Genomic DNA, 57,054 nt, shown 5'->3' on the forward strand with positions numbered 1-57,054 from the left:
AAGCGCGCCGGATGCGCTGGTCATGCTGGATAGCGGCCTGGATGCTGAATTTTGCCGCGAGGTGTTACAAAGAATCGCGCAGCAATTTCCGGAGGTGAAGATTATTATCACGGCGATGGATGGCAGTCAAAAGTGGCTGCATGAAGTCATGCAATTTAACGTTCAGGCCGTGGTGCCACGCGATTCTGATGCCGAAACCTTTGTCCTTGCGCTCAATGCTGTCGCTCGCGGGATGATGTTTTTACCGGGGGATTGGTTAAATTCAACGGAGCTGGAGTCCCGTGATATAAAAGCGTTAAGCGCCCGCCAGCGGGAAATTTTACAGATGCTTGCCGCAGGAGAATCAAATAAACAAATTGGGCGGGCGTTAAATATTAGTACCGGGACGGTTAAAGCGCATCTGGAGTCGCTTTACCGGCGGCTGGATGTAAAAAATCGTACCCAGGCCGCCATGATGTTAAATGAATCGAATTAGCGACGTTAAATTCGCAGCCCGCTTATTTCTGGCTGTGAAATATCACTCGTATTGATTAATGATAAAAAACGCTGATGTCCGATGCTGAACATCAGCGCAATAAGCGTTTCGCGTTGAAACCGATCGTTAAGTTCCGGCAAACAATTCTGTAGCAGCATATCGCAGCTATTGAGGTCATCCAGCAAGAATGCCTCCGCCTGGTCGGGCGTAATGAACGTCAGCGTCTCATCCGGCGTCAACATATGCCCGTAACCAATCACCCAGTTACCCTGCCGATCGCGATACTTTTCCAGCGACAGACCCTGCCACTGTTTAATAAACGCGATGCAGGCGGAGCTAAAGCGAGATGAAATGTGCGGCATGGCATCTTTCTCATAAAAAGCGCGATTATAAAGTGTGCTGCACGCGTGGCTAGCGGTCAGACGGCCAAACGCAGGCAGGGAAAAGGTCTATGCCGTTCAGCGTCACGCCGCGTTGACAGAATGAAAAACTGATGTTTTTGGTTAGTAACCGATCTTCTTATAAATTTGCAATCATTAAGATTAAGTCACTGAAATGTGGCTGAATCTGTTATATCTATGAAAAAACATAATTAAAAGAAAACGAAGATCTCGTCGCGGGATCGTCTTTTTAGGGAAGATAATGACGAATAGCGCTTCGCAGGCGACACGTGCGCCTTTTGAACATAGCCTGGGGATTATCCGCCAGGCATCAATAGAAATCCTGTTGCTGCTGGGTATTCATACCACAGAGGGAAAAGAGCCCCGGTGGTTCATGGAACAACTTGAGCAGGCGCGTCTTAACCTGGGCGGTTGGGGCGCGGTGGCGAAAAAATTGCGGATAAATGACGCGCAGTTGAGCCAGTTTATGCTGCAACTGCGTCATCTTCAGCAGCATGTTCCCCAGTATGACAGCGGGCAAGAGGTGAGCGAAAATCAACTCCTTGCCGCGTTGCGTTTTGTCACCTCGCTGGAGCATCTACGTCAGCAGCAGCCGCTACTGACGTATCAAACTGAGCTGGAAGACCCCGACCAGGAGGCGCATCTTGAGGCGCAGCGTCAGCTTCGGGCGATAGAACTGACGTTAAAAGCGCTTATTGCGCGCGCATGGCCGGATCGGGCGTCCCTGAATCACTACCTCAAGCAACATTTTGGCCCGGACCGTTTGCGCCAGTGGTTAAAACAGGGAGAAGATCAACATGCGCTGGAAGGCATGTTGTTCAGCGAACTGGCGCTTATGGTGGTTGATAAAAAATTGTTTGCCCGTCATTACGTCAGAATTTTTAATGACGCCTCAGCGTTAACGCTGTTCGCCGAGTCGCGCACCACTCTGCGTATGTTTCTGGATGATTGTCGCCTCGCGCGAAACGAGGTTATCGCCAGGCAGCCGCTCACCTCAGCGCAGCTTATGCTGCTAAACGTTCAGTATCAGCAAATCGTTCGGCCCATCCAGCGCGCCTATGCCGAAAAACGTACCCGCGTGAATCCCGCTTCGTTTCTGCTGGCGGATGAACGTGAATTGCGCCAGTTCTGGGAAACCGCGCGGCTTAAAGATCGGCAGGCCGGGGGAGATAAGCATGAGATTAGCGAGAGCATAGAACCACCGCGTAAGCGGCCTCCGCGTACGCCTGAAGAGCGTGAGCAACTTATTTCCGGCGCTTTGTGGGGCGCGGTTGGCGTCATGACGCTGGCGATACTGGCGGGCGCGTTCTGGCTATTTAGTTCGCCGTCGCCAGGCTCCGATAACGGGCAAGCTCCCGCAATGGCGCAGGATGAACCGCCGCGCGAGGCGCCTTCCGCGCGGGAAACGCTCAATCATATGGGGATTACCTGGGATGCGTTTACCATGCGGGCGGCGATAGAGCGCAATGATACGCGGGTGACGGCGCTGTTCCTCCAGGGCGGAATGAACTGGCAGCTCGCGTGGACGGAGCAGGCGTTTGCGGCAGGACATACCGAGGTGCTGCAACTGTTGTTGCGTTATCCCGCGCTGATGGATGAGGTCAAACCCTGCCGACGATTTATCACAACGTTAAGTCATGACATGTCGAGCGGCGCGCCGCTGACCGCGATGCATAAAATCTATTTGCAAACGTTTTGCACCGTTCCGGCTGTTGTGACGCGCCAGCAGCACGATACGGAGCAGGCCCGATTGCGCGCTCAGGCCCGGCCCAGCGCAGACAATAAAAAATGGCTGAAAATTCAGTCAGCCATTTATGATGCGATTCACTGAGGCCGGAGCAGGTTAAGGCTCTCCGTAAAGGCCAATCAGGCGGCGCACCACGCCATTGGTCCAGCCGAACCCATCCTGTAGCGGATACTCGCCCCCGCCGCCTTCGCGGGGCGTACCGCCGGAAATATGGTATTTCTCGATCAGTTTATGGTGTTCCTGATAAAAATGGTTCACCGTTTTTAACCAGTTATGGGCGATTTCATCGCCCAGCATATCGTCGCCATACCGTTTGAAGCCCTGAATCGCCATCCATTGCAGCGGTGCCCAGCCGTTCGGTTTATCCCACTGTTCGCCGGTTTCGTATTCGGTCGCCATAATCCCGCCGGGCGTTAACAGACGGCTGCGTACCACATTTGCCAGACGGTCGGCCTGCTCGTGGTTCGCCATACCGACATACAGCGGCACGATACTGGCGGCGGAAAAGAGCGCCATTTCTTCGCGTCGCCAGTCATAGTCCCGATAACAGCCGTTTTCATCATCCCACAGATAATGGTTCACGGCGGCGCGTCGATCGCTGGCTTTCTGGCGAAATAGTGCCTCGGTGTCACGTTCGCCTTTCAGTGCTGAAATATTGGCGATAGCGCTCTCCAGTTTATACAGAAAAGCGTTCAAATCGATAGGGATAAACTGGGTCGTACGTATGCTGGCAAGCCGGCCCGCATCGCGTAGCCAGCGTGAAGAATAGTCCCAGCCGGACGCCGCCCCGGCGCGCAAATCCCGGTAGACTTCATTGGGCGGACGACCGGAATGTTTTGCGGTTTCGACATCTTCCAGCCAGGACTCGTCGCGCGGCGTGTCGCGATCGTCCCAGTAGCGGTTCAGCAGGGAACCGTCCGGCATCCGCACAACGTGGCGATAAGCCTGGTTGAGCGCCAGCGATTCGGCGCCGTCCATCCAGAAGGCGTATTCCATTTTGAGATGGTCGAGATAACGCCGCGCGCCGCGTACGCCATCTTCTTCGAACAGTTCAACCATCAGGGCGAAAACCGGCGGCTGCGAGCGGCTCAGGTAATAGGTGCGGTTGCCGTTGGGAATATGGCCATAGTTTTCAATCATCCAGGCGAAATTATCCGCCATACATTTAAGTAAGTCTTCGCGCCCGCTTTCCGCCAGACCCAGCATGGTAAAATAAGAGTCCCAATAATAGGTTTCGCTAAAACGGCCTCCCGGCACGATATAGGATTGCGGCAGCGCCAGCAGCGAAGACCACGGAATATGATCCTGCGGTTCGCGCGTCAGTATCGGCCAAAGCTGGTCAATATGTTCTTTGAGCGAGTTTTCGGGGTTAGAGACATACTCGCTGGATAAGGTTTCCGGTAGCCAGAAATGGTTCTCGACGAAGCGGCGTAAGTCAAAATCACGGTGGCGTCTGACCTTACGGTAGCGGATCAGGATATCAAGCGGGTCCATCTTCGGCGCGCAGTCCGGGAACGTTTTACTGTCTGGAAACAGTTTTGTTGACTGTACATGCTCGAACAGTTCGAGATACCGATCGGCAGGGGTCAGGGCGTCAGAGGCGGGAAGCCCCTCGATCATCTCCGGCTCCGGTTCCGCCTCGATCATTTCATCCAGCTTTAACTCGCACGGGTCTGTTTCATAAAGCAGATCGACATCAATAGTCAGATCTTCAGAAGGCGTGGGGTTTAATTTCTGGTTGAGCATAATGACAAGGACCTCCGGCTTGCGTCGTAAAAGATACGGGTGTTGCCCGGCTGTCTATTAAGCGTAGACATTCGCTTCGATACCTGAGTGGCAAAGTGTGCTGTGGATCACATTTTGCAATTTACCTCTCAAGAAAAACAATTTATAACTTACTGAATAGTATTGCGAAAACCCTATTTTCATGACGCCCGCCCCAGACCTAAAATCAGAACATTCGTTTCATAGCGGTATCACTACGTCACCGCATGGCGTGGATTCACAAACAAAGGTAACGTAAATAGTTATAATACAAGCTATGGCACCATGATAATACAAATGGATACAAATGATCGAGCAACCCGACAGTAAAAGCGCCAAACCGCTTTATAAGCAGCTTGAAGACGCCTTAAAAGAGGCTATTGCGCGTGGAGAGTATAAACCAGGCCAGCAGATCCCGACGGAAAATGAACTGAGCGTGCGCTGGCAGGTGAGCAGGGTCACGGTCCGTAAGGCGCTGGATGCGCTGACGCGTGAAAATTTGCTGACCCGTGTCTCCGGCAAAGGCACCTTTGTTTCTGGTGAGAAATTTCAGCGTAGCATGACCGGCATCATGAGTTTCAGCGAGTTATGCCAGTCCCAGGGACGTCGCCCGGGGTCACGCACCATCAAATCCGTTTTTGAATCGGTAGACGATGAGACAAAAGCGTTACTGAATATGAACGATGGCGAAAAAGCGGTCGTCATTGAACGTATCCGCTATGCCGACGATGTGGCGGTATCGCTGGAAACCGTACATCTTCCCCCACGTTTTGCGTTTTTGCTGGACGAAGATCTTAATAATCACTCTTTGTATGAATGCTTACGCGAGAAATACCATTTATGGTTTACCCACTCCCGTAAGATGATCGAACTGGTTTATGCCAGCTTTGAAGTCGCCCATTATCTTGGCGTCAACGAGGGTTATCCGCTGATCCTGACAAAAAGTGAAATGATTGATAACAAAGGAGAACTCTCCTGCGTTTCGCAACAGTTGATTGTCGGCGATAAAATACGGTTTACTGTATGATGTCAGCATTACGCTAACGAAGAGCAGGCTGAATCGGGATCCAGATCGCGGATCCCGATTTTTTTTGGTTTCCATCTTGATTAAATGTCTTTAAATGTCATATAAAAATAATAATACATTATGAGTCATTTATGGCGAATCCTCGCCTGTATCATTGATGGAACCAGAGGAAAGCATGATGGGTATGAAAGAGACAGTTAGCAATATTGTGACCAGCCAGGCAGAGAAAGGAGGCGTTAAATACGTCTATTACGTGGCGTGCGGCGGTTCTTATGCGGCGTTCTATCCGGCGAAAGCATTTTTAGAAAAAGAAGCGAAAGCGTTGACTGTCGGTCTGTATAACAGCGGAGAATTTATTAACAACCCGCCGGTAGCGCTGGGAGAAAATGCCGTTGTGGTTGTCGCCTCCCACAAAGGTAATACGCCAGAGACAATTAAAGCGGCTGAAATCGCCCGTCAGCACGGCGCGCCGGTCATTGGTTTAACCTGGATAATGGATTCACCGTTGGTGGCGCATTGCGACTATGTGGAAACGTACACGTTTGGCGACGGTAAAGATATTGCCGGAGAGAAAACGATGAAAGGCCTGCTGAGTGCGGTCGAACTGCTCCAGCAGACGGAAGGGTATGCGCACTATGACGATTTTCAGGATGGCGTCAGCAAAATCAACCGTATCGTCTGGCGCGCTTGCGAGCAGGTTGCGGAACGCGCGCAGGCGTTCGCGCAGGAATATAAAGACGATAAAGTCATTTACACCGTCGCCAGCGGCGCGGGCTATGGCGCAGCCTACCTACAGAGCATCTGCATCTTTATGGAAATGCAATGGATACATTCCGCCTGTATTCATAGCGGTGAGTTTTTCCACGGGCCGTTTGAAATTACCGATGCGAATACGCCTTTCTTCTTCCAGTTTTCCGAGGGCAATACGCGGGCGGTGGATGAACGCGCGTTAAACTTCCTGAAAAAATATGGCCGCCGGATTGAAGTTGTCGATGCGAAAGAGCTGGGGCTATCGACCATTAAAACCACGGTTATTGATTACTTTAACCACTCTCTCTTTAATAACGTTTATCCCGTTTACAATCGGGCGTTAGCTGAGGCGCGTCAGCATCCGTTAACGACGCGCCGCTATATGTGGAAAGTGGAATATTAATTACATCAGGATGGATAAAAAAGCAGGGACGCTTTTTATTGTAAAGACAAACAAGGAATAATGATGAGCATCAGCGTATTGGGTATTGGCGACAACGTTGTCGATAAATACCTGCATTCCGGCATCATGTACCCCGGCGGTAATGCATTAAATTTTGCTGTCTATGCGAAATTAGCAGACATCCCCAGCGCGTTTATGGGGGCGTTTGGCAATGACGACGCCGCACAGCACGTACAGGATGTATTACACCAGCTACAGATAGACATCTCTCACAGCCGCCATTATACCGGCGAAAATGGGTATGCCTGTATCCGTCTCTCGCATGGCGATCGGCAATTTGTCGCCAGCAACAAAAACGGCGTATTGCGGGAACATCCTTTTAGTCTGTCTGACGACGATCTTCGCTATATATCACAATTTACCTTAGTCCATTCCAGTATTAACGGCCACCTGGAATCGGAACTGGAGAAAATTAAACAACAAACTGTCTTACTCTCTTTTGATTTTTCCGGGCGCGGTACAGACGACTATTTTGAAAAGGTATGCCCGTGGGTAGATTATGGATTTGTCTCCTGTAGCGGGTTATCGCCAGATGAAATCAAAATAAAACTCAATAAACTTTATCGTTATGGCTGTCGGCATATTATTGCCACCTGCGGGCATGAAAAAGTTTATTATTTTTCCGGCGCGGATTATCTGGAGTGGCAACCTGCTTATATCGAACCTGTCGATACGCTGGGCGCAGGCGACGCCTTCTTAACCGGTTTTTTGCTTTCCATTTTGCAATCGGGTATGGCGGAACCCGATAAAGAAAGCGTGTTACGCGCCATGCGGCAGGGCGGGAAATCGGCGGCGCAGGTGTTATCTCATTACGGCGCATTTGGTTTTGGTAAACCGTTTGCACAATAGGTTACGTCCCTCAATGTAAAGCGACACTCACTCCAGATAACCCAGGAGGAAGTATGTTTTGGACGGAATTATGTTTTATCCTTGTGGCCCTGATGATAGGCGCCAGGATCGGCGGCGTATTTTTAGGGATGGTCGGCGGGTTAGGCGTCGGCGTGATGGTTTTTATTTTTGGCCTGACGCCTTCTACGCCACCGATTGATGTTATTCTGATTATTCTTTCTGTTGTCCTGGCGGCCGCTTCTTTACAGGCCTCCGGCGGGCTGGATTTACTGGTCAAACTGGCGGAAAAAATTCTGCGTCGCCACCCGCGTTACATTACGTTATTAGCGCCGTTTATCTGTTATATCTTCACTTTTATGTCAGGAACGGGGCATGTCGTTTATAGCTTGCTACCGGTTATTTCTGAAGTCGCACGGGATTCAGGTATTCGACCGGAACGTCCTTTATCTATTTCCGTTATCGCATCGCAACAGGCGATCACCGCCAGTCCTATATCTGCCGCCATGGCGGCGATGATTGGTTTAATGGCGCCGTTGGGCGTCTCTATTTCAACCATAATGATGATTTGCGTGCCCGCCACGTTAATCGGTGTAGCGATGGGGGCAATAGCGACCTTTAATAAAGGAAAAGAGTTAAAAGACGATCCGGAATATCAACGTCGGCTTGCTGAAGGGTTAATTAAACCTGCGCAGAAAGAAAGTAAAAATACGGTGGTCACTTCGCGCGCCAAATTGTCGGTGGCGTTATTTCTGACCAGCGCGATCGTTATCGTTCTGTTAGGACTGATTCCGGCGCTGCGGCCCATGGTGGAAACAGCGAAAGGGCTACAACCGCTTTCGATGTCCGCCGCTATCCAGATTACGATGCTCTCTTTTGCCTGCCTGATTGTGTTGTTATGCCGACCGCAGGTCGATCAAATTATCAGCGGTACGGTATTTCGGGCGGGCGCGCTGGCGATTGTCTGCGCCTTCGGCCTGGCCTGGATGAGTGAGACGTTCGTGAATGGTCATATCGCGTTGATTAAGGCAGAAGTGCAAACTCTATTGCAACAGCATACCTGGCTTATCGCCATTATGATGTTTTTCGTGTCCGCTATGGTCAGCAGCCAGGCGGCAACGACGTTAATTCTGTTGCCGCTGGGGCTGGCGTTAGGGTTGCCCGCTTATGCGTTAATCGGCTCCTGGCCTGCCGTTAACGGCTATTTCTTTATTCCGGTGGCGGGGCAGTGTCTGGCGGCGCTGGCGTTTGACGATACCGGTACGACGCGTATCGGCAAATATGTGCTTAACCATAGTTTTATGCGTCCGGGATTAGTTAACGTGATTGTCTCGGTCATTGTCGGGCTGTTAATAGGAAAAATGGTTCTGGCCTGATTGTTATTCATGTTTTTATAGCACACGTCACTTATTATTTTTAATTCAGAGGAAGAAAATGAAAATCAGAGTTTTCATGGCCGCCGTGTTGCTGCTCATCAGCCATTGTGTATTTAGCACAATGTCACTACCGCATATTGTTATTCTCGCGACAGGCGGCACTATCGCTGGGACGGCAGCCAATAATACACAAACCGCCGGATATAAATCCGGTGAACTTGGCGTGCAAACATTAATAAACGCCGTGCCGGAAATGAATAATATCGCTCGCGTTGACGGCGAGCAGGTGGCGAATATTGGTAGCGAAAATATGACCAGCGATATTATCCTGAAACTTTCACAGAAGGTGAATGCGTTATTGGCGCGGGATGATGTTGACGGTGTGGTCATTACTCATGGCACTGACACGCTCGATGAAACCGCCTACTTTCTTAATTTGACCGTGAAAAGCGACAAACCGGTGGTGTTTACCGCTGCAATGCGGCCCGCGTCGGCAATCAGCGCCGATGGCGCAATGAACCTGCTGGAAGCGGTCACGGTGGCTGCTGACCCGAATGCGAAGGGACGCGGTGTAATGGTCGTTTTAAACGATCGTATTGGTTCGGCGCGCTTTGTAACGAAAACCAATGCCACGACTCTGGATACCTTTAAAGCGCCGGAAGAGGGCTATCTGGGGGTCATCGTTAATGGTCAGCCACAGTTCGAAACGCGGGTGGAAAAAATTCATACCCTGCGCTCTGTTTTTGACGTACGTAATATCAAAAAATTACCCAATGTGGTGATTATTTACGGCTATCAGGACGACCCGGAATATATGTATGATGCGGCGATCGCCCATCACGCGGACGGTATTATTTATGCCGGAACCGGCGCTGGTTCGGTCTCGGTACGTAGCGACGCGGGGATTAAAAAAGCGGAGAAAGCCGGGATTATCGTGGTGCGCGCTTCCCGCACCGGAAACGGCGTAGTACCGTTGGATAAAGGACAGCCTGGACTGGTGTCTGACTCGCTCAACCCGGCGAAGGCGCGAGTCTTGCTGATGACGGCATTAACTCAGACGCGTAATCCGGAACTGATCCAGAGTTATTTCAGTACGTATTAATCATGCAGGCTTGTGCGCCCACCCTTGAAGATGGGCGCACAGAGCGATGAATGCAGGTCGGTGGCCTTTACGTAGTTGAATTCCGGTCTTACAGGTCGGAATAGTCTAAGGCATGAGCAACATCCGCAAGCATTGGAAAAGAGCTTTGTCCACCATACTTTTGAATTGAGCACATGCTTATTTCAGCAGCAAAAGGGATGGCCTTTGTTAAAGGGATATTATTAACCAGGCAGTAGGCAATGCCGCCGATAAATGAATCGCCAGCACCTGTAGTATCAATAACTTCAGGGCAAAAGACCGCTGGAAAGTGCATGGTTGACTCATCCGAGGATAATACCGCGCCTTTTTCCCCTAATGTTATAATGACATTACTCCTAACCATTTTATGTAACTTAGCGGCACAAGAATGAGCGTCATCAATTGATGAAACTTCACTACCTGCCATAAAGCTGGCTTCTGTTTCATTAACGACCAGGTAATCAACAGAACTTAATGTTGATGGCGCTATACTTCTGGCTGGCGCATTATTAAGTATAACTTTGCATTGATACATACTGGCGACTTTAATAACATATTCAACGATATGTGAAGGTATTTCTGATTGCAGAATCACCAGCGGTTTTCCATCAAATAAATTATCGCTAATATCATTTTCGTTTAACAGATAGTTAGCTCCTTTAATAATGGTGCTACAATAATCACCGGACTCAAGGATCTGTACGATGCCGATACCTGTGGTGGTTCCCCGTTTCAATACGTTAGCAACGGAGACATTATTTTCATGTAGGGCATTAATGAGGTGCTCGCCATAAATGTCGTTCCCTACACACCCCACCATACTCACGTTCAATCCCAGTTTTGAGCACTGTACCGCTTGATTAGCACCTTTACCACCAGGCATTAACATCAATTCATTACCCGTAAATGTTTCTCCTACTTCAGGCAGACGATCTTGCTGAATAAGAATGTCGTAATTAAGACTTCCAATAACAACTACATCTCTTTTCATTTTATTTACCTTTAACTGACAGTGCGTTTGGAGATCACCGCGTTCCTGGTGCTTAATAAGCTATTCTTAGTTATCTCACTCGTTTTACTGGCGATAATAGTAAAAATAGCATCAAGAATATTTAGGTGTACAATTCGGGTAGTGGCGTTCTCTCCGGTGATAGGGTTATTTTTTACCGCAGAGATTATCGAATGACGACAAATCAGGCTAAGAGGACTATTGGGATAGTTCGTTAAGCAAATTGTTTCGGCACCTCTTTCATTTGCAATATTAACCATCTGAATAATGTCAGAAGTTTGTCCTGAGTGTGATACTGCGAGAAGAATATCACCCTGGCGCATAAGGGATGCGGACATCAGTTGCTTATGGCTATCACTGAATACAGTTGAAAAAATACCTATCTTCAATAGCTTATGGTTAAAGTCATCGCAGATGGACGCTGAGCCACCACAGCCAGCAATAAAAATTTTTGCTTCAGCGTTTTTATGGATAAAAAGCCAGGCAACTGATTTGATAATAGAACAGTCAATAACATTTAACGCCTCTTGCAACGCCAGGATAGAATTCAAGAGTGTGCTTTCGAAAATTTTCTCTATGAATCCTTCAGAATCAGGAATGACAGGAATATCTACAGTATCTTCATTGTTGTTAATATTTTTAGAAATACTGAGCTTTAAGTCATGAAACCCTGTAAACCCAAGTTTTTTTGAAACCTTTGTAATGCTTGATACACTTACTTTAAGATAATGTGCAATATCGGTAATTGACATGTTTGATAAAGTCTGGGGATTATCATGAATGAAACGAGCGATTGCTCGTTCTTTTTTACCCAGTTCAGGAGCAGGGGTTTTTGCAAGTAAAAAAACTTCATTGCCATTAAGTCTGCTGTGCATAACTCCACCTGTAGATGTAAAAATAAAACTACCATGCTATAACCATATTAAAATGTTATCTCGATCACAGCCTGTAAAATGTTTTATTTTTGCATTTTACTCGCAGTAAAATTTTTAAGACTAATATCATTAAATTACTTTATTTTCAGTAATATTTTATTGTAGATATTTACTGTGCTCATAATCTTTCTTATAAAAGCACCTGTGATACATAACAAGGTGACTATAATGAAATTTTCTTCGCGAATTAATTCTTTCCGCTCAAGACCTGAATTATTTAATGCAGATAATAAGATGGATACATGTGATCTTATTACAAGAATGGGCAATGTAGATGGATTGACGCATATAGAGCTAAACTATCCTGATCATTTTATTGGACAGGATAAAAAAATCATTAAACAATGTATTACAGATAACGGATTGAAAGTTAGCGGCATTGCACTACGTTACAATAAAGATTTTATTGATGGTGAATTTACTAACCCAGATTCGGTTCTTCGCGATAAAGCGATTGAGACAACGTTGGAAGCTGCTGAAGTTTGTAAGTTCCTGGGGGGCACTACTGTAACATTATGGTTTGGCTATGACGGTTATGATTACCCATTTCAACAAGACTATTTTCGAGCGTATGAATTGCTGGTAAATGCCTTACGTAAGGTGACAAGTGCTCATCCAGATCTTCAGTTTAGTTTTGAATACAAGCCTTATGAACCACGGACCTTTTCTTATATTAGTGATGTTTCCTCAACCCTAATGTTAATTGATGATGTCGGTAACGATAACTTGGGGATTACACTTGATTTCTGCCATATGATAATGAAAAAGGAAAACCCAGCATTTTCATTATTCCAGTCAGCACGTAAAAATAGACTTGTAGGCTTCCATTTAAATGATGGATATGGTCATTTCGATGATGGTTTAATGTTAGGTTCAGTCCATCTGTTACAGACTCTTGAATATATTTACTATGCTAAACGCGTTAATTTCAATGGATTGATTTATTTTGATACTTTCCCTAGCCGCGAGGATCCAGTTGCAGAATGTGCGCTGAATATTCGAATGTATAAAGCACTTTCAGACTTTATAGATCAACTCAGTATTCCTGAGATAGAAGCGATGATCAAAAGCCAGGATGCACTAAAAGTACAGGGTATGTTGTTAAGCATGATAGCCAAATAATAAGAAACCACAACTTACCTCTTATCCGTTACCAGTCAGTGTATGACACTGGAGGGAATTATGTTTGAAAAATTAGGTCTGCCAAAAAATCTATTATGGGGCTACATTGGCCTGACAATATTTATGATAGGCGATGGCGTTGAACAAGCATGGATTTCGATTTGGCTTGTTGAAAAGGGTTTGTCTGTTGCCCAGGCATCTTATTTAATAACGGCTTATGGTATTACTGTTACTCTGGCCGCATGGGTTACGGGCGTACTGGTTCAAACGTTAGGACCTCGTAAAGTGATGTTCTGTGGGCTTGTTGCCTTTATAATAGGTAGTATCGGTTTTATCGGCATTGGCCTGAAGAATATGGATTTGGTCTGGATGCTGCCCTTCTATGCTATTCGTGGGATCGGGTATCCTCTGTTCGCTTATTCATTTCTGATTTGGATTAATTACAGCACGCCTGTCGCGCGTCGATCCACCGCAGTTGGCTGGTTCTGGTTTACTTTCTCATTAGGACTTAGCGTTATTGGCCCTTTCTTCTCCTCAATAGCATTACCTGTACTGGGTGAAATTCATGTTCTGTGGGTTGGGTTACTGTTTGTTCTTATTGGTTCAATATGGGGTATTTGGGTCAACCGTGATGTTGTGCCGGCATCCGAGATTCACCCTTTTAGTGCAGGCGAATTATTAAAAGGTATCACCATCTTACAACGTCCGATTATTGCGATAGGGCTTGTAGTTAAATCAGTCAATGGTATTGCCCAATACGGACTGGCAACATTTTTACCTTTATACCTTATTAGTTATGGCTATAGTAAAACAGAGTGGCTACATATGTGGTCATCTGTTTTTCTGGTAGCTATTTTTGCGAATCTCTTTTTTGGTTTTTTTGGTGATAAATTCGGCTGGCGAAAAACAATCATGTGGGTTGGGGGATTTGGCTATGCCGTGGTCCTCTTACTTGTATGGGCTGTGCCGCAACTACTGGGACATAATTTTTACGTGATGGCATTCGTGCTCTGCCTATGTGGCGTGACGATGGCAGGCTACGTGCCTCTTTCGGCCTTGTTTCCCATGCTGGCCCCTGATAGTAAAGGCGCGGCAATGTCGGTTCTTAATCTGGGCGCTGGGCTTGGCGCCTTTATTGCCCCCGCAATTACCGCTTTATTCTATTCTTCTCTTGGGGCTGGCGGTGTGCTGGGTATTTATGCGGGTCTGTATGTGCTCAGCGGTGTACTTACTCCGTTCCTTAAGACTCCGGAAGAGTTGCGGCAACAGGTTGCGTTGCAAAATGAGAGAGCTTAATCAGTTACGTGTTGAGACTTCGTTAGCTTTTTAGTTGCTATCCGGCCTACATAATATAAAGCGCGTAGGCCGGATAATTATCGTCCGGTATGACGACGATTAACGCATGGTCACAAACTCTTCCGATGCGGTCGGGTGAATAGCGACGGTATTATCGAAGTCTTTCTTGGTAGCGCCCATCTTCAGCGCTACCGCGAAGCCCTGCAACATTTCATCCATGCCGAAGCCGATACCGTGGATACCCACAATTTTTTCTTCCGGCCCGACGCAGACCAACTTCATACGGCACGGCTGGCGGTGTGTCGTTACCGCGGTATACATAGCGGTAAACGATGATTTATAGACTTTTACCTGCTCATCGCCGTACTGCTCGCGCGCCTGCGGCTCGCTTAACCCGACGGTGCCGATAGGCGGATGGCTAAAGATCACGGTCGGGATGTTGCTGTAGTCCAGATGCTCGTCCGGCTTGTTGTTAAACAGGCGTTCGGAGAGACGGCGACCGGCGGCGACGGCGACTGGCGTTAGTTCTACCGCGCCAGTATTGTCGCCAACGGCGTAAATGCCTTCAACGTTGGTATTCTGGAATTTATCGACAATGATGTAACCTTTTTCATTGGTTTTCACGCCCGCCGCCGCCAGATTAATATTGTCGGTCGACGGTTCGCGACCAATGGCCCAGATCAGGCAATCAACGGTTTCACTGCGGCCATCTTCCAGTTCCAGAGTCAGACTGCCGTCGGCGTTTTTCACTACCGCTTTCGGCACGGCGTGAGTATGCAGTTGCGGGCCTTCGGCGTTCATCACCTCAACCAGCGTTTCGCTAATCATCGGGTCAAAACTGCGCAGCGGCGCATGTTTACGGACAAACAGATGCGTTTTCGCCCCTAGCGCGTTGATAACGCCAGCCAGTTCAACAGCGATATAACCTGCGCCTACCACCGCGACGCGTTCCGGCAAGGCAGATAGCGCAAAGAAACCGTCGGAATCAATGCCGTATTCCACGCCTGGAATCTCAGGATGGCTCGGACGGCCGCCGGTAGCGATCAAAATATGGTCGGCGGTGATGGTTTCGCCGTTCACTTCAATGGTTTTGGCATCGACAAAGCGGGCAAAGCCTTTAATCACATCCACGTTATTTTTGCCCAGCACGTTGTCGTATGAAGTATGGATGCGGTCAATATACGCGGTACGGCTGGCAATCAGCTTGCTCCAGTCGAACTGATTAATTGTGGTGTCAAAACCGTAGTCCGGGCCATACAGATGAATCGCTTCACGAATCTGCGCGGCATGCCACATCACTTTCTTCGGCACGCAGCCCACGTTAACACAGGTGCCGCCCAGCTCTTTGGCTTCGATGAGCGCGCATTTCTGGCCGTACATAGCGGCGCGGTTAATCGAGGCGATACCGCCGCTGCCGCCGCCGATAGCGATGTAATCATAGTGTTTGGTCATGACCGCTCCTTTATGTTCGTTGTCGGACGGATAGATTCTGCGCTACCCGCCAAAATATTCGCGATTGTATACCTGAAGGTGAAAGGTTCCACCGATGGCTGTGATTACTCCGGCACGATCCAGCTTACCGAAGTGTGTCCGTGACCGTTTGGCGCCAACCTGCTGTGCAGCCACGGTAGCACGTTGTTCATCTGCTGCCCCAGTTTCCACGGCGGGTTAACCACGATCATACCGGACGCCGTCATCCCGCGCTGATCGCTGTCCGGGCGGATCGCCAGCTCAATTTGCAGGATTTTACGGATGCCGGTGGCCTCCAGCTCATGAATCATGCGCTTAATTTGCTGGCGGAGCACCACCGGATACCATAGCGCGTATGTACCGGTGGCGAAACGTTTATAACCCTCGCTGATGCCGCTGACTACCGCCTGGTAGTCGGTTTTCATTTCATAAGGCGGGTCAATGAGAATCAGACCGCGGCGGGAAACCGGCGGCAATTTGGCTTTCAGTTGCTGATAGCCGTCAGCGCGTTCCACACGGGCGCGGTTGTCTTTTTGAAACTCCGCGCGCAACAGTGGGAAGTCGCTGGGATGCAATTCCGTGAGTTGCAGACTGTCCTGCTCACGCAGCAACTGGCGGGCGATTAACGGGGAGCCCGGATAGTAGCGTAACTGCCCGCTGCGGTTGAAATGTTTTACGACGCTAATATACGGTTCCAGTTCGGCGGGCAGATCGTCCTGCTGCCAGATACGGGCGATGCCTTCCAGATACTCTCCAGTACGTTCAGCATGTTCGCTGCCCAACTGATAACGCCCCGCGCCCGCGTGCGTGTCCAGATAGAGAAACGGTTTTTCTTTCTCTTTTAGCGACTCGATGATCAGGCTCTGAACGGTATGTTTAAGGACGTCGGCGTGGTTGCCAGCGTGAAAGCTGTGACGATAACTGAGCATGGATGCAGATATTCCGGGAAGTAAACAAGTTAGCCGATAGTTTACCGCAGATCCGTAGAGATTACCCCAGTACCGCCATGTTGTTTCGCGCGTTGTGAAAGTATTGCAAGACGTGTTCGTATCATCAAACCGTCAACTGCGCAGGCCAGCATCGCCTGTGGGCAAGGTAGTAGTTTTGACCTGGCGTTATTTTTAATGAAAGGAACCATAATGAAACTACACATTACTGTACTGGCGTCATCTCTGGCGCTGGCGATGCCGGCACTGGCGAAAGATATTCCCCTGTCCCAGGCGGAGTCGATAGCGAAAAGCGTGACGCCCGACTCGGCGAGCGTCGCCTTTAATGACCTTGAGGCTCAATGGCTGACACAGTTGCGTAAGGCATTACAAGGCGATACCGCCGCGTTGACTCGCGACGCCCTGGCTCAGATGCGACAGAATTCCATCCAGGAGGATAATGCCTGGTTACAGGCTAGCGGTTATGATTTTCATACTACTGAGAATCAACAGATGGGGATTACCCTACTTTCCGCCTTCAATACATTGCCGGAAGCAGTATTGAAAGACAATCTGGCGACGGTGACGGCGATTAATCACGATGCCGATGTTAATACCCGTCACCAGGCGCTGGCGGATGCGGAAAGCGTGGAGTATCTCTATTTCCTGAGCGACGCAATGGGGCCGCGGCTGGGGCGGGCATTTCTCGCCGCTTATGATAAAGGTGAGTTGGGCAAAGCGGCGGCGTTGATTAAAGCCTCGGAAGTCAGCACCGGCGCGGCGAAAAAATATTTTCATTACCCGCGTCCTTACCAGGTGCCGGGTAATACTATCCATTTGACGCCGGATGATGTGGTGGTAAAAGATGGTCATCCTTATACCGCAGGTGGCGGTGCTTTCCCCAGCGGACACACGAATACCGGTTATACGGATGCGCTGTTGATGGCGGAAATGATCCCGGAACGCTTTGATGCGCTGGTGATTCGTGGCGCGCGTTATGGCTATTCTCGCCTGGTCCTTGGCGTACACTATCCGCTGGATGTGATGGGCGCGCGGATGGTCGCGCAGCGTAATGTCGCGCATTATCTTAACGATCCGTATTACCGTACGTTATTCAACGAAGCTCGCGCTCAACTGCGTGAGGCGCTGGTGAAAGAGTGCGGTACGACGATTGTCGAATGCGCGGCATCGACCGGAAAAGACGATCCGTACCGCGATCCGGCCATGCATACCTTCTACCGCTTCACCATGACTTATAACCTGCCGCAACAGAAAGGCGAGCATCAGCCGTTGAAAATACCAAAAGGCGCCGATGTTCTGCTACAGACAGCGCTGCCGAACCTGTCGCCAGCGCAGCGTCAGGCGTTAATGGAAGAGACGGCGTTACCGGCAGGATATCCGTTGTCGGGCGAGACCGAGGATCAACAGTTCTGGCAGCGTCTGGATCTGTCCGCTGCTTACGAGATGGCGAGAAAAACGCGCTGACGTTGTCACCCGGCTTATAAAACGTAAGCCGGGATGATGTTAAAGGGGCGGCTTATTGCAGCGATACCCACGTCTGTACGCTGTCCATCATTGAAATTCCCCTTACTATCCCCCATTCTAGATCTCATCGCGAGAGCGCCAAAAGCGCGCTCCACTCACCTTCTTCTACAGGACTGCGCATATGACCAATCCATTACTAACGTCTTTTTCACTGCCGCCTTTTTCTGCAATTAAACCGGAGCATGTGGTGCCTGCGGTCACCAAAGCGTTGGCCGATTGCCGGGCGGCGGTAGAAGGCGTTGTGGCGCATGGCGCGCCGTATAGCTGGGAAAACCTCTGCCAGCCGTTGGCGGAAGCCGACGATGTTCTGGGGCGTATTTTCTCGCCAATTAGCCACTTAAACTCGGTGAAAAATAGTCCGGAGCTGCGTGAAGCCTACGAACAGACGCTGCCGCTGCTGTCTGAATACAGCACCTGGGTTGGGCAACATGAAGGACTGTACAACGCGTACCGCGACCTGCGCGACGGCGATCATTACGCCACTCTGAATACCGCGCAGAAGAAAGCGGTTGATAACGCGCTGCGTGATTTTGAACTGTCCGGCATCGGCCTGCCGAAAGAGAAACAGCAGCGTTACGGCGAAATCGCCACCCGCCTGTCTGAGCTGGGCAACCTGTACAGCAATAACGTGCTCGATGCCACCATGGGCTGGACGAAGCTCATCACCGACGAAGCCGAGCTGGCGGGAATGCCGGAAAGCGCTCTGGCGGCAGCGAAGGCCCAGGCGGAAGCCAAAGAGCAGGAAGGTTACCTGCTGACTCTGGATATCCCGAGCTATCTGCCGGTCATGACCTACTGCGACAACCAGGCGTTGCGCGAAGAGATGTATCGCGCCTATTCCACTCGCGCCTCCGACCAGGGGCCGAACGCCGGTAAGTGGGATAACAGCCCGGTGATGGAAGAAATTCTTGCGCTGCGCCATGAACTGGCGCAACTGCTGGGCTTCGAAAATTATGCCCATGAATCGCTGGCCACCAAAATGGCGGAAAATCCGCAGCAGGTGCTCGATTTCTTAACCGATCTGGCGAAACGCGCCCGTCCGCAGGGGGAAAAAGAGCTGGCCCAGCTGCGCGCCTTCGCCAAAGCCGAATTTGGCGTTGAGGAACTGCAACCGTGGGATATCGCGTACTACAGTGAAAAGCAAAAACAGCACCTGTACAGCATCAGCGATGAGCAGCTACGTCCGTACTTCCCGGAAAACAAAGCCGTGAATGGCCTGTTTGAAGTGGTGAAACGTATTTACGGCATCACTGCCAAAGAGCGTACTGACGTTGATGTCTGGCACCCGGAAGTGCGTTTCTTTGAACTGTATGACGAAAATAACGAGCTGCGCGGAAGCTTCTACCTTGACCTGTACGCGCGTGAACACAAACGCGGCGGGGCGTGGATGGACGACTGTGTCGGCCAGATGCGTAAGGCGGACGGCACATTGCAAAAGCCGGTCGCTTATCTGACCTGTAATTTCAACCGTCCGGTGAACGGTAAACCCGCTCTGTTTACCCATGACGAAGTGATCACCCTGTTCCACGAGTTTGGTCATGGCTTGCATCATATGTTGACCCGCATTGAGACCGCCGGGGTCTCCGGTATCAGCGGGGTGCCGTGGGATGCGGTCGAACTGCCGAGCCAGTTTATGGAAAACTGGTGCTGGGAGCCGGAAGCGCTGGCGTTTATCTCCGGCCACTATGAAACCGGCGAGCCGTTGCCGAAGGAACTGCTGGATAAAATGCTGGCGGCGAAAAACTATCAGGCGGCGCTGTTTATTCTGCGTCAACTGGAGTTCGGTCTGTTTGATTTCCGTCTGCATGCGGAATTTAACCCGCAGCAAGGGGCGAAAATTCTTGAGACGCTCTTTGAAATCAAAAAACAGGTCGCCGTGGTGCCGTCACCGACATGGGGCCGTTTCCCACATGCGTTCAGCCATATCTTTGCTGGCGGCTATGCGGCAGGCTACTACAGCTATCTGTGGGCCGACGTACTGGCGGCGGACGCTTATTCCCGCTTTGAGGAGGAAGGCATTTTCAACCGTGAGACCGGTCAGTCGTTCCTTGATAACATCCTGACTCGCGGTGGTTCTGAAGAGCCGATGGAACTCTTTAAACGCTTCCGTGGCCGTGAACCACAGCTGGACGCGATGCTGGAGCATTACGGGATTAAAGGCTGATTTTACGTGCAAATCTGCTTAATGGATGAAACGGGCGCCACAGACGGCGCCTTATCTGTTCTGGCTGCCCGCTGGGGACTGGAGCATGACGAAGACAACCCGATGGCGCTGGTATTGACGCCGCAACATCTGGAGCTGCGCAAGCGCGACGAACCGAAGCTCGGCGGCATTTTCGTCGATTTTGTCGGCGGCGCGATGGCCCATCGACGTAAGTTCGGCGGCGGGCGCGGCGAAGCGGTGGCGAAAGCCGTTGGTATCAAAGGCGATTATCTGCCGGATGTGGTTGATGCCACGGCCGGACTGGGGCGCGATGCGTTTGTGCTGGCGTCCGTCGGTTGCCGCGTGCGGATGCTGGAGCGTAATCCGGTGGTCGCCGCGTTGCTCGATGACGGTCTGACGCGCGGCTACGCCGATGCGGACATTGGCGGCTGGCTTCAGGAGCGTTTGCAGCTGATTCATGCTTCCAGCCTGACGGCGTTGACCGATATCACGCCGCGCCCGCAGGTGGTCTACCTCGATCCGATGTTTCCTCACCGGCAGAAAAGCGCGCTGGTGAAGAAAGAGATGCGGGTATTTCAGTCGTTGGTGGGGCCGGATCTCGACGCCGACGGACTGCTGGAACCGGCGCGTCAGCTAGCGACCAAACGCGTGGTGGTTAAACGTCCCGATTATGCGCCGCCGCTGGCGGATGTCGCGACGCCCAACGCGGTGGTGACCAAAGGGCATCGGTTTGATATTTATGCCGGAACCCCTCTGACGGAGTAACGGATTGCCCGATGGCGTTGCGCTTATCGGGCCTACGATTCTCAATTATTTGTAGGCCGGATAAGGCGTAAGCCGCATCCGGCACTGAGTATTACTGTTCGGTACCTGGCGTATTAATCATTCGGTTTAACCACGGCACCATAATGGCCATCACCACGGTGACCGCCAGCGTTACCAGACCAATTTTGCTAAAGACGCCGGTATAAATGGGCAGCGTCTGCAACGGATCGGTGATGTTTTCCGGTACGGCAGTGAAGGTTGCCACATAACCGCCGAGCAGGAAGGCGGCGGCCTGGGTCAGGAACCACATTCCCAGAATAAAGCCCATCAGATGCTGCGGCACCAGAGCGGCGACCATTGCCAGTCCCAGCGCGCTAATCAGCAACTCGCCCAGACTCTGGAACAGATACACCAGCACGATAAACCACGGTGACGTCAGTCCTTGCGCATCGGCAAACCACATCCCGGCGGCGGCGGCGGTCAGAAAACCCAGCGCGCAGAGGAACATGCCGAGCGTAAACTTCATCGGCATAGTCAGATCTTTGCCTTTGCTACCCAGTCGGGTGTAAATCGCTGCCAGTACCGGACTGGCGACGACCACCCAGAATGGGTTCAGCGCCTGAAAACTCACCGGGTTAATGGCGAATCCAAGAATTTCATGATGCACGTTATTAATCGCAAAGAAGTTCAGCGAGGTAGGCATCTGCGCATACAGAATGTAAAACAGCACGGCTTCAATCATCAGAATAAACGCCACGAACATTTTATTGCGGCCGGTTTTATCCAGACGAAACGCTTCGCGAAAGAAGAAAATAGTGACGACGATAGAAAGGACGATGAGCACCAGATTGGCAATCTTAACGTTGTGCATCAGCCAGGCGCAGAGGAAAATCATGACGACGGTGCCGAGTAGTACTAGCAGCAAATTGCGAAAACGTAGCGGTTTATGATCCGGTTCAGAACCGATATTTTTCACCATGCCACGGCAGGCGAAGTACACCAGAAGCGCAACAATTAAACCAGCGCCGCACAGATTATAAGTCACCGCATAGCCAAATTTATCGGCAATCACCGGCGCCAGCGATAGCGATAACAAAGAACCGATGTTAATCGACATATAAAACAGGGTGAAAGCGCCATCCAGCCGGGGATCTTTAGGCTGATAGCATTTAGAGAGCAGGCTGGCGGGATTGGCTTTAAATAACCCGTTGCCCACGGCAATCGTACCCAGTGCGATAAAAATCAGATCGGGATTTAATAGCGACATGCCGGTCATAAAATAGCCAATCGCCAGCACAATCGCGCCCAGGACTAGGGTGCGTTTAGTCCCTAACAGATGGTCGCCAACATAGCCGCCGATAGAGATTAGGCCATAAACCAGCGCCGCAAAAGCGCCAAAGGTAATAAAGGCCTGTTCCTGAGAAAAACCCAATTGTTTAACGAAAAAGACCGCCAGGATGCCCTGGACGCCGTAATAGCCAAATCGTTCCCATAATTCTACAAAAAAGATCATGAAAAATGGACGAGGTTGCTGCAGCAAGCCCGTAGGTGCAGTTGTATTCATATTCCTTCGCCTTTTAATGCCATCCCGAAACGTATGAGCGCGTATATCAAAACGCGCCGAAAAGACTTACCCTGATATAGACTGCGGTTATTAGCCTGATCAATAGGTTATTATACAAATGATACGCAAACTAATTAGTGGATCACACTAATTATGTTTGGTGTGATGGAATGATGTACTGAGTACTGCGAAGAAGGGGGGATAAACAAAACGCCCACATAAGCGGGCGTTGTTGTTGAGAGCCGGAATTTGCCTGATGGTTCAGGCCAACCTGATTGACTATAGACCAGATGCGGTCTTAGCCGCCAGCCGGCACGGCAAGTATTACTCTTCTTCGTCGCGCAGCGGAACAATCAGCATGTCAACGTGAACGGTGTTGATCAGCTGGCGCGCAGAAGACATCAGTTTGCTCCAGAAGTCCTGGTGATGACCGCAAACGACCAGATCCATATCGTATTTCTTGATGGCGTCAACCAGCACCTGGCCCAAATCGCCGCTACCGCTCAGGGTTTCAGTGATAGGGTAGCCAGCGTTGGTAGACAGCTCGGTCAGCGCGTGGTGGGTTTCTTCGGAGATACGTTTCTGCATATCGCCCAGATTGACGTCAATCAGACCGGTGTACAGGTCTGAATAATTCACGTCAACGTGGATGAGGGAGATTTTCGCGTTGTAGGGGCGCGCCATAGAGACCGCTTTTTCAACCAGAACTTTACTTTCCGGGGAGAGATCAACTGCGATAAGAATGTGTTTATAAGCCATAGTGTTACTCCTTCCATAAGTTGTCGATGACCATTGAGCTACTGGCGTTTCTTATGCCGCCGCGTCACCCGCGTCCTGCGAACTCTATGCGCGGGGCTAGCTCAGCCGTTTACCATAACTATCCTTACATTATAGCGACCAGGATAATCCGTCAATCTGCCTTGCTTGCCAGTTAGTTAAACAAAATTTTCAGGGAATTGCATTGATAGTGATTAACCTTCTGGTAAAAAAATTAACTGATCTCCTACAATGTGTATAAGAGCCGTTCGAATGCGGAGCGCTAATATGGACGGCTTTCGTAGTACTCTTTCACTGATTGTCTGGCAGGGTATCGGGGAGCGGTAGTCCCGGAGAGGAACTCCGTGGGCGGGTCGCCGGGGAGGAGATATGATAAGCACTGTCTCACTATTCTGGGCTTTATGTGTCGTTTGCATTGTTAATATGGCGCGCTATTTCTCATCGCTACGCGCACTGTTAGTGGTACTTCGTGGTTGCGATCCTTTGCTTTATCAATATGTCGATGGCGGCGGCTTCTTTACCACGCATGGTCAGCCCAACAAACAGGTGCGCCTGATATGGTATATCTACGCTCAGCGCTATCGCGATCATCATGATGAAGAATTTATTCGCCGTTGTGAACGCGTGCGCCGCCAGTTTCTGCTGACCAGCGCGTTATGCGGTTTGGTGGTGGTGAGCTTGATTGCGCTCATGATTTGGCACTGAATAAAAAAAGCGGGCCAGTTTCCTGACCCGCTTGTGTTAGATAAGCCTCCCGGATGACGCCGCTTGTAGCGGCCTGTCAGGCCTGTGTCGTTTCATCCTGACAGGCCGGATTAGCGACAGCGCTATCCGGCCCATTTGGCTTAAATAATCTTCAGGGAAAGCCAGTACAGCACGCCGGAAAGAATAATCGCCGCCGGTAACGTAAATACCCAGGCCATCAGAATGCTGGTCACGGTTTTACGCTGCAACCCGCCGCCATCAACGACCATGGTTCCCGCCACTGAAGAGGAGAGTACGTGAGTGGTAGAAACTGGCATACCGGTGTAGCTGGCAAGACCGATAGAGACTGCCGCCGTCATCTGTGCCGACATTCCCTGCGCATACGTCATGCCTTTTTTACCAATTTTCTCGCCGATAGTGGTCGCCACGCGACGCCAGCCGATCATCGTACCAATACCCAGCGCCAACGCCACTGCCATAATGATCCACACTGGCGCATACTCAATGGTGCTTAACATATCGGTCTTCAGCTTTTTCAGCAGGCGCTGGTCATCGCTGCTTACGCCAGGCAATTTCACGACTTTGTCGGTCGTGTCGGAAATGCACAGCATAATGCGACGCAACTGACTACGCTGTTCAACGCTTAACTTGTCGTAGCTTTCCACGTTTGCCAGCATCCCTTTCGCACGGTTAAGCGCGTTAATGGTGTTAGCCGGATGGCAGTGGAATTCAGTCGGTTCAGTCGCGCCCGGTTCCGGAGACGGAATCAGTTGGTCAACGCCGGTGACGGCTTTCAGCAGGTCAGGACGCTGCTCAAAGTACGTTTCGACATTGTTGATAGCATCGCGCGTACGGGTGATTTCGTAGCTGGAGGCATTCATATTGACCACGAAACCCGCAGGCGCGACGCCAATAAGCACCAGCATGACCAGGCCAATGCCTTTCTGACCATCGTTCGCGCCATGCGAAAACGCCACGCCGATAGCTGAGAGGATCAGCGCGATACGCGTCCAGAACGGCGGCTTTTTCTTGCCGTCTTTCTTTTCACGTTCGGCTGGCGTCAGGTGGATACGGGCGCGTTTCTTAGTTCCGCTCCAGTAGCGGCGCAGCAAGAAAATCAGACCGCCGGCGAATACCAGACCGACAATAGGGGAGATAATGAGTGAACCGAAAATATTGATAACTTTCGGGATGTTAAGCGCATCCACCACTGACGTGCCGGTCATCATCGCATTGGTTAAACCGATGCCGATAATGGCGCCAATCAGCGTGTGGGAACTGGACGCCGGCAACCCGAAATACCAGGTGCCGAGGTTCCAGATAATCGCCGCCAGCAACATGGAAAAGACCATAGCGAGGCCGTGCGCGGAACCCATGTTGAGCAGGAGATCCGTCGGTAGCATATGCACAATGGCATACGCCACGCTGAGACCCCCCAGCAAAACGCCAAAAAAGTTAAACACCGCCGCCATGACAACCGCCAGCTGCGAACGCATCGCACGGGTGTAAATCACGGTTGCGACTGCATTGGCTGTGTCATGGAAGCCGTTAATCGCTTCGTAGAACAGCACAAAAGCCAGAGCAAGCAATAATAAAAGCCCGGTATGTAAATCCAGGCCAGCAAACAAATGTAGCATAGGACGTTACGCCATTTTGAGGACATGAACGCGGCGCATTATCAGTGACTTTGGCGGCGCGGGCAAAGTGAAATATAGACTTTTTTTGATGTACTTCGTGCTTTGTTTGATATCACTAAAGAATTATCTTATATATTTCAGATAAATACCATTTTCAGGCGCTTTTCGCGCTGGTGCGACCACTGAGGAAACTTTACAATTCCCGCCCGAATTTGAGAGAGGAAGGCGACGTGGAAAGGTTTGATGCCGTTATTATAGGCGCTGGCGCAGCGGGCATGTTTTGCGCCGCGCAGGCAGGACAGGCGGGTAGCCGCGTGCTGCTCATCGATAATGGCAAGAAGCCAGGACGTAAAATCCTCATGTCCGGTGGTGGACGCTGCAACTTTACTAATCTTTATGTTGAGCCTGCTGCGTATTTGAGCCAGAACCCCCATTTTTGCAAATCAGCATTAGCCCGCTATACCCAGTGGGACTTTATCGATCTGGTCGGCAGGTATGGGATAGCCTGGCATGAGAAAACGCTGGGACAGCTTTTTTGCGATGATTCCGCCCAACGCATTGTCGATATGCTGGTTGCCGAGTGCGACAAAGGCGGCGTAACGATGCGCCTGCGTAGCGAGGTACTGAGCGTCGAGCGTGATGAGTCGGGTTTCATACTGGCGTTGAACGGCGAGACGGTGACTACGCAAAAGCTGGTGATTGCCAGCGGCGGCCTGTCGATGCCGGGGCTTGGCGCATCACCGTTTGGCTATAAAATCGCCGAACAGTTTGGTCTCAAGGTGTTGCCGACGCGCGCCGGGCTGGTGCCCTTTACGCTACATAAGCCGCTGTTAGAACAGCTCCAGACGCTGTCTGGCGTCTCTGTGCCCTGCGTAATTACCGCCCGCAATGGCACGGTATTTCGGGAAAACCTACTTTTTACCCATCGTGGGCTGTCCGGCCCCGCCGTTTTACAGATTTCCAGCTACTGGCAACCGGGGGAGTTAGTGAGCATTAACTTATTGCCGGACCTCTCGCTGGAAGATGTTCTCAATGAACAGCGTAACGCGCACCCGAACCAGAGTCTGAAGAACACGCTGGCGATGCATTTGCCGAAACGGTTGGTGGAGTGTTTACAACAGTTGGGGCAGATCCCGGATGTATCGCTCAGACAGTTGAACGTTCGTGATCAGCAGGCGTTGGTTGACACGCTTACTGCCTGGCAAGTGCAGCCTAACGGCACCGAAGGCTATCGGACAGCGGAAGTGACGCTGGGCGGCGTGGATACAAACGAACTATCATCGCGGACTATGGAAGCGCGCCGCGTGCCGGGTCTCTATTTTATCGGCGAAGTGATGGACGTCACCGGCTGGTTGGGCGGCTATAACTTCCAGTGGGCGTGGTCGAGCGCCTGGGCCTGCGCGCAGGATTTGGCGGCAAAACGCTAAGTACCATTACAAACAATAAGCGAATAGACATCCCGGACAGAGGTGTTAGTATCGATTTATAGCAGTTATGAGTATGCGTGTTTCATTTACGGCCAGGAACGCTGATGATGACAACATTACTCCCTCTTTTCCGGGTACCTACATCATTCACACCCTTTGACGGCGAGCGCTTCATCGGCGTCTGTTCGTCGTCTGGCCCCTTTTCTTTTTTCATTCTTATCCCGAATGGAAACCCCCGCTGAGCGCACGCCCGGCGGATTTTGTGACACGCATGGTTAGACAACAGGGATTACGGCGGGTCGATTATGGACAAAATGAAGCGTCATCTGGTGTGGTGGGGAGCGGGGATTCTTGTGGCGGTGGCCGCGATAGCCTGGTGGATGCTGCGCCCTGCGGGAATACCGGAGGGGTTTGCCGCCAGCAACGGCAGAATTGAAGCCACCGAAGTGGATATTGCCACTAAGATTGCCGGGCGTATTGATACCATCCTCGTTTCGGAAGGGCAGTTCGTTCGTCAGGGCGAGGTGCTGGCGAAAATGGATACCCGCGTGCTGCAGGAGCAGCGGCTGGAGGCGATTGCGCAGATTAAAGAGGCCGAAAGCGCGGTTGCCGCCGCCCGTGTCTTGCTGGAGCAACGCCAGAGTGAAATGCGCGCCGCGCAGTCGGTCGTCAAACAGCGGGAAGCTGAGCTGGACTCCGTCTCTAAACGTCACGTGCGTTCCCGTTCGCTGTCGCAGCGTGGCGCGGTATCTGTACAACAGTTAGATGACGATCGCGCGGCGGCGGAAAGCGCGCGCGCCGCCCTGGAGACCGCCAAAGCGCAGGTATCTGCGGCAAAAGCGGCGATTGAGGCGGCGCGTACCAGTATTATCCAGGCGCAAACGCGCGTGGAAGCGGCGCAGGCGACCGAGCGGCGTATTGTCGCCGACATCGACGACAGCGAATTAAAAGCGCCGCGCGATGGACGCGTGCAGTACCGCGTTGCGGAGCCGGGCGAAGTGTTATCGGCTGGCGGCCGGGTGTTGAACATGGTCGATCTCAGCGACGTTTATATGACATTTTTCCTGCCGACCGAACAGGCTGGGTTGTTGAAGATCGGCGGCGAAGCGCGACTGGTGCTGGACGCCGCGCCGGATCTGCGTATTCCGGCGACGATCAGTTTTGTCGCCAGCGTGGCGCAGTTCACGCCCAAAACCGTGGAAACCCACGATGAACGGCTGAAGCTGATGTTCCGCGTCAAAGCGCGTATTCCGCCAGAGCTGCTGCGACAGCATCTGGAATATGTCAAAACCGGTTTGCCGGGAATGGCCTAGGTTCGTCTGGATGAGCGCGTGCCCTGGCCTGACGCTCTAAGCGTGAGGCTGTCGCAATGACGTCGCTGACGCTGGTGCCTGTTCCTCCCGTAGCGCAGCTTGAGGGGGTGAGCCAGCATTACGGAAAAACGGTCGCGCTGAACAATATCACGCTGGACATTCCCGCCCGTAGTATGGTCGGGCTGATTGGTCCGGACGGGGTGGGTAAGTCGAGCCTGCTGTCGCTGATTTCTGGCGCGCGGGTGATTGAGCAAGGGAACGTTATCGTCCTGGGCGGCGATATGCGCGATGCGAAACATCGCCGCGACGTCTGTCCGCGCATCGCCTGGATGCCGCAGGGGCTGGGGAAAAACCTTTATCACACGTTATCGGTTTATGAGAACGTCGATTTTTTCGCTCGTCTCTTTGGTCATGACAAAGCTGAACGCGAAGCGCGTATTACCGAGCTGCTGAACAGCACCGGCCTGGCGCCGTTTCGTGACCGTCCTGCCGGGAAGCTGTCCGGAGGGATGAAACAAAAGCTGGGGTTGTGCTGTGCTCTGATTCATGACCCGGAATTGCTGATTCTTGATGAGCCTACCACCGGCGTGGACCCGCTCTCCCGCGCTCAGTTCTGGGACTTAATCGACAGTATCCGCCAGCGCCAGACCAATATGAGCGTGTTGGTCGCAACGGCCTATATGGAAGAGGCGGAGCGTTTTGACTGGCTGGTGGCGATGAATGCGGGCGAGATACTGGCAACCGGCAGCGCGCAGCAACTGCGGGCAAAAACCCATAGCGCGACGCTGGAACAGGCGTTTATCGCCCTGTTGCCAGAAGCGCAGCGCCAGGCGCATAAGCCGGTGGTGATCCCGCCGTATCACGCTGAGCAGGAAGAGATTGCCATTGAGGCGAAAGATCTGACCATGCGCTTCGGTAAGTTCGTCGCGGTTGACCATGTTAATTTCCGTATTCCGCGCGGCGAGATTTTTGGCTTCCTCGGTTCAAACGGTTGCGGCAAATCGACCACCATGAAAATGCTGACCGGTCTGCTTCCCGCCAGCGAAGGCCAGGCCTGGCTATTTGGCCAGCCGGTAGACCCGAACGACATCGACACCCGTCGCCGGGTCGGGTATATGTCGCAGGCTTTTTCGCTCTATAACGAACTCACCGTGCGGCAGAATCTGGAACTTCATGCCCGCCTGTTTCATATTCCGCCTGCGGAGATCCCGGCGCGCGTCGCGCAGATGATCGAACGCTTTATGCTAACGGAGGTGGAAGATACGCTCCCCGCTTCGTTGCCGCTCGGTATCCGCCAGCGTTTATCGCTGGCGGTAGCGGTGATCCATCGCCCGGAAATGCTGATTCTTGATGAGCCAACGTCCGGCGTTGATCCGGTCGCCAGAGATATGTTCTGGCAGCTTATGGTCGATCTTTCGCGTCAGGATAAGGTGACGATTTTTATCTCGACCCATTTTATGAACGAAGCGGAACGTTGCGACCGAATGTCATTGATGCACGCCGGTAAAGTGCTTGCCAGCGGTACGCCGCAGGAATTGGTGCAACAGCGGGGCGCGGCCAATCTGGAAGCGGCGTTTATTTCCTGGCTACAGGAAGCTGCGGGAGCGGCGCCTGAAACCCCAATACCGCCATCCCAGACGCCTGCCGCGTCAGGTAAACCGTCGCGGCAGGGATTGAGCTTCCGGCGTTTGTTCAGCTACAGTCGCCGCGAAGCGCTGGAGCTACGCCGCGATCCGGTACGCTCGACGCTGGCGCTGCTGGGAACGGTAATTCTGATGTTGATTATGGGCTATGGCATCAGTATGGACGTGGAGAACCTGCGTTTTGCCGTACTCGATCGTGACCAGACCGTCAGTAGCCAGGCATGGTCGCTCAATCTGGCGGGATCGCGCTATTTTATCGAACAGCCGCCGCTCGCCAGCTATGACGAGCTTGACCGGCGGATGCGTTCGGGAGAGCTGGCGGTTGCCATTGAGATCCCGCCTAATTTTGGCCGCGATATTGCTCGCGGTACGCCAGCGCAGATTGGCGTCTGGGTGGATGGCGCCATGCCCAGCCGCGCCGAGACGGTGAAGGGGTACGTTCAGGCGATGCACCAAAGCTGGCTGCAGGAGGCGGCAAGTCGTCAGCCGAACCCGGTTAAACAGGTCGGGCTGCTCAATATTGAAACGCGCTATCGCTATAACCCGGATGTGAAAAGTCTGCCCGCTATCGTTCCGGCGGTCATTCCGCTGCTGCTCATGATGATCCCGTCAATGCTTAGCGCCCTGAGCGTGGTGCGGGAGAAAGAGCTGGGGTCGATGATTAATCTGTACGTAACGCCGACGACGCGCAGCGAATTTTTGCTGGGTAAACAACTGCCGTATATCGAGCTGGGTATGCTGAACTTCTTGCTACTGTGCGCGCTGTCGGTCTTTGTGTTCGGCGTGCCGCTGAAAGGCAGCTTTCTCACGCTTACCCTCGCGGCGCTGCTTTATGTCATCATCGCCACCGGTCTGGGGCTGCTGATCTCCACGTTTATGAAGAGCCAAATCGCCGCTATTTTTGGGACGTCGATTATTACCCTCATTCCGGCAACACAATTTTCCGGCATGATCGATCCGGTGGCTTCGCTGGAAGGACCGGGAAGATGGATCGGCGAGATCTACCCGACCAGTCATTTTCTGACGATCGCGCGCGGGACGTTTTCCAAAGCGTTGGATCTGTCCGATCTCTGGCCGTTATTTATGCCGTTACTGATTGCCGTCCCGGTGGTGATGGGTCTGAGCATTCTGCTGCTGAAAAAACAGGAGGGGTAATGCGCGGATTACGTAATATTTATAACCTCGGCGTTAAAGAACTGCGCAGTCTGCTGGGCGACAAAGCGATGCTGGCGCTGATCGTCTTCGCCTTTACGATTTCGGTTTACTCCTCCGCTACCGTCCTGCCCGGTTCGTTGCATCTTGCCCCTATCGCCATCGCCGATATGGATCAGTCTCAGTTGTCGAACCGTATTGTGAATAGTTTTTACCGCCCGTGGTTTCTGCCGCCGGAGATGATTACGGCAACGGAAATGGATGCCGGACTGGATGCCGGACGCTATACCTTTGCGGTCAATATTCCGCCGAATTTCCAGCGTGATGTGCTGGCCGGGCGTCAGCCTGATATTCAGATTAACGTCGATGCGACGCGCATGAGCCAGGCGTTTACCGGCAACAGTTATATCCAGAATATTATTAGCGGCGAGGTCAACAGCTTTGTGGCGTGCGCGCGAGGAGATAACGTTCAGCCGGTGTCGCTGGAGATTCGGATGCGCTTTAACCCGAATCTGGACCCGGCGTGGTTTGGCGGCGTGATGGCGATTATCAACAACATTACCATGCTGGCGATAGTGCTGACCGGATCGGCGCTGATCCGCGAGCGAGAACACGGCACGGTAGAGCATCTGTTGGTGATGCCGGTCACGCCCTTTGAGATCATGATGGCAAAAGTATGGTCGATGGGGCTGGTTGTGCTGGTGGTTTCCGGTTTGTCTTTGATGCTGATGGTGAAAGGCGTGCTTGGCGTACCGATTGAAGGATCGATCCCATTGTTTATGTTGGGCGTGGCGCTGAGCCTGTTCGCCACCACTTCAATTGGGATTTTTATGGGCACCATCGCCCGTTCGATGCCGCAACTGGGGTTATTAATGATTCTGGTGCTGTTGCCGCTACAAATGCTTTCCGGCGGTTCCACGCCGCGCGAAAGTATGCCGCAGGCGGTGCAGGATATTATGCTGACCATGCCGACGACGCATTTTGTCAGCCTTGCCCAGGCTATTCTTTATCGTGGCGCAGGTTTGAGTATCGTCTGGCCGCAGTTCCTGACCCTGCTGGCGATAGGCGGCGTGTTCTTCCTGATAGCGCTGTTACGCTTCAGAAAAACGATTGGCACAATGGCGTGAACATTATTGCCGGATGGCGGCTGCGCCTCATCCGGCCTACAAACGACAGACGTGCGAACGTAGGCCGGGCAAGCGAAGCGCCCCCTGCAAGGCGCTGGGGCGTTAGTCTTCTTTCGGCAAACACTGCAAGTGGCCGTGGCGCACGCCGCGCTGGGCGATAACATCATCGGCAAAATGCTGTACGTCGCCCATATCGCCCTTCAGAACGGCGATCTCCAGACAGTCATCGTGGTTGATATGGACGTGCAGCGTGGCGACGGATAAATCATGATGATGATGCTGGGTGGAGACGATGCGGCTGGCTAAATCCCGTTTCTCATGTTCATAAACATATGAAAGTACCGCGAAACCCTGTGTACCGTGTTCCTGGGTGGCCTCCTGCGCCAGAGCGCCGCGCAAAATATCACGGATCGCTTCGGAGCGATTGTTATAGCCGCGTCGCTGGCTCAGGCTGTCCAGCGTTTCCAGTAAATCGTCATCGAGGGTGATGGTGACACGTTGCATCTGACTTAAACCTTTTGGTATGGCGCGTCGGCGCATGGGAAGCTCCGCATTTTGTAACACACGTCCGCCGCCAGAGGGAAAAATTAATGTGTCATAACGCTTTTGTTATCGTCTGCGGCGTCAGCGTAAACGGTGTGGGGGTACAGACTGCCAGACTGAGCGTATCGAGCTGACACTGGCTGACCGACAAGGCAGAGGGCAACGTGCTGTCCACGCTGACGATTTGCCAGGCGCTGCCGCCGCGTTGTTTTACGATGGCTTCTTTACGCGTCCAGATACGCCAGAAGGCCGCCAGTTGTCGCTCCGGACGTTCCGCTTCCATTTCAGCATGTTCGCCGAGGCTGAATACCGCATTTGCCAGCGAACGCCAGTTATCGCGCGGGCGGATCACTTCAATATCGCAGCCGACTTCACCTTCGTCGCTAAGCAACAGAGCAATAGTGTCGCCGCTATGGCTGAGGTTAAACCACAGCGGCGTTCCGGCGGAAAAAGCCGGTTTACCCTGTTCGCCATACACCATCTCCGGTAGCGGCGAGAGCGCACGGGAAAGCAGCACGCGCCCGGCCAGCCAGCTTGCCCGGCGAACGCCCTGCGGCGCCTGAGCGATTAACGCGTCGGGCAATTGACCTGCGCTTAATGTTGACACTTTTCCCAGAACGATCTGGTACATATCAGGACCAACGTTGCCTATGAAGAAGAGGAGATTGTAGCATCTGTCGCCTCATCCCGGTAAACGGCTTTTCGGTCGGCCTGGCCCCAGTAAGATCGCCAGTTTGCTGCCGCCTTTAGTGGTTTCCATCCAGATTTTGCAGACGCTGGTCAAAGGAACGGACAAGAGCATCCCGACCGGGCCTAATAGCCATCCCCAGACCAGTAACGAAAGAAATACCACCAGCGTGGACATCCCCAGACGATGGCCCATCATGCGTGGCTCCATAATGTTGCCAATCACCATATGGACCACCAAAAAGAGCGCGCCGACCAGTACGCACTCGTAAAAACCGTTAAATAACAGCGCCTGAATCATGGGGGGAACGGCGGAAATCACCGAGCCGATATTAGGAACGTAATTGAGCAAAAAAGCCAGTACGCCCCACATTAGCGCAAACTGAATACCCATTAACGCCAGCCCCAGCCAGATAATCGCGCCCGTCCATAAACTGAGCAGCGTTTTCAGCGCCAGATAATGCGAGACGCCTTTCAGGGCGCGGTGCAGGCCGGCAATATGAATTTGTGGATTGTTTAGCGCGAAACGTAATTTATAAGGCACGTGACGCACCTCAAACAGCATAAAAACCACGGTCATCACCAGCAGCACAATGCTTGCCATCGCGCCCGATACGCCGGTCATTAATGTTGTGGTGAAGAGCATGATTTTATCGGAATCCATCCCGCGGAGCATACGTTCCGGCGACATATGTAAATTCAGGAAGGGCATTAACTCCTGAAGGTGTAAGACTTTACGCGTCAGCTCCTTGCTGTATTTAGGCAGCATAGCGATAAATTCATTAAGCGATGCGGCAAGCACACCCACCAGCGCGGTAAGCACGATCAGCATGACAACCACCACGATAGTAATCGCCAGCGGTCGCTTCACGCCCCGACGAATAAACCAGGTCACTAATGGGTTAAGAACGATGGCGAAAAAGAGCGCCAGCAAGAGTTGTACAATAATATCCGCCGCGGCATGAATCCCGGCGAGAATAATAACCAGGGAGGCCAGTTTCAGCAGAATATGCATACCCGTTTTGTCGGGTTGAGCGGTTGCCATGAAGTTTTCCTTGTTGTGTTTTTTTCTAAGTGTAGCGGCTGCCCTGATACCGATAATCTGAATCTCACTACTGATTTTCACCGCGCGCCATGATAGAAAAGAAAACATGTTGTAAAAATGCGGTGATACTCATGCCCGAACCCGTCGCTGAACCGGCGCTAAACGGATTGCGCCTCAATCTGCGTATTGTCTCCATTGTGATGTTTAACTTTGCCAGCTACCTGACCATCGGCCTGCCGCTCGCCGTCTTGCCCGGCTATGTGCATGATGCGATGGGATTCAGCGCGTTCTGGGCGGGGCTTATTATCAGCCTGCAATACTTCGCCACTCTGTTAAGCCGTCCCCATGCCGGGCGGTATGCGGATGTATTAGGGCCGAAAAAAATCGTTGTCTTTGGCTTATGCGGCTGTTTTTTAAGCGGATTCGGCTACCTGCTGGCGGATATCGCCAGCGCCTGGCCGATGATCAGTTTGTTGCTACTGGGGCTGGGTCGCGTGATTTTAGGGATTGGGCAAAGTTTTGCCGGCACCGGTTCGACACTGTGGGGCGTCGGCGTCGTCGGGTCGTTGCATATTGGTCGGGTCATCTCCTGGAACGGTATCGTCACCTACGGCGCAATGGCGATGGGCGCGCCGCTGGGCGTGCTGTGTTATGCCTGGGGTGGGTTACAGGGGCTGGCGCTAACGGTGATGGGCGTGGCGCTGTTGGCGATACTGTTAGCGCTTCCACGTCCGTCGGTGAAGGCGAACAAAGGCAAGCCGCTGCCGTTTCGCGCGGTGCTGGGGCGTGTCTGGCTGTATGGTATGGCGTTGGCGCTGGCCTCGGCAGGGTTTGGCGTCATCGCGACGTTTATTACCTTATTTTATGATGCTAAAGGCTGGGATGGCGCCGCTTTTGCGCTCACGTTATTTAGCGTCGCGTTTGTCGGCACGCGTTTGCTGTTCCCTAACGGCATCAATCGTTTAGGCGGGTTGAATGTCGCCATGATCTGCTTTGGCGTGGAGATTATTGGTCTGTTACTGGTGGGAACGGCAGCCATGCCGTGGATGGCAAAAATCGGCGTTTTACTCACGGGGATGGGGTTTTCGCTGGTCTTTCCGGCGCTGGGCGTGGTGGCCGTCAAAGCCGTGCCGCCGCAGAACCAGGGCGCGGCGCTGGCGACCTATACCGTCTTTATGGATATGTCTTTGGGGGTTACCGGGCCGCTGGCGGGGCTGGTGATGACCTGGGCGGGCGTGCCGGTGATTTATCTGGCGGCGGCCGGGCTGGTAGCGATGGCGCTATTGCTGACCTGGCGCTTAAAAAAACGGCCTCCGTCTGCACTGCCGGAGGCCGCATCATCGTCGTAAAGGTTACTTAATAACCAACGTATTGATGATGTTTTCAGCCGTGGTTTGCGCTTTTTGCTGATTGTCCGCAGGCAGCGTGACCTGAATCGTCAGCAATTGGTTATCCACTTTGCCCAGCACGATGGAAGAATACGCCGTCTGGCCCTTCGCGGAGATAATGCTGTCCAGTTGTTGCAACGTATGGCCTTTGAGCTCAATAGACTTATTGGTGACGACCTGAAGCTGCGGGTCGCGGCTACGCTGTTGCTCAAGCAGGCGGTTTGCCAGCACCGGCAACGCTTCATCGGTATTATCGCCGACGATAACAATCACCGCTTTCTGGCCCGTCGGGTCAGAATAAACGTGCATATTATTCGCCTGGGTGCCCAGCTTACCGCTTTGATCGGTCATATCCGCCGGCAGCGAGAAACTGAGTTTGCCATCCATCAGGCTGATGGGCTGGCCGGAGGCCTGGCTTTCCGCGGCGGCGCTTTCTGCCGACGCTTTTGTATCGTTGTTATCACAGGCCGCAAGCCCCATAACCAGCAGGCCAATACCGGCATATTTAACCAAATTGCGCATTGACTTCTTCCTTTCGATAAACGGCCATAACGGCTCATTCGCTCATCTTATCACAACTCGGAAAACGAACCTTTAACTTGTCGGTAATGGGGAAATTTCAGATTTATCTGCCAGCTTTTTCAGCAACATATTCAGTAGAACGCCGTACATCGGCAGGAAGAAAATAATGCTGATGAGCACCTTAAAGCAATAATCCACCAGCGCAATTTCCATCCAGTGTTCGGCCATAAACGCATCGGGGCTTCGCCAGAACGCAATGAAGAAAAAGGCAAGGGTATCGCTGATATTGCCAAACAGCGTTGAAGCGGTCGGCGCCAGCCACCAGCGACGATTTTGGCGCAGGCGGTTAAACACATGGACATCAAGGATCTGTCCCAGCGCGTAGGCCATAAAGCTGGCGGCGGCGATACGGGCGACAAACAGATTAAAGTTCGCCAGCGCGGCGAAACCTTGCCAGGCGCCCATATAGAACAGCGATGACACCACATACGACACCAGCAGCGCGGGGATCATGACGGCGAAGATAATGCGGCGCGCCAGCGGTGCGCCAAAAATACGCACGGTAAGATCGGTGGCGAGAAAAATAAAAGGAAAACTAAACGCGCCCCAGGTCGTGTGGAAACCAAAAATAGTGATGGGGAGCTGCACCAGATAGTTACTGGAAATGATCACCAGTAAATGGAATAGCGATAGCCAGAACAACGCTTTTACGCGCTGTGATTGTGTAAACGGAGTCATATTGTGACCTTTTTGTTGGATGGGGTGAGGGAACCCAATAAAGAACCGCCGCATAATACTGTTTTGCGCTGGCATTGCAATGGCTAATTTTCACGCAATCGTTAACCTGCCTGGCTTACTGACGAAGATGGGCGTAAAATATCGCCGTTTTTCTACCATTGAGACGAAGATGAGCGATCTGTTTTCCTCCCCTGACCATACGCTTGACGCCCTGGGGCTGCGTTGCCCTGAACCGGTAATGATGGTGCGCAAAACGGTGCGCAACATGCAAACTGGCGAAACATTGCTGATTATCGCCGACGATCCGGCGACGACGCGTGATATTCCGGGGTTCTGTACCTTTATGGAACACGATTTGCTGGCGCAAGAGACGGAGGGTCTGCCGTACCGCTATTTATTGCGTAAAGCGCATTAACCGCACGGCAGATAGCATTCTGATTAGAAGCTTTCCCAGTTCGCCTGTTCTGCGGCGGGCTGTGGTGTTAAACCTTTGCTTAACGGCGTCGGCGACGCCTCCCGACGAGGCTGTTTCTGGATGCGGAACGCGGCGACCGCCTGACGAAGTTCGTTAGCCTGATCTTCCAGCGCTGCCGCCGCTGCTGCGGATTCCTCTACCAGCGAGGCGTTTTGCTGCGTCACGCTGTCCATTTCCGATACCGCCTGCGCCACCTGCTCAATGCCTTTGCTTTGCTCATCGGAGGCAGAGGCGATTTCGCCCATAATATCGGTCACGCGGGTCACGGCGTTGACGATCTCTTTCATGGTTTCTCCCGCTTCGCGTACCTGCGTAGAGCCGGTATCAATGCGCGACACGGAGTTTTCAATCAGCACTTTGATCTCTTTGGCGGCCTGCGCGCTACGGCTGGCCAACGTGCGTACCTCTCCGGCCACGACCGCGAATCCTCGCCCCTGTTCGCCGGCGCGGGCGGCTTCTACCGCGGCGTTCAGCGCCAGGATATTAGTCTGGAAGGCGATACCGTCAATCACGCTGGTGATGTCCACGATTTTTTCCGAGCTTTCGGCGATATCGTTCATGGTGCTCACTACGTTATCCACCACGCGTCCTCCTTTACGCGCGGTTTCTGATGCGGTTTTCGCCAGACCCGTCGCCTGTCGTGCGTTATCGGTGTTTTGCCGTACCGTGGCGGTTAACTGTTCCATGCTGGCGGCGGTCTCCTCCAGCGCCGAGGCCTGCTGTTCGGTACGGGAAGAGAGGTCGCTGCTGCCGGCGGAAATTTCGCCTGCGCCAGTATAGATAGAGTCCGCGTTATCGCGCACCGCGCTGACGGTACGGATTAACGACTGCTGCATCGTTTTAAGACCGGCGGCCAGTTGGCCCATTTCACTGCGTCCTTCAGCCTCTATCTCATGGGTAAGATCGCCGTCGGCGATCGTTTGAATGTGCGCCATAATCCGTTGCAGCGGGCGGAGTAGAACGCGTTGCAGCCCCAGCCAGATAAACGCCAGCACGATGAGTACGATAAGTAGAATTATCCCCAGCGTCCATTGCATCTGGGTAAAACTGCTCTGATTCTGATCGCTGGCTAATTTTATTAATTGCGCATTTTGAGAGAGCCACTTGTCATATACCTGCTCCATGTCATCCTGCGCTTTTTGCGCGTCAAGGTTGCCATAGGCGGCGTAATTATCGGCTTTAAGATAGTGGATAGACTGCTGCAAAACGTCATACATCTGCTTAAAGCTGGCTTCGGCCTGGGCATCCAACGCCGGATCTTTTCCCGCGATCGCTTCGGAGTTCACGTAGTTGTTGAAATGTTTTTCCGCTTCGTTGAGCGACGCGCCAGCGTTGGTTAACAGCGTGTTCATGGCGTCCAGCGAGGCGGGATCGCGCTGATTTTTTAACATGCGTATCGCCACGCGGTTAATGGTAACGCGGGTTTCGATCAATGTCTGAAAACTGCCGCCCAGTTCCTGTTGTTGGTAACTCAGTGCGCTCGCATTCTGGAAATTCAGCCGATCGCTGCTGACGGCGGAATAAAACAGTATTCCTGTCACCAGCAATAAGGCGCTAAATATGCCCAGCGTCGCGATAACGCCGGTGATGACTTTGATATTTTTCATAGTGCCTAACATTCCTTATTTTGTAGACGGTATGATCAATATCGGTTGGATAAATATTAACCTTACATCAAATCACTCTATTTCTGATTAATGGTTTGATAAGTAATAGAAAATAAATAATTTTCGCGTGAATAATATGTACAAAGAAAGGAATATCGCGGGATAACCCGGCGACACGACGCCGCCGGGCGGGAGAAGATTAGTTTTTACGCAGCAAACGTAGCGCGTTGGCGGTCACCAATACCGTGGCTCCCGTATCCGCCAGGATTGCCAGCCATAGCCCGGTAAAACCCAGTAGCGTCGTCACCAGGAAAATGGCTTTCAGCCCCAGCGCAATGGTGATGTTCTGCCGGATATTCGCGTGGGTAGCGCGCGCCAGCGTAATCATCTGCGCTAACCCGCGCAGACGGTTATGAGTAAGGGCGGCGTCAGCCGTTTCCAGCGCGACGTCAGTACCGCTGCCCATCGCAATTCCGATACTGGCGGCTTTCATCGCGGGCGCATCGTTAATGCCGTCGCCCACCATCGCCAGCGGCGCTTGTTGGTTAAGGGCGGTGACTGCCCGCACCTTGTCTTCCGGCAGTAGTCCGGCTTTAAACGCCAGATCCAGCTCGCCGGCAATCGCTGCCGCCGCCCGTGGGTTATCGCCGGTCAGAATCACGCCGTTAACGCCTAACTGATGCAGTTCGCGGATGGCGTCGCGCGCATCGTCACGCAACGTATCCTGGAGGGCGAGGACGCCAACAACGGTCTCGTTACGCAGCACCAGAACCACCGTCTGCCCGGCGTTTTCCAGTTCGCTAATTTGCCCGGCAAACGCTGCCGTAGGCTGTTTTCCCGCCGCGCAAATCAGAATACGTTCGCCGTTAACCTGCGCTTCAATTCCGGTGCCGGCCAGCGTTCGCTGCGATTCCGCCGTCGGGATCGCCAGATCGCGTGTCTGCGCTTCGCGGACAATAGCCTGCGCCAGCGGGTGCGTAGCGCCTTGTTCTACGGCTGCCGCCAGCGCCAACAGTTCAGCCTCGCTGATATCGCTTGCCGGATGAATCGCCGTCACCCGTGGTTTACCGATGGTCAACGTACCGGTTTTATCAAAGGCGACCTGCGTGATACGGCCCAGTTGCTCCAGCGCTGCGCCGCCTTTAATCAATGCGCCGCGCCGTGCCGCCGCCGCCAGCCCGGAGGTAATTGCCGCGGGCGTGGAGATCACCAGCGCGCACGGGCAACCGATTAATAGCAGCGTCAGCCCTTTATAAATCCACTCCTGCCAGCCGCCATCGAACATCAGCGGCGGAATAAGCGTCACCAGCAGCGCGATGACCATAATGACTGGCGTATAGATGCGGCTGAAACGGTCAATAAACCGCTCAATGGGCGCACGGCGCTCTTCCGCCTCTTCAATCAGCGTCAGGATACGGTCAATCGCGCTGGCGCCAGGTTCAGATAACACCTCCAGGGTGACGAGACGGTCAACGCTGGTCGCGCCTGCCGGGACTTTGTCGCCCGTTGCGCGCTCCACCGGGATAGACTCGCCGGTGAGCGCGCTTTCATCAAAGCTGGCGAAACCGGAAACCAGTTTACCGTCGGCGGGTAAACGCCCCCCGGCGGCGACTTCGATAATATCGCCCGGTCGCAGGGTATTAATAGCGACCTCTTCCCGCACGCCGTCGCGCAGACGGGTCGCCGTTTCCGGTTTAAGCGCCATTAACGCGCTGACGCCTTTACGGGCGCGACTGGCGGCCCATCCTTCCAGGCGCTCGCCGATGAGGAACAGCAGCAATACCATTGCTGCCTCCGCCGTCGCGCCTATAAACAGCGCGCCAATGGCGGCGACGCTCATCAGCGTTTCAATAGCGAACCAACTGCCGCTTTTCATCAGCCGCAGCGCCTGGCGGGCAATAGGATACAGACCGACCAGAGTGGTGACGATAAAGGCCAGTTGGCCGAACGGGTGGTTAAATTGCTCCAGCCCCCAGCTTATCGCCATCATAATGATCAGCGTAATAAGCGGCAGGTTCTCTTTAAGACGAGATTCAGGCGCGGCGTCGCGCGAATCTTCACTACGCAAGGTATAACCCGCCTTCTGTACGGCGCGTTCAATTTGCGCGCGGAGGTCGGCGTCGGCATCGACCACTAACTTTTCGGTGGCGAACAGCACTTGCGCCTGGTTGACGCCGCGAATTTGGCGTACCGCATTCTCCACTTTTCGGGCGCAGGCGGCGCAGTCCATGCCGGAGATTTTCCAGGTATAGCGCGTGCCTGCCACGGCAGTAGAAACAGGCGCGCTGGACGCGCAATGTTCTTCGCAGCAGCAGCTATCGGTCTTCTGTATTGCCGGGGCTAATCTGAAGGAGGTAAAGGGCGGGACTTTTTTGCCATCGGTATCAGGGGTCGACATAACGTCCTCCGGTTGATGATAATTTTCTCATTAACCGGAGGATACACTCTGGAGTCGACTCCAGAGTCAAGCGCTATTATTTACAGGTACAGCGAGCGAACAATCAGGAAGTGTCCGGCAAAGTAGCAGGCGGCGGCAATCGCGTTATCCGCCCGGAAACGGCGGCGGTAATGGCTACCCAGCCAGACGATATTGCCGATGAACAGCAGCGTCGCGCCGGTAAAGGCCGAAAGGGCTGGCGCCGTTGGGCGGAAGAACCACAGTTCGCCCGCCAGCCAGACCATGACCAGCGTCATGGCGATAAAAGTACATACCGGCCAGCGTAGCTCCTCCAGTCGCGTCCAGATAACGGCGATAAGCAACGCGCCGACTATCAGTAACGCCAGCGGCAGCGGCCAGAAGAACGACAACGTCATTTGGCTGTCAAAGTAAATGGTGTAGAGCAGATGCGATAAGAAAAATGCCCCGACGGCGTACAGCAGGCGTTGACGCGGTAAGAGCGTTAACGCATCGCCGACCAGCGAGGCGCACAGTCCGGCCAACACAAGATAACTGATGGCGTCAAACATCGGCGCTTGCCAGGCCAGTAACAGCAACAGTAATAACGTGACGGGCTTAAAAACCCAGCGTTGCCAGGCTGGCCCGCGATAGGAGGCGTCCACATACAGCCATGCGGACAGGCAGACAGCGATAAACGACCAAAGCATCTTAATTCCTTGAATTCGTTATTTTTTCGCAAACGGTATGCTTGCGGCTCTATTATTCAGTGTAGAGGCCGTGACGGTCAGATGACAACACTATAACGGGCAGGGTATGCTTATTTCCGCATTTTCTGACAGGTTAACAGTATGAGTAAGCCACCGCTTTTCTTCATTATAATCATTGCATTAATCGTGGTTGCCGCGTCGTTTCGCTTCGTTCAGCAACGGCGGGAAAAAGCCGCTAATGAGGCGGCGCCGTTACAGCAAAAGCTGGTCGTGGTTAGCAATAAACGGGAGAAGCCGGTTAATGACCGACGCTCTCGCCAGCAGGAAGTGAGCCCGGCGGGAACCAGTATGCGCTATGAGGCAAGTTTTAAGCCGCTCAATGGCGGTCTGGAAAAAACGTTCCGTTTACAAGCGCAGCAGTACCACGCTTTGACGGTGGGCGATCAAGGTACGCTGAGCTATAAGGGAACTCGGTTCGTCGGGTTTGTTAGCCGTACCCCGGATAACGAATAAACCGTCATCCGGCAGCAAACGTTATTTTTTGTTCTTAAACTTCTTCTGCCAGACCAGCAGCTCAAACACGCCGAACAGGAAAATGCGGATTTTTTCTCCCGTCGTCATCTGCGGACCCTCTTTCGGTATCGTTGATTTCAGCAACGCCAACTGCATACCGTGCATCAGCGCCATGAACACCAACGCCACGTTGACGAAGATATTGAGCGGGCGCGGGAAGGGATGCACCAGATTAAGAATCAAAAATGCCCACACGAAGAGCATTAATAAGCGGCCCAGATTAATCAACATCATTTTCTCCTTGCGCGTCGCGCTGATACAGACGATAAGCGACCTGTCCGGCCACCTTTTCTCGATACAATGCCCAGTTCGCCGGAACGGGCGGCAGACCGTTTTCCACCTCGCTTTCTACGTAGATTAGCGCGTCGTCGGCCAGCCATCCCTGGGTTTCCAGCAATTGTAACGTCTCTTCCAGCAGCCCTTTACGAAACGGCGGGTCGACAAAGACGACGTGATGCGGCGTCCCCGGCTGGCTGAGGAAGGTCAGAGTATTGGTATTGACGACGCGAGCATTGTTGGCTTTCAGCGTCGCCAGATTTTTTTGCAACTGCTGCGATACGGCGCGATCCATTTCCAGTAACGTTGCCTGGGCCGCATAACGTGATAGCGCTTCCAGACCCAGCGCGCCGCTGCCGGCAAAGCAATCCAGACAATGGGCGTCTACCATTACCGGAGCCAGCCAGTTAAATAACGTTTCGCGCACGCGATCGGTGGTGGGACGCAGACCCGGGCTGTCCGGAACCGGTAATTTACGGCCACGCCATTGCCCGCCAATAATGCGGATTTGGCCGCTGCCAGAGTGAGTCGGTTTTTTCATTTCTCTTGCTCGAACCGCCTGTTGCAAGTTATTCCAGGCGGTGATGTGAATTAAGTTAAGTGATAGACTATTTCATCATTTTTTTAGCTTCCATGTATATAGCGCCGCGAGGGGTGTAGTCGCAGATGGCAAAACAGAAAAAACGTGGCTTCTTTTCCTGGTTGGGCTTCGGTGATAAAGAGCAGAAGCAGGAACAGACCGAAGAACAGCAGATTGTTGAGGAACAACGACCGGTTGAGCCCCCTGTTGAAACGGCGGCAGACGTAGACGCGCAAACGCCCGCGCACAGCAAAGCAGAAACCGAAGCCTTTGCGGAAGAGGTGGTGGACGTTACTGAGAAAGTTCAGGAGAGCGAAAAACCGCAGCCGGTAGAGCCGGAGCCCGCGGCGGCCATTGAGACGGCAGCGCCGCAGATCGCGGTGGAACGCGAGGAATTGCCGCTGCCGGAAGAGGTCAAAGACGAGGCTATCTCGCCGGAAGAGTGGCAGGCCGAAGCGGAAACCGTAGAGGTCATTGCCGCGGTAGAAGAAGAGGGCGAAAACGCGGCGAAATTCACCGACGAAGAGCTGGAAGCGCAGGCGCTGGCCGCTCAGGCGGCGGAAGAGGCGGTGATGGTTGTTCCGCCAGCGGAAGAAGACGAGCCGGTGGAAGCGATCGTTCAGGAGCAGGAAAAACCGACTAAAGAAGGTTTCTTTGCCCGCCTGAAACGCAGCCTGCTGAAAACCAAAGAAAATCTCGGTTCCGGATTTATCAGTCTGTTCCGCGGCAAGAAAATCGACGATGATTTGTTCGAGGAGCTGGAAGAGCAGTTGCTCATCGCTGATGTCGGGGGGGAAACCACGCGTAAGATTATCGCTAATCTGACGGAAGGCGCCAGCCGCAAACAGCTTAAAGATGCCGAGGCGCTGTATGGTCTGTTGAAAGACGAGATGGGCGAGATTCTGGCGAAGGTAGACGAACCGCTTAATATTGAAGGTAAAACGCCTTTTGTTATTCTGATGGTTGGCGTGAACGGCGTGGGTAAAACCACCACTATCGGTAAACTGGCGCGCCAGTTTGAGCAGCAGGGTAAATCAGTGATGCTGGCGGCGGGGGATACTTTCCGCGCGGCGGCGGTCGAACAGCTACAGGTCTGGGGACAGCGTAACAACATTCCGGTTATCGCCCAGCATACCGGCGCGGACTCCGCCTCGGTGATTTTTGACGCTATCCAGGCCGCGAAGGCGCGTAATGTGGATGTGTTAATTGCCGATACGGCAGGGCGTCTGCAGAACAAGTCGCACCTGATGGAAGAGCTGAAAAAAATCGTTCGCGTCATGAAAAAGCTGGACGAAGAAGCGCCACATGAAGTTATGCTGACCATTGACGCCAGCACCGGACAGAACGCGGTAAGCCAGGCCAAACTGTTCCATGAAGCGGTAGGCTTAACCGGTATTACCCTGACCAAGCTGGACGGTACGGCGAAAGGCGGGGTGATTTTCTCGGTAGCTGACCAGTTTGGCATTCCTATCCGTTACATTGGCGTGGGCGAACGTATCGAGGATTTGCGTCCGTTTAAGGCGGACGATTTTATTGAGGCACTTTTTGCCCGAGAGGATTAACAATGATTCGCTTTGAACATGTCAGCAAGGCCTATCTCGGCGGGAGACAAGCGCTGCAGGGAGTGACATTCCATATGCGGCCAGGCGAGATGGCGTTTCTGACCGGCCACTCCGGCGCGGGGAAAAGTACCCTGCTGAAGCTAATCTGTGGGATTGAGCGGCCCAGCGCCGGCAAAATCTTCTTCAGCGGGCATGATATTACGCGTCTGAAAAACCGCGAAGTGCCGTTTTTGCGCCGCCAGATTGGGATGATTTTCCAGGATCACCATCTGCTGATGGATCGCACGGTCTATGACAATGTGGCGATACCGTTAATCATTGCCGGTGCCAGCGGCGATGATATCCGTCGTCGTGTGTCGGCGGCGCTGGATAAGGTTGGACTACTGGACAAAGCGAGAAACTTCCCGATTCAACTCTCCGGAGGCGAACAACAGCGCGTGGGCATCGCCCGCGCGGTGGTCAATAAGCCAGCGGTATTGCTGGCGGATGAACCGACCGGGAACCTGGACGACGCGTTGTCGGAAGGGATTTTACGTCTGTTTGAAGAGTTTAACCGCGTAGGGGTGACGGTACTGATGGCGACGCACGATATTGGACTTATCTCCCGTCGTTCCTATAGGCAGCTCGTCCTGAGCGATGGACATCTGCATGGAGGCCTGGCCAATGAATAGGCACGACGCGATTAACCAAATCAGGCAGTTCGGCGGACGGCTGGATCGACTGCGTAAGTCTCGCGGCGGAACAGGCGGCGGGCGCAACGCGCCAGGACGCCAGAAGCCGACGCCGAAACCGAACTCACGTAAAACGAATGTCTTTAATGAACAGGTGCGCTATGCCTGGCACGGCGCGCTGCAAGATCTGAAAAGCAAACCGCTGGCGACGTTTCTAACGGTGATGGTGATCGCCATCTCCCTGACGCTGCCCAGCGTCTGTTACATGGTCTATAAGAACGTCAACCAGGCGGCGACTCAGTATTATCCGTCGCCGCAGATCACCGTTTATCTGCAAAAAACGCTGGATGATGATGCGGCGGCGCGGGTTGTTGGGCAGCTTCAGGCCGAGCAGGGCGTTGAAAAGGTCAACTACCTGTCCCGTGAGGACGCGCTGGGAGAATTCCGCAACTGGTCGGGTTTTGGCGGCGCGCTGGACATGCTGGAAGAGAACCCGCTGCCGGCAGTGGCGGTGGTGATCCCCAAGCTGGACTTCCAGAGTACCGCCTCGCTTAATACGCTGCGCGACCGTATCTCGCAGATTAACGGCATTGACGAAGTCCGCATGGATGATAGCTGGTTTGCACGCCTGGCGGCGCTCACCGGGCTGGTGGGCCGCGTGTCGGCGATGATCGGCGTGCTGATGGTCGCGGCGGTCTTCCTCGTTATCGGCAACAGCGTGCGCCTGAGCATTTTTGCCCGTCGCGATACCATTAACGTGCAAAAGCTGATTGGCGCGACCGATGGCTTTATCCTGCGTCCGTTCCTCTACGGCGGCGCGTTGCTCGGTTTTTCCGGCGCGTTTCTTTCACTGATATTGTCTGAAATTTTGGTGATGCGTTTATCATCGGCGGTGACTGAAGTGGCGCAGGTCTTCGGCACGAAGTTTGATCTCAATGGCTTATCGTTCGATGAGTGCCTGTTGCTGCTGCTGGTCTGTTCCATGATTGGCTGGATCGCCGCCTGGCTGGCCACGGTGCAACATTTACGTCACTTTACTCCCGATTGATAAAATCGTGGTATAATCTTTCCCTGCAATGGGCTTCCGTTCGCAGGGAAAGAGTCCCTGTTGTCTCTTCCCCGCGCGTCATCTTTATGTCACAAGATTTGTGCAAATTATGCACAGTGTTACATTGAACTTGTGGATAAAATCACTGTCTGATAAAAGAGTGGGTGATATTCTCGTTGCTCATCGGCTTTGGCACGGTTGTTGCTCGCTGACGGTGCCAAGCAATACTGATTGAGAGGATTTGAATGACCAAAGAAATGCAAAATTTAGCTTTAGCCCCTGTTGGCAACCTGGAATCTTATATCCGGGCGGCGAACGCGTGGCCGATGTTATCGGCTGACGAGGAGCGGGCATTGGCTGAAAGGCTGCATTACCAGGGCGATCTGGAAGCAGCTAAAACGCTGATCCTGTCTCACCTGCGCTTTGTTGTTCATATTGCTCGTAACTATGCGGGCTATGGTCTGCCGCAGGCGGATTTGATCCAGGAAGGCAACATCGGCCTGATGAAAGCCGTACGTCGTTTTAACCCGGAAGTAGGCGTGCGCCTGGTTTCCTTCGCCGTACACTGGATTAAAGCAGAAATTCACGAATACGTGCTGCGCAACTGGCGTATCGTTAAAGTCGCAACCACGAAAGCGCAGCGTAAGCTGTTCTTTAATCTGCGTAAAACCAAGCAGCGTCTGGGCTGGTTTAATCAGGATGAGGTTGAAATGGTGGCGCGCGAACTGGGTGTTTCCAGTAAAGACGTGCGTGAGATGGAGTCGCGTATGGCGGCGCAGGACATGACGTTTGACATGTCTTCGGACGATGAGTCCGACAGCCAGCCAATGGCGCCGGTGCTGTATCTGCAGGATAAATCGTCTAACTTTGCCGACGGCATTGAAGACGATAACTGGGAAGAGCAGGCCGCCAACCGACTGACCGACGCGATGCAGGGGCTCGACGAGCGTAGCCAGGATATTATCCGCGCTCGCTGGCTGGACGAAGACAATAAGTCTACGTTGCAGGAGCTGGCCGATCGTTACGGCGTCTCCGCTGAGCGTGTGCGCCAGCTTGAAAAGAACGCCATGAAAAAGCTTCGCGCTGCGATCGAAGCGTAATCTTCGCGAATTGCCAATGAACCCTCGAATGTGAATTCGGGGGTTTTGTTTTTTGTAGGCCGGATAAGGCGTTTACCCTGCCATCCGGCAACACGTTTGCCCGATGGCGCTTCGCTTATCGGGCCTACGGGCCCTTCCTCTCCCCCACCGACACAAATCTGTTATCTGGATGTAAATTTAGCTATTCCAAAATAATAAAAATCGGGTATGTTTTAGCAGAGTATGCTGCTAAAGCACGGGTAGCTAGCCAATAATCGAAATAAAATACTGAACAATAACACCACAACACACGTAACAACCAGAATAATGGGGATTATCAGGATGAATATGAAGGGTAAAACGTTATTGGCAGGATGTATCGCCCTGTCATTAAGCCATATGGCATTCGCAGAGGACATTAAAGTCGCGGTTGTCGGCGCGATGTCCGGTCCGGTGGCGCAGTATGGCGACCAGGAATTTACCGGTGCGGAGCAGGCAATTGCCGATATCAATGCGAAAGGCGGTATTAAAGGCGATAAGCTCGTCGCGGTGAAATATGACGACGCCTGCGACCCGAAACAGGCGGTAGCTGTCGCTAACAAAGTGGTGAACGACGGCATCAAGTATGTTATCGGACACTTATGCTCCTCTTCCACACAGCCAGCCTCTGATATCTACGAAGACGAAGGTATCCTGATGATAACCCCGGCGGCGACCGCGCCGGAGCTGACCGCGCGCGGCTATAAGCTGGTTTTGCGCACCACCGGTCTGGACTCTGACCAGGGGCCAACGGCGGCAAAGTATATTCTGGAGAAGGTAAAACCGCAGCGCATCGCGATTATCCACGATAAGCAGCAGTACGGCGAAGGGCTGGCGCGCGCGGTGCAGGACGGTCTGAAGAAAGGCGGCGTTAACGTCGTATTCTTTGACGGCATCACCGCCGGCGAAAAAGATTTCTCCACTCTGGTAGCGCGTCTGAAAAAAGAGAATATCGACTTTGTCTACTACGGCGGTTATCACCCGGAAATGGGGCAGATCCTGCGCCAGTCCCGCGCCGCAGGGCTGAAAACCCAGTTTATGGGGCCGGAAGGGGTGGCGAACGTGTCGCTGTCTAATATCGCCGGAGAGTCAGCGGAAGGCTTACTGGTCACCAAACCGAAGAACTACGACCAGGTCCCGGCGAACAAACCGATTGTGGATGCTATCAAAGCCAAGAAACAAGATCCTAGCGGCGCATTCGTGTGGACCACCTACGCCGCGCTGCAATCGTTGCAGGCGGGTCTGAACCAGTCTGACGATCCGGCGGAAATTGCCAAATACCTGAAAGGCGCCACGGTCGACACCGTAATGGGACCGCTGTCGTGGGATGAGAAAGGCGATCTGAAAGGATTTGAGTTCGGCGTGTTTGACTGGCATGCGAATGGTACGGCGACAGACGCTAAGTGAGTAACAGCCCGGTGGCGCTTTGCTTACCGGGCCTACAACGAGCACTTCGTAGGCCGGATAAGCAAAGCGCCATCCGGCTTTTTTGCGCCTGTAATCCGCCCGATGTTGAAAAAAATATCACGACGAAATACACTGTATGTACGGTGTATTACCGTACATTATCCAGGAGTCTCTTTCATGTCAGCCCTAAAAAAACAGCGTATCGATCTGCGGCTCACAGACGGCGATAAAAGCATGATTGAAGAAGCGGCCGCCATTACTAATCAATCAATCACGCAATTTATGTTGAATAGCGCAGCGGAGCGAGCCGCAGAAGTGCTTGAACAGCACCGTCGGGTTATTCTTAATGAAGCATCCTGGGCGCGAGTCATGGATGCGCTTAGTCATCCTCCCACCCCCAATGAGAAATTAAAACGCGCGGCGCAACGTCTACAAGACATGGAGTGAACCGTGGACAACCTGACAATAGAGATTCTGGCTGATAACGCAGAATACAACTGGCGGCAGTTCGACTGCGGTGAGGCATCATTAAACCTTTTTTTAACGCAGCATCTTCAGCGCCAGCATAACAACAAAATCTTGCGCGGTTATGTACTCAGAACCACTACGCCAGAACGGCGAGTGTTGGGGTATTACACCCTGTCAGGAAGCTGCTTTGAACGCGCGTCGTTGCCTTCCAGAACCCAGCAAAAGCGCATCCCTTACCAGAATATCCCCAGCGTTACGCTGGGCCGTTTAGCGGTCGATCTCTCATTACAGGGAAAAGGGTGGGGAGCCATATTGGTCACGCATGCGATGAAAGTGGTGTGGTCGGCATCACTGGCCGTTGGGATTCATGGCATCTTTGTGGAAGCGTTAAACGAAAAAGCCCAGGCCTTTTATCAGAGGCTGGGCTTTATTTCTTTATCCGGAGAAAACGAGCACGCGCTGTTTTACCCGACAAAATCGATTGAGCAACTTTTTGGCTAGCGCTTCTCCCAGCCGTCATGCTGGGCGGTAAAACCTAACGCCTGCATAAACGCGGCCATCACGCTGCGGTCTTCAACACCGACATCCGCCATCCACCACGACGAGACGTTGGGATTATCGCGGATGACTTCTTCTACCAGGTATTGCCCGACGCCGCGGCGACGGGTGATTTCACGCACGCGTAAGGAATCCAGCGCGCCCTGCGTTCCGCTCAGCGTCACTCTTACGGCGCCCAACAAACGCTCATTAAACCGCGCGGCATAAATCCGGTGCGTTTCATCTACGCTTAATGAGGAGGCGGAATATTCCGGCCAGATTTTGCCCAGATCGATCTGATCCTGAGCGCTAAAGTGTTCTAAACGAAGAATGGTCAGCTTCATCGACGGCTTGTCCCGATTTCAAAAGATGCGATCAGTGTACCGAAACAGGCAGGCCAGATGCTTTCTCTTTTTTGTGTCATTTACCAGGTTATTAATTTTTTAACAACGATAATTACAGTTTGAAGCATTAGAGAATGGAAAACAGGCAGCATAATTCCCTGAATGCTAGTGAATTATTCCGTTTAATATGCCGTTATTTTATGCTGACAAGCATGCTTTTTTTTGTTTATCTATAGCGAAAAGCAGAATATTATCTTTTCTTAATAGACTGAAAAATAGAGATTTTAATCTTATTATGCTTTAAATGCTGCGCTAACTCATTAATGAGTCAGTAAAAAGCGCACCATTTATAAAAAGTACAGTCTGCTTTTTAACCAGCAAAAAACAAAACATATAACATCACGAATGGGGATACAGGCACATGAAACGGAAAGCGAAAACAATAATCGCAGGGATTGTTGCATTAGCAGTCTCGCAGGGGGCAATGGCAGATGATATTAAAGTCGCCATAGTCGGGGCGATGTCCGGCCCGGTAGCGCAATGGGGCGATATGGAATTTAACGGCGCGCGCCAGGCCATTAAAGACATCAACGCGAAAGGCGGGATTAAAGGCGATAAGCTGGTCGGCGTAGAGTACGATGATGCCTGCGATCCAAAACAGGCGGTGGCCAACAAAATCGTTAACGACGGTATTCAGTACGTTATTGGTCACTTGTGTTCTTCTTCTACTCAGCCAGCATCCGATATCTATGAAGATGAAGGTATTCTGATGATCTCCCCGGGGGCGACTAACCCGGAGCTGACCCAGCGCGGCTATCAGTACATTATGCGTACCGCCGGCCTGGACTCCTCCCAGGGGCCAACGGCCGCGAAATACATCCTGGAAACGGTGAAACCACAGCGCATCGCTATCATTCACGATAAACAGCAATACGGCGAAGGACTGGCGCGCTCTGTGCAGGATGGTCTGAAGCAGGGCAATGCCAATATTGTCTTTTTTGATGGTATTACCGCCGGCGAAAAAGATTTCTCCGCCCTGATTGCTCGCTTGCAAAAAGAGAATATCGACTTTGTGTATTACGGCGGCTACTACCCGGAAATGGGGCAGATGCTGCGCCAGGCACGGGCTAATGGCCTGAAAACGCAATTTATGGGGCCGGAAGGCGTGGGTAACGCGTCGCTGTCCAATATTGCGGGTGGTGCGGCGGAAGGCATGTTGGTGACGATGCCAAAACGTTATGACCAGGACCCGGCGAATAAAGCGATTGTCGAGGCGCTGAAAGCCGACAAGAAAGATCCCAGCGGTCCGTATGTCTGGATCACCTACGCCGCCGTCCAGTCGCTGGCGACCGCAATGACGCGTAGCGCCAGCCATGCTCCGCTGGATCTGGTGAAAGATCTTAAAGCGAACGGGGCTGATACCGTTATTGGGCCGCTGAAATGGGATGAAAAAGGCGATCTTAAGGGATTTGAATTTGGCGTCTTCCAGTGGCACGCCGACGGCTCGTCAACCGTCGCGAAGTAATGCCAGAAGATAAGTTATCCCACCGCCCGCACGCCGGGCGGGTTTAAAAAGGTTACCTTATGTCCGAGCAGTTTCTCTATTTCTTGCAGCAGATGTTTAACGGCGTCACGCTGGGGAGCACCTACGCGCTGATTGCTATCGGTTATACGATGGTGTACGGCATTATCGGCATGATCAACTTCGCTCATGGCGAGGTGTATATGATCGGCAGCTACGTCTCTTTTATGATCATCGCCGCGCTAATGATGATGGGAATAGACACCAGTTGGCTCCTGGTGGCCGCCGGATTTATCGGCGCGATTATTATTGCCAGCGCCTACGGCTGGAGTATCGAGCGAGTCGCTTACCGGCCTGTGCGCAACTCCAAGCGCCTGATCGCCCTGATTTCCGCCATCGGGATGTCCATCTTTCTGCAAAACTACGTCAGCCTGACGGAAGGTTCGCGCGACGTGGCGTTACCCAGCCTGTTTAACGGCCAGTGGATTGTGGGCAGCAGCGAAAACTTTGCCGCGTCCATCACCACCATGCAGGCGGTTATCTGGATAGTCACCTTTCTGGCTATGCTGGCGCTCACCATTTTCATTCGCTACTCCCGGATGGGCCGCGCCTGCCGCGCCTGCGCGGAGGATCTGAAAATGGCCAGCCTGCTCGGCATTAATACCGACCGCGTCATTGCGCTAACGTTTGTTATCGGCGCGGCAATGGCGGCAGTGGCGGGCGTACTGCTCGGTCAGTTCTATGGCGTAATTAACCCCTACATCGGTTTTATGGCCGGGATGAAAGCGTTCACCGCAGCGGTACTGGGCGGTATAGGCAGCATTCCGGGCGCGATGATCGGCGGTCTGATTTTGGGCGTCGCCGAAGCGCTCTCGTCTGCATATTTAAGTACCGAATATAAAGATGTCGTGTCGTTCGCACTGCTGATTCTGGTACTGCTGGTGATGCCGACCGGTATCCTGGGGCGTCCGGAGGTAGAGAAAGTATGAAACCGATGCATATTGCGATGGCTCTGTTCTCTGCGGCGATGTTCTTCGTTTTGGCTGGCGTCTTCATGGGCGTACAACTGGAGCTGGACGGCACCAAACTGGTGGTGGATACCGCCGCCGACATCCGCTGGCAGTGGATCTTTATCGGTACGGCAGTGGTTTTTTTCTTTCAGTTGCTGCGTCCGATGTTCCAGAAAGCGGTGAAGCACGTCTCCGGACCGAAGTTTATTCTGCCGGCGATCGATGGTTCTACCGTTAAGCAAAAGCTGTTTCTGATGGCGCTGTTGGTTATCGCCGTGGCATGGCCGTTTATGGTGTCGCGCGGCAGCGTCGATATCGCCACCATGACCATGATTTATATCATCCTCGGTCTGGGGCTGAACGTGGTGGTGGGGCTGTCCGGTCTGTTGGTATTGGGCTACGGCGGCTTTTACGCCATCGGCGCTTATACCTTTGCGCTGCTCAACCACTATTATGGTTTGGGTTTCTGGACCTGCCTGCCGCTGGCGGGACTGGTCTCCGCCGCCGCTGGTTTCCTGCTCGGCTTCCCGGTACTGCGTCTGCGCGGCGACTATCTGGCGATTGTGACGCTCGGCTTCGGCGAAATCGTCCGTATCCTGTTGCTCAACAACACTGAAATTACCGGCGGCCCGAACGGCATCAGCCAGAGCCCCAAACCGACGCTGTTTGGTCTGGAGTTTAGCCGCAACACCCGAGAAGGCGGCTGGGATACCTTCAGCAATTTCTTTGGCGTGAAGTACGACCCATCCGACCGGGTCATTTTCCTCTATCTGGTGGCCCTGTTGCTGGTGGTCCTGTCGCTGTTTGTCATTAACCGCCTGCTGCGTATGCCGTTGGGCCGGGCGTGGGAAGCGTTGCGTGAAGATGAGATCGCCTGTCGCTCATTAGGTTTAAGCCCGACGCGCATCAAGCTGACCGCTTTTACTATCAGCGCCGCGTTTGCCGGTTTCGCCGGGACGTTGTTTGCCGCCCGCCAGGGCTTTGTCAGCCCGGAATCCTTCACCTTCGCCGAATCCGCCTTCGTGCTGGCGATTGTGGTGCTGGGCGGAATGGGCTCGCAGTTTGCGGTGATCCTGGCGGCGGTTCTGCTGGTGGTGTCGCGCGAATTGATGCGCGACTTCAACGAATACAGCATGTTGATGCTCGGCGGTTTGATGGTGTTGATGATGATCTGGCGCCCGCAGGGATTGCTGCCGATGACGCGTCCGCAGTTGAAGCTGAAAAGTGGTCAGGCGAAAGGAGAGCAGGCATGAGTCAGCCATTATTAGCGGTTAACGGCCTGATGATGCGCTTTGGCGGTTTGCTGGCGGTCAACAATGTATCGCTGGAATTGCGTGAGCGGGAAATTGTGTCGCTGATTGGCCCTAACGGCGCGGGTAAAACGACGGTGTTTAACTGCCTGACCGGTTTTTATAAGCCGACAGGCGGTACGATCATGTTGCGCGAGCGGCATCTGGAAGGATTGCCGGGCCAGCAGATCGCCCGCATGGGCGTGGTACGTACTTTCCAGCATGTGCGCCTGTTTCGCGAAATGACGGTGATTGAAAACCTGCTGGTGGCGCAGCACCAGCAACTGAAAACGGGCCTCTTTTCCGGCCTGTTGAAAACGCCCGCTTTCCGCCGCGCGCAAAGCGAAGCGCTGGACCGCGCGGCGACCTGGCTTGAGCGTATTGGCCTGCTGGAACATGCCAACCGCCAGGCCAGTAATCTGGCTTACGGCGACCAGCGCCGGCTGGAGATTGCCCGCTGCATGGTGACGCAGCCAGAAATTCTGATGCTCGACGAACCGGCGGCTGGCCTTAACCCGAAAGAGACCAAAGAGCTGGATGAGCTGATTGCCGAACTACGTAACCATCACAACACCACCATATTACTGATTGAACACGATATGAAGCTGGTGATGGGCATTTCCGATCGCATTTACGTGGTGAACCAGGGCACGCCGCTGGCGAACGGCACGCCGGAAGAGATCCGCAACAACCCGGACGTCATCCGCGCTTATCTGGGTGAGGCATAAGATGGAAAAAACGATGTTAACGTTTGAAAAAGTCAGCGCCCACTACGGCAAGATTCAGGCGCTGCACGACGTCAGTCTGCACATCAACCAGGGGGAAATCGTTACCCTGATTGGCGCTAACGGCGCGGGGAAAACGACGCTGCTTGGCACCTTGTGCGGCGATCCGCGCGCCTCCAGCGGACGGGTGGTGTTTGACGGTAAAGACATAACCGACTGGCAGACGGCGAAAATCATGCGTGAAGCGGTGGCGATAGTGCCGGAAGGGCGGCGCGTCTTCTCGCGGATGACGGTGGAAGAGAACCTGGCGATGGGCGGTTTTTTTGCCGAGCGCGATCGGTTTCAGGAGCGTATCAAGTGGGTGTACGAGCTGTTTCCGCGCCTGCATGAGCGCCGTATCCAGCGAGCGGGCACCATGTCCGGCGGCGAACAGCAGATGCTGGCGATTGGCCGCGCGCTGATGAGCCAGCCGAGGCTATTGCTGCTGGATGAACCGTCGCTGGGGCTGGCGCCGATCATCATCCAGCAGATCTTCGACACCATTGAGCAGTTGCGCGAGCAGGGTATGACCATCTTCCTTGTCGAGCAAAACGCTAACCAGGCGCTGAAGCTCGCCGACCGCGGTTATGTGCTGGAAAACGGCCACGTGGTGCTATCCGATACCGGTGATGCACTGCTGGCGAACGAAGCGGTGCGCAGCGCCTATCTGGGCGGTTAGACTGTGCCAGGGGGAAGCGCGTGCGCCGCCCCCGGTAACGGCAAGCGGTAAAATTTTTCAAAAGAGCCTGATGGCTCTTTTTTTGTACGTGTTTGTTGTACAATAAACATGTACAACTGGGGAGGTGTTTATGCGTACGGTTAACTATAGCGAAGCGCGGCAAAATCTGGCCGAAGTCCTGGAAAGTGCGGTGACGGGGGGCCCTGTCACCATCACGCGTCGTGGGCATAAGTCCGCAGTGATCATCAGCGCCGAGGAGTTTGAGCGTTATCAGACGGCGCGAATGGATGATGAGTTTGCTGCCATTATGGCGGTTCATGGCAATGAGCTCAGGGAGCTGGCGGATAAATGACCCTACAACTTATCTCAGCGGAAGAGATAATTCAGTTTCACGACAGGCTTCTCCGCGTTACGCCTGGTGTAACAGGTATGCCTGATCCTGGCCGCGCGGAAGCGCTAATGTACCGGGTACTCAATCAAATCGAATATGAAGGGGTGACCGACGTGTGGCTGCTGGCGGCAATGCATTTGCTCGCTATATCCCGTGGGC

The 57,054-nt window shown here is 53.0% G+C and carries 54 protein-coding genes (2 of these 54 running past the window's edge); 34 read left to right on the forward strand and 20 right to left on the reverse strand.

The annotated features are described in order from the left end of the window. Window positions 1–475, forward strand: partial view of a response regulator transcription factor gene (locus tag ACLJRU_RS06685; protein ID WP_001196081.1) — the 3' portion only. It extends 128 nt beyond the left edge of the window; the window shows 475 of its 603 coding nt (coding positions 129–603); its start codon lies off the left edge, out of view; it ends in the stop codon at window positions 473–475. Window positions 476–480: 5 nt separating this feature from the next. On the opposite strand, the gene ACLJRU_RS06690 is transcribed toward ACLJRU_RS06685, so the two are convergent. Beyond that, window positions 481–837 (reverse strand): glycoside hydrolase family protein, encoded by a 357-nt coding sequence (locus tag ACLJRU_RS06690; protein ID WP_001541070.1) that lies wholly within the window; start codon window positions 835–837, stop codon window positions 481–483. A 280-nt stretch (window positions 838–1,117) separates the two neighbouring features. On the opposite strand from ACLJRU_RS06690, the gene ACLJRU_RS06695 reads away from it, so the two are divergent. Further along, a complete protein-coding gene (locus ACLJRU_RS06695) occupies window positions 1,118–2,707 on the forward strand; it encodes an STY4199 family HEPN domain-containing protein (RefSeq protein WP_001541069.1) in 1,590 nt (529 codons plus the stop codon). Window positions 2,708–2,719: 12 nt separating this feature from the next. On the opposite strand, the gene ACLJRU_RS06700 is transcribed toward ACLJRU_RS06695, so the two are convergent. After that, window positions 2,720–4,369, reverse strand: coding sequence for an alpha,alpha-trehalase (locus ACLJRU_RS06700; protein WP_000934257.1), 1,650 nt, complete (start codon window positions 4,367–4,369; stop codon window positions 2,720–2,722). Window positions 4,370–4,694: 325 nt separating this feature from the next. Between ACLJRU_RS06700 and ACLJRU_RS06705 the strand changes: the two genes are divergently transcribed. From ACLJRU_RS06705 to fraE, 5 genes are all read left to right on the forward strand, one after another. Further along, a complete protein-coding gene (locus ACLJRU_RS06705) occupies window positions 4,695–5,414 on the forward strand; it encodes a GntR family transcriptional regulator (protein ID WP_001541068.1) in 720 nt (239 codons plus the stop codon). A 175-nt stretch (window positions 5,415–5,589) separates the two neighbouring features. Then, a complete protein-coding gene (fraB, locus tag ACLJRU_RS06710; RefSeq protein WP_077248466.1) occupies window positions 5,590–6,567 on the forward strand; it encodes a 6-phosphofructose-aspartate deglycase in 978 nt (325 codons plus the stop codon). A 63-nt stretch (window positions 6,568–6,630) separates the two neighbouring features. Further along, on the forward strand, window positions 6,631–7,476 hold the full coding sequence (gene fraD, locus ACLJRU_RS06715; protein ID WP_000028430.1) for a fructose-aspartate kinase: 846 nt from the start codon (window positions 6,631–6,633) through the stop codon (window positions 7,474–7,476). A gap of 53 nt (window positions 7,477–7,529) precedes the next feature. After that, window positions 7,530–8,849, forward strand: a complete 1,320-nt coding sequence (locus tag ACLJRU_RS06720) for an anaerobic C4-dicarboxylate transporter family protein (RefSeq protein WP_000498935.1) — start codon at window positions 7,530–7,532, stop codon at window positions 8,847–8,849. A gap of 58 nt (window positions 8,850–8,907) precedes the next feature. Further along, window positions 8,908–9,951, forward strand: coding sequence for a fructose-asparagine asparaginase (gene fraE / locus ACLJRU_RS06725; protein ID WP_001541066.1), 1,044 nt, complete (start codon window positions 8,908–8,910; stop codon window positions 9,949–9,951). 88 nt (window positions 9,952–10,039) lie between these two features. Here the strand turns inward: fraE and ACLJRU_RS06730 are convergent, their stop codons facing one another. After that, window positions 10,040–10,960 (reverse strand): ribokinase, encoded by a 921-nt coding sequence (locus ACLJRU_RS06730; RefSeq protein WP_000817628.1) that lies wholly within the window; start codon window positions 10,958–10,960, stop codon window positions 10,040–10,042. An 11-nt stretch (window positions 10,961–10,971) separates the two neighbouring features. Next, window positions 10,972–11,853 (reverse strand): SIS domain-containing protein, encoded by an 882-nt coding sequence (locus ACLJRU_RS06735; protein ID WP_001541065.1) that lies wholly within the window; start codon window positions 11,851–11,853, stop codon window positions 10,972–10,974. 228 nt (window positions 11,854–12,081) lie between these two features. Between ACLJRU_RS06735 and ACLJRU_RS06740 the strand changes: the two genes are divergently transcribed. Together ACLJRU_RS06740 and ACLJRU_RS06745 are read left to right on the forward strand one after the other, a co-directional pair. Then, window positions 12,082–13,035 (forward strand): sugar phosphate isomerase/epimerase family protein, encoded by a 954-nt coding sequence (locus ACLJRU_RS06740; RefSeq protein WP_001541064.1) that lies wholly within the window; start codon window positions 12,082–12,084, stop codon window positions 13,033–13,035. A 60-nt stretch (window positions 13,036–13,095) separates the two neighbouring features. After that, window positions 13,096–14,331, forward strand: a complete 1,236-nt coding sequence (locus ACLJRU_RS06745) for an MFS transporter (RefSeq protein ID WP_023235355.1) — start codon at window positions 13,096–13,098, stop codon at window positions 14,329–14,331. 99 nt (window positions 14,332–14,430) lie between these two features. Here ACLJRU_RS06745 and gorA read toward each other — a convergent pair whose 3' ends face one another. Together gorA and ACLJRU_RS06755 are read right to left on the reverse strand one after the other, a co-directional pair. Beyond that, window positions 14,431–15,783, reverse strand: a complete 1,353-nt coding sequence (gene gorA, locus ACLJRU_RS06750) for a glutathione-disulfide reductase (protein WP_001541061.1) — start codon at window positions 15,781–15,783, stop codon at window positions 14,431–14,433. Between the two features lie 104 nt (window positions 15,784–15,887). After that, window positions 15,888–16,730 (reverse strand): 23S rRNA (adenine(2030)-N(6))-methyltransferase RlmJ, encoded by an 843-nt coding sequence (locus ACLJRU_RS06755; RefSeq protein WP_023235354.1) that lies wholly within the window; start codon window positions 16,728–16,730, stop codon window positions 15,888–15,890. 210 nt (window positions 16,731–16,940) lie between these two features. Here ACLJRU_RS06755 and ACLJRU_RS06760 point away from each other — a divergent pair, with 210 nt between their 5' ends. From ACLJRU_RS06760 to rsmJ, 3 genes are all read left to right on the forward strand, one after another. Beyond that, entirely contained in the window at window positions 16,941–18,212 is a 1,272-nt protein-coding gene (locus tag ACLJRU_RS06760) for an acid phosphatase (RefSeq protein WP_001541060.1), read from the forward strand. Window positions 18,213–18,393: 181 nt separating this feature from the next. Beyond that, on the forward strand, window positions 18,394–20,436 hold the full coding sequence (gene prlC, locus ACLJRU_RS06765; protein WP_000184171.1) for an oligopeptidase A: 2,043 nt from the start codon (window positions 18,394–18,396) through the stop codon (window positions 20,434–20,436). A gap of 6 nt (window positions 20,437–20,442) precedes the next feature. Then, a complete protein-coding gene (rsmJ, locus tag ACLJRU_RS06770; protein WP_001165128.1) occupies window positions 20,443–21,201 on the forward strand; it encodes a 16S rRNA (guanine(1516)-N(2))-methyltransferase RsmJ in 759 nt (252 codons plus the stop codon). Between the two features lie 91 nt (window positions 21,202–21,292). Here rsmJ and dtpB read toward each other — a convergent pair whose 3' ends face one another. Continuing rightward, window positions 21,293–22,765: a dipeptide/tripeptide permease DtpB gene (gene dtpB / locus ACLJRU_RS06775; RefSeq protein WP_001098275.1), complete on the reverse strand. Its 1,473-nt coding sequence runs from the start codon at window positions 22,763–22,765 to the stop codon at window positions 21,293–21,295. Between the two features lie 324 nt (window positions 22,766–23,089). After that, on the reverse strand, window positions 23,090–23,524 hold the full coding sequence (gene uspA, locus ACLJRU_RS06780) for a universal stress protein UspA (RefSeq protein WP_000323565.1): 435 nt from the start codon (window positions 23,522–23,524) through the stop codon (window positions 23,090–23,092). Between the two features lie 387 nt (window positions 23,525–23,911). On the opposite strand from uspA, the gene uspB reads away from it, so the two are divergent. Then, window positions 23,912–24,247, forward strand: a complete 336-nt coding sequence (gene uspB, locus ACLJRU_RS06785; RefSeq protein WP_023235353.1) for a universal stress protein UspB — start codon at window positions 23,912–23,914, stop codon at window positions 24,245–24,247. A 140-nt stretch (window positions 24,248–24,387) separates the two neighbouring features. Here the strand turns inward: uspB and pitA are convergent, their stop codons facing one another. Next, a complete protein-coding gene (gene pitA, locus ACLJRU_RS06790) occupies window positions 24,388–25,884 on the reverse strand; it encodes an inorganic phosphate transporter PitA (RefSeq protein WP_000902764.1) in 1,497 nt (498 codons plus the stop codon). Between the two features lie 230 nt (window positions 25,885–26,114). On the opposite strand from pitA, the gene ACLJRU_RS06795 reads away from it, so the two are divergent. The 4 genes from ACLJRU_RS06795 to ACLJRU_RS06810 all read left to right on the forward strand — a co-directional run bounded on the left by ACLJRU_RS06795 (window position 26,115) and on the right by ACLJRU_RS06810 (window position 32,546). After that, window positions 26,115–27,311, forward strand: a complete 1,197-nt coding sequence (locus tag ACLJRU_RS06795; RefSeq protein WP_000439228.1) for an NAD(P)/FAD-dependent oxidoreductase — start codon at window positions 26,115–26,117, stop codon at window positions 27,309–27,311. 305 nt (window positions 27,312–27,616) lie between these two features. Further along, window positions 27,617–28,624 carry an HlyD family secretion protein gene (locus ACLJRU_RS06800; protein ID WP_023235352.1) on the forward strand — a complete coding sequence of 336 codons (1,008 nt, stop codon included), beginning with the start codon at window positions 27,617–27,619 and terminating at the stop codon, window positions 28,622–28,624. 56 nt (window positions 28,625–28,680) lie between these two features. Next, on the forward strand, window positions 28,681–31,422 hold the full coding sequence (gene rbbA, locus ACLJRU_RS06805) for a ribosome-associated ATPase/putative transporter RbbA (protein ID WP_001541057.1): 2,742 nt from the start codon (window positions 28,681–28,683) through the stop codon (window positions 31,420–31,422). Next, window positions 31,422–32,546, forward strand: coding sequence for an ABC transporter permease (locus ACLJRU_RS06810; protein ID WP_023235351.1), 1,125 nt, complete (start codon window positions 31,422–31,424; stop codon window positions 32,544–32,546). The genes rbbA and ACLJRU_RS06810 overlap by 1 nt, the downstream gene beginning before the upstream one ends. Before the next feature lie 102 nt (window positions 32,547–32,648). Here ACLJRU_RS06810 and nikR read toward each other — a convergent pair whose 3' ends face one another. From nikR to ACLJRU_RS06825, 3 genes are all read right to left on the reverse strand, one after another. After that, a complete protein-coding gene (gene nikR / locus ACLJRU_RS06815; RefSeq protein ID WP_001190057.1) occupies window positions 32,649–33,050 on the reverse strand; it encodes a nickel-responsive transcriptional regulator NikR in 402 nt (133 codons plus the stop codon). 91 nt (window positions 33,051–33,141) lie between these two features. Continuing rightward, window positions 33,142–33,720, reverse strand: a complete 579-nt coding sequence (gene acpT, locus ACLJRU_RS06820) for a 4'-phosphopantetheinyl transferase AcpT (RefSeq protein ID WP_000284366.1) — start codon at window positions 33,718–33,720, stop codon at window positions 33,142–33,144. Between the two features lie 51 nt (window positions 33,721–33,771). Then, window positions 33,772–34,821: an AI-2E family transporter gene (locus ACLJRU_RS06825; RefSeq protein WP_000179589.1), complete on the reverse strand. Its 1,050-nt coding sequence runs from the start codon at window positions 34,819–34,821 to the stop codon at window positions 33,772–33,774. A gap of 89 nt (window positions 34,822–34,910) precedes the next feature. Between ACLJRU_RS06825 and ACLJRU_RS06830 the strand changes: the two genes are divergently transcribed. Then, complete coding sequence (locus ACLJRU_RS06830; RefSeq protein ID WP_077905911.1) at window positions 34,911–36,170, forward strand: MFS transporter; 1,260 nt, start codon at window positions 34,911–34,913, stop codon at window positions 36,168–36,170. Window positions 36,171–36,173: 3 nt separating this feature from the next. On the opposite strand, the gene ACLJRU_RS06835 is transcribed toward ACLJRU_RS06830, so the two are convergent. Next, complete coding sequence (locus ACLJRU_RS06835) at window positions 36,174–36,731, reverse strand: DcrB family lipoprotein (RefSeq protein WP_001245277.1); 558 nt, start codon at window positions 36,729–36,731, stop codon at window positions 36,174–36,176. A gap of 72 nt (window positions 36,732–36,803) precedes the next feature. Then, window positions 36,804–37,469 carry a 7-cyano-7-deazaguanine/7-aminomethyl-7-deazaguanine transporter gene (locus tag ACLJRU_RS06840; RefSeq protein WP_001541055.1) on the reverse strand — a complete coding sequence of 222 codons (666 nt, stop codon included), beginning with the start codon at window positions 37,467–37,469 and terminating at the stop codon, window positions 36,804–36,806. A gap of 169 nt (window positions 37,470–37,638) precedes the next feature. Here ACLJRU_RS06840 and tusA point away from each other — a divergent pair, with 169 nt between their 5' ends. After that, a complete protein-coding gene (tusA, locus tag ACLJRU_RS06845) occupies window positions 37,639–37,884 on the forward strand; it encodes a sulfurtransferase TusA (RefSeq protein WP_001541054.1) in 246 nt (81 codons plus the stop codon). A 23-nt stretch (window positions 37,885–37,907) separates the two neighbouring features. Here the strand turns inward: tusA and tcp are convergent, their stop codons facing one another. The 3 genes from tcp to ACLJRU_RS06860 all read right to left on the reverse strand — a co-directional run bounded on the left by tcp (window position 37,908) and on the right by ACLJRU_RS06860 (window position 42,656). Continuing rightward, window positions 37,908–39,551 (reverse strand): methyl-accepting chemotaxis citrate transducer, encoded by a 1,644-nt coding sequence (gene tcp / locus ACLJRU_RS06850; RefSeq protein ID WP_000789670.1) that lies wholly within the window; start codon window positions 39,549–39,551, stop codon window positions 37,908–37,910. A 199-nt stretch (window positions 39,552–39,750) separates the two neighbouring features. After that, on the reverse strand, window positions 39,751–41,949 hold the full coding sequence (gene zntA / locus ACLJRU_RS06855) for a Zn(II)/Cd(II)/Pb(II) translocating P-type ATPase ZntA (RefSeq protein ID WP_001541053.1): 2,199 nt from the start codon (window positions 41,947–41,949) through the stop codon (window positions 39,751–39,753). Window positions 41,950–42,029: 80 nt separating this feature from the next. Next, a complete protein-coding gene (locus ACLJRU_RS06860; RefSeq protein WP_001541052.1) occupies window positions 42,030–42,656 on the reverse strand; it encodes a lysoplasmalogenase in 627 nt (208 codons plus the stop codon). Window positions 42,657–42,797: 141 nt separating this feature from the next. Here ACLJRU_RS06860 and ACLJRU_RS06865 point away from each other — a divergent pair, with 141 nt between their 5' ends. Then, a complete protein-coding gene (locus ACLJRU_RS06865; RefSeq protein WP_000042850.1) occupies window positions 42,798–43,169 on the forward strand; it encodes a DUF2500 domain-containing protein in 372 nt (123 codons plus the stop codon). 21 nt (window positions 43,170–43,190) lie between these two features. On the opposite strand, the gene ACLJRU_RS06870 is transcribed toward ACLJRU_RS06865, so the two are convergent. Next, window positions 43,191–43,460 (reverse strand): DUF1145 family protein, encoded by a 270-nt coding sequence (locus ACLJRU_RS06870; RefSeq protein ID WP_000906759.1) that lies wholly within the window; start codon window positions 43,458–43,460, stop codon window positions 43,191–43,193. Then, a complete protein-coding gene (gene rsmD / locus ACLJRU_RS06875) occupies window positions 43,450–44,046 on the reverse strand; it encodes a 16S rRNA (guanine(966)-N(2))-methyltransferase (RefSeq protein WP_000743277.1) in 597 nt (198 codons plus the stop codon). The genes ACLJRU_RS06870 and rsmD overlap by 11 nt, the downstream gene beginning before the upstream one ends. Before the next feature lie 125 nt (window positions 44,047–44,171). Between rsmD and ftsY the strand changes: the two genes are divergently transcribed. The 7 genes from ftsY (at window position 44,172) to ACLJRU_RS06910 (ending at window position 50,860) form a co-directional block, all read left to right on the forward strand. Continuing rightward, window positions 44,172–45,647 (forward strand): signal recognition particle-docking protein FtsY, encoded by a 1,476-nt coding sequence (gene ftsY, locus ACLJRU_RS06880; RefSeq protein ID WP_001541051.1) that lies wholly within the window; start codon window positions 44,172–44,174, stop codon window positions 45,645–45,647. A 2-nt stretch (window positions 45,648–45,649) separates the two neighbouring features. Beyond that, on the forward strand, window positions 45,650–46,318 hold the full coding sequence (gene ftsE / locus ACLJRU_RS06885) for a cell division ATP-binding protein FtsE (protein ID WP_000617729.1): 669 nt from the start codon (window positions 45,650–45,652) through the stop codon (window positions 46,316–46,318). Next, entirely contained in the window at window positions 46,311–47,366 is a 1,056-nt protein-coding gene (gene ftsX, locus ACLJRU_RS06890) for a permease-like cell division protein FtsX (RefSeq protein WP_001079363.1), read from the forward strand. The genes ftsE and ftsX overlap by 8 nt, the downstream gene beginning before the upstream one ends. A gap of 245 nt (window positions 47,367–47,611) precedes the next feature. Beyond that, a complete protein-coding gene (gene rpoH, locus ACLJRU_RS06895) occupies window positions 47,612–48,466 on the forward strand; it encodes an RNA polymerase sigma factor RpoH (RefSeq protein ID WP_000159621.1) in 855 nt (284 codons plus the stop codon). A gap of 321 nt (window positions 48,467–48,787) precedes the next feature. Continuing rightward, window positions 48,788–49,891 carry a branched chain amino acid ABC transporter substrate-binding protein LivJ gene (livJ, locus tag ACLJRU_RS06900; protein WP_001535347.1) on the forward strand — a complete coding sequence of 368 codons (1,104 nt, stop codon included), beginning with the start codon at window positions 48,788–48,790 and terminating at the stop codon, window positions 49,889–49,891. 177 nt (window positions 49,892–50,068) lie between these two features. After that, window positions 50,069–50,338 (forward strand): DUF1778 domain-containing protein, encoded by a 270-nt coding sequence (locus ACLJRU_RS06905; RefSeq protein ID WP_001275017.1) that lies wholly within the window; start codon window positions 50,069–50,071, stop codon window positions 50,336–50,338. Between the two features lie 3 nt (window positions 50,339–50,341). Further along, window positions 50,342–50,860 (forward strand): GNAT family N-acetyltransferase, encoded by a 519-nt coding sequence (locus ACLJRU_RS06910; RefSeq protein WP_000369560.1) that lies wholly within the window; start codon window positions 50,342–50,344, stop codon window positions 50,858–50,860. On the opposite strand, the gene panM is transcribed toward ACLJRU_RS06910, so the two are convergent. Next, entirely contained in the window at window positions 50,857–51,240 is a 384-nt protein-coding gene (gene panM / locus ACLJRU_RS06915) for an aspartate 1-decarboxylase autocleavage activator PanM (protein WP_000778873.1), read from the reverse strand. The genes ACLJRU_RS06910 and panM overlap by 4 nt on opposite strands. A gap of 421 nt (window positions 51,241–51,661) precedes the next feature. Here panM and livK point away from each other — a divergent pair, with 421 nt between their 5' ends. The 7 genes from livK to ACLJRU_RS06950 form a co-directional block, all read left to right on the forward strand. After that, on the forward strand, window positions 51,662–52,765 hold the full coding sequence (gene livK, locus ACLJRU_RS06920) for a high-affinity branched-chain amino acid ABC transporter substrate-binding protein LivK (RefSeq protein ID WP_023235350.1): 1,104 nt from the start codon (window positions 51,662–51,664) through the stop codon (window positions 52,763–52,765). 59 nt (window positions 52,766–52,824) lie between these two features. Beyond that, complete coding sequence (gene livH, locus ACLJRU_RS06925) at window positions 52,825–53,751, forward strand: high-affinity branched-chain amino acid ABC transporter permease LivH (protein WP_000003005.1); 927 nt, start codon at window positions 52,825–52,827, stop codon at window positions 53,749–53,751. Continuing rightward, the gene (gene livM, locus ACLJRU_RS06930; protein ID WP_001541045.1) at window positions 53,748–55,025 is read left to right on the forward strand and encodes a branched chain amino acid ABC transporter permease LivM; all 1,278 of its coding nucleotides are present in this window, start codon (window positions 53,748–53,750) and stop codon (window positions 55,023–55,025) included. Before livH ends, livM begins: the two co-directional genes overlap by 4 nt. Beyond that, window positions 55,022–55,789, forward strand: coding sequence for a high-affinity branched-chain amino acid ABC transporter ATP-binding protein LivG (livG, locus tag ACLJRU_RS06935; RefSeq protein ID WP_000082080.1), 768 nt, complete (start codon window positions 55,022–55,024; stop codon window positions 55,787–55,789). The genes livM and livG overlap by 4 nt, the downstream gene beginning before the upstream one ends. A 1-nt stretch (window position 55,790) precedes the next feature. Then, entirely contained in the window at window positions 55,791–56,504 is a 714-nt protein-coding gene (livF, locus tag ACLJRU_RS06940) for a high-affinity branched-chain amino acid ABC transporter ATP-binding protein LivF (protein ID WP_000416114.1), read from the forward strand. Between the two features lie 130 nt (window positions 56,505–56,634). After that, entirely contained in the window at window positions 56,635–56,856 is a 222-nt protein-coding gene (locus tag ACLJRU_RS06945) for a type II toxin-antitoxin system Phd/YefM family antitoxin (RefSeq protein ID WP_001520924.1), read from the forward strand. Then, window positions 56,853–57,054, forward strand: partial view of a type II toxin-antitoxin system death-on-curing family toxin gene (locus tag ACLJRU_RS06950; protein WP_000174963.1) — the 5' portion only. 167 nt of this gene lie beyond the right edge of the window; only the first 202 of its 369 coding nucleotides appear in the window; its start codon is at window positions 56,853–56,855; the stop codon falls past the right edge of the window. Before ACLJRU_RS06945 ends, ACLJRU_RS06950 begins: the two co-directional genes overlap by 4 nt.

It is taken from the genome of Salmonella sp. SAL00653 (assembly GCF_046552515.1).
In the GTDB taxonomy this organism is placed as follows: domain Bacteria; phylum Pseudomonadota; class Gammaproteobacteria; order Enterobacterales; family Enterobacteriaceae; genus Salmonella; species Salmonella enterica.

Coding starts and splice junctions, on each gene's coding strand:
- ACLJRU_RS06830 (WP_077905911.1), top strand. CDS start 34,911: ATGATAGAAAAGAAAACATGTTGTAAAAATGCGGTGATACTCATGCCC.
- panM (WP_000778873.1), bottom strand. CDS start 51,240: ATGAAGCTGACCATTCTTCGTTTAGAACACTTTAGCGCTCAGGATCAG.
- rsmD (WP_000743277.1), bottom strand. CDS start 44,046: ATGAAAAAACCGACTCACTCTGGCAGCGGCCAAATCCGCATTATTGGC.
- ACLJRU_RS06835 (WP_001245277.1), bottom strand. CDS start 36,731: ATGCGCAATTTGGTTAAATATGCCGGTATTGGCCTGCTGGTTATGGGG.
- livF (WP_000416114.1), top strand. CDS start 55,791: ATGGAAAAAACGATGTTAACGTTTGAAAAAGTCAGCGCCCACTACGGC.
- dtpB (WP_001098275.1), bottom strand. CDS start 22,765: ATGAATACAACTGCACCTACGGGCTTGCTGCAGCAACCTCGTCCATTT.
- ftsX (WP_001079363.1), top strand. CDS start 46,311: ATGAATAGGCACGACGCGATTAACCAAATCAGGCAGTTCGGCGGACGG.
- ACLJRU_RS06705 (WP_001541068.1), top strand. CDS start 4,695: ATGATCGAGCAACCCGACAGTAAAAGCGCCAAACCGCTTTATAAGCAG.
- ACLJRU_RS06700 (WP_000934257.1), bottom strand. CDS start 4,369: ATGCTCAACCAGAAATTAAACCCCACGCCTTCTGAAGATCTGACTATT.
- ACLJRU_RS06730 (WP_000817628.1), bottom strand. CDS start 10,960: ATGAAAAGAGATGTAGTTGTTATTGGAAGTCTTAATTACGACATTCTT.
- ACLJRU_RS06690 (WP_001541070.1), bottom strand. CDS start 837: ATGCCGCACATTTCATCTCGCTTTAGCTCCGCCTGCATCGCGTTTATT.
- acpT (WP_000284366.1), bottom strand. CDS start 33,720: ATGTACCAGATCGTTCTGGGAAAAGTGTCAACATTAAGCGCAGGTCAA.
- livM (WP_001541045.1), top strand. CDS start 53,748: ATGAAACCGATGCATATTGCGATGGCTCTGTTCTCTGCGGCGATGTTC.
- livG (WP_000082080.1), top strand. CDS start 55,022: ATGAGTCAGCCATTATTAGCGGTTAACGGCCTGATGATGCGCTTTGGC.
- ACLJRU_RS06760 (WP_001541060.1), top strand. CDS start 16,941: ATGAAACTACACATTACTGTACTGGCGTCATCTCTGGCGCTGGCGATG.
- fraB (WP_077248466.1), top strand. CDS start 5,590: ATGATGGGTATGAAAGAGACAGTTAGCAATATTGTGACCAGCCAGGCA.
- rpoH (WP_000159621.1), top strand. CDS start 47,612: ATGACCAAAGAAATGCAAAATTTAGCTTTAGCCCCTGTTGGCAACCTG.
- ACLJRU_RS06745 (WP_023235355.1), top strand. CDS start 13,096: ATGTTTGAAAAATTAGGTCTGCCAAAAAATCTATTATGGGGCTACATT.
- ACLJRU_RS06800 (WP_023235352.1), top strand. CDS start 27,617: ATGGACAAAATGAAGCGTCATCTGGTGTGGTGGGGAGCGGGGATTCTT.
- ACLJRU_RS06825 (WP_000179589.1), bottom strand. CDS start 34,821: ATGGCAACCGCTCAACCCGACAAAACGGGTATGCATATTCTGCTGAAA.
- ACLJRU_RS06840 (WP_001541055.1), bottom strand. CDS start 37,469: ATGACTCCGTTTACACAATCACAGCGCGTAAAAGCGTTGTTCTGGCTA.
- livK (WP_023235350.1), top strand. CDS start 51,662: ATGAAACGGAAAGCGAAAACAATAATCGCAGGGATTGTTGCATTAGCA.
- uspA (WP_000323565.1), bottom strand. CDS start 23,524: ATGGCTTATAAACACATTCTTATCGCAGTTGATCTCTCCCCGGAAAGT.
- tcp (WP_000789670.1), bottom strand. CDS start 39,551: ATGAAAAATATCAAAGTCATCACCGGCGTTATCGCGACGCTGGGCATA.
- nikR (WP_001190057.1), bottom strand. CDS start 33,050: ATGCAACGTGTCACCATCACCCTCGATGACGATTTACTGGAAACGCTG.
- livJ (WP_001535347.1), top strand. CDS start 48,788: ATGAATATGAAGGGTAAAACGTTATTGGCAGGATGTATCGCCCTGTCA.
- ACLJRU_RS06905 (WP_001275017.1), top strand. CDS start 50,069: ATGTCAGCCCTAAAAAAACAGCGTATCGATCTGCGGCTCACAGACGGC.
- zntA (WP_001541053.1), bottom strand. CDS start 41,949: ATGTCGACCCCTGATACCGATGGCAAAAAAGTCCCGCCCTTTACCTCC.
- prlC (WP_000184171.1), top strand. CDS start 18,394: ATGACCAATCCATTACTAACGTCTTTTTCACTGCCGCCTTTTTCTGCA.
- ACLJRU_RS06945 (WP_001520924.1), top strand. CDS start 56,635: ATGCGTACGGTTAACTATAGCGAAGCGCGGCAAAATCTGGCCGAAGTC.
- tusA (WP_001541054.1), top strand. CDS start 37,639: ATGAGCGATCTGTTTTCCTCCCCTGACCATACGCTTGACGCCCTGGGG.
- ACLJRU_RS06740 (WP_001541064.1), top strand. CDS start 12,082: ATGAAATTTTCTTCGCGAATTAATTCTTTCCGCTCAAGACCTGAATTA.
- ftsE (WP_000617729.1), top strand. CDS start 45,650: ATGATTCGCTTTGAACATGTCAGCAAGGCCTATCTCGGCGGGAGACAA.
- ACLJRU_RS06810 (WP_023235351.1), top strand. CDS start 31,422: ATGCGCGGATTACGTAATATTTATAACCTCGGCGTTAAAGAACTGCGC.
- pitA (WP_000902764.1), bottom strand. CDS start 25,884: ATGCTACATTTGTTTGCTGGCCTGGATTTACATACCGGGCTTTTATTA.
- ACLJRU_RS06865 (WP_000042850.1), top strand. CDS start 42,798: ATGAGTAAGCCACCGCTTTTCTTCATTATAATCATTGCATTAATCGTG.
- ACLJRU_RS06870 (WP_000906759.1), bottom strand. CDS start 43,460: ATGTTGATTAATCTGGGCCGCTTATTAATGCTCTTCGTGTGGGCATTT.
- uspB (WP_023235353.1), top strand. CDS start 23,912: ATGATAAGCACTGTCTCACTATTCTGGGCTTTATGTGTCGTTTGCATT.
- livH (WP_000003005.1), top strand. CDS start 52,825: ATGTCCGAGCAGTTTCTCTATTTCTTGCAGCAGATGTTTAACGGCGTC.
- ACLJRU_RS06735 (WP_001541065.1), bottom strand. CDS start 11,853: ATGCACAGCAGACTTAATGGCAATGAAGTTTTTTTACTTGCAAAAACC.
- fraE (WP_001541066.1), top strand. CDS start 8,908: ATGAAAATCAGAGTTTTCATGGCCGCCGTGTTGCTGCTCATCAGCCAT.
- fraD (WP_000028430.1), top strand. CDS start 6,631: ATGAGCATCAGCGTATTGGGTATTGGCGACAACGTTGTCGATAAATAC.
- ACLJRU_RS06695 (WP_001541069.1), top strand. CDS start 1,118: ATGACGAATAGCGCTTCGCAGGCGACACGTGCGCCTTTTGAACATAGC.
- gorA (WP_001541061.1), bottom strand. CDS start 15,783: ATGACCAAACACTATGATTACATCGCTATCGGCGGCGGCAGCGGCGGT.
- ACLJRU_RS06720 (WP_000498935.1), top strand. CDS start 7,530: ATGTTTTGGACGGAATTATGTTTTATCCTTGTGGCCCTGATGATAGGC.
- rbbA (WP_001541057.1), top strand. CDS start 28,681: ATGACGTCGCTGACGCTGGTGCCTGTTCCTCCCGTAGCGCAGCTTGAG.
- ftsY (WP_001541051.1), top strand. CDS start 44,172: ATGGCAAAACAGAAAAAACGTGGCTTCTTTTCCTGGTTGGGCTTCGGT.
- ACLJRU_RS06755 (WP_023235354.1), bottom strand. CDS start 16,730: ATGCTCAGTTATCGTCACAGCTTTCACGCTGGCAACCACGCCGACGTC.
- ACLJRU_RS06860 (WP_001541052.1), bottom strand. CDS start 42,656: ATGCTTTGGTCGTTTATCGCTGTCTGCCTGTCCGCATGGCTGTATGTG.